Here is a 51613-nt window from a genome sequence, read left to right on the forward strand (position 1 = left end):
CCCCACAAACCCGCCGCCCCCGCGCCCCGCCGGCGCCCGCGGGGCCTCTTCTTGCGGGTCGAACCCGGCGTCGTTCAGTTCCAGCCGACGAGGGCGAACAGCTTCAGGATCAGGTAAGCGCAGCCGCCGGCCGCCGGGATGGTCAGGATCCATGCCCAGACGATGCGCTCGATCACGCCGATGCGCAGCGACTTCGGGTTCTTGGCGAAACCAACGCCCATGATCGCGGTGGAAATGCTGTGCGTGGTCGAGACCGGCATGCCGAAGTGCGCGGCCAGGGTCAGGATGGTGGCCGAGCTGGTCTCCGCGGCGAAACCGTGGATCGGATGCAGCTTGACCATCTTGTGGCCCAGGGTCTTGATGATCTTCCAGCCGCCCGAGGCGGTACCGGCGGCCATCACCACCGCACAGGTCAGCACGATCCACATGGCGATGCCGTCACCGGCATGCGCGTCCGGGTGCATGAACGCCAGCCATGACGGCAGGTCATTGAGCGCGCCGGTGGCCTCGGCGCCGATCAGGGTCATGGCGATGATGCCCATGGTCTTCTGCGCGTCGTTGTGGCCGTGGGCGAAACCCATGTAGGCGGCCGAGGCGATCTGCGCCTTGCCGAAGAACGCGTTGACCCAGCGCGGCCGCGCCAGCCGCCGCAGCACGCCGCCCATCCGCGCCATGCCGGCGATGATCGCCCACAGCAGGCACATCACCACGATGCCGAGCAGGAAGCCGGCGATCGGCGAGGTGATCATGGGCACGAACACCTTCCACAACAGGCCCTTGTTCTGCGCCCAGTTGCCGACGCTCTGCGACCAGATCAGCGCGTCCCAGTTGTTGTGCGCGGCAGCCAGGCCGGCGCCGCACAGGCCACCGATCAGCGCGTGCGAGGACGAGGACGGCAGGCCCTTCCACCAGGTGATCAGGTTCCAGACGATGCCGCCGAGCAGGGCGCACAGGATCACCTGCGGGGTGACCTCGACCACGTCGGTATTCAGCAGGCCGTTGGCGATGGTCAGCGCCACCGCGGTGCCGGTCAGCGCGCCGAGCAGGTTCATGCCCGCGGCCAGCATCACCGCCCAGCCGGGCGAGAGCACCTTGGTCGCCACCACGGTGGCGATGGAGTTGGCGGTATCGTGGAAGCCGTTGATGAACTCGAAGACGAGCGCTGCCAGGATCACCACCAGTACGAGGGTGAGCATCGACCGTCCCCGTCAGCTGTTCTTCAACACGATCTGGTAGACCACCACACCGGCCTCGCGGCAACGGTCGATGGCCTTCTCCAGGATCTCGAAGAACTCCTTGAGCAGGAACATCTGCAGGTTGTCCAGGCGCCCGGAATAGATCTCCCGGTACAGCTCCAGCATCAGCCGGTCGGCCTCGTTCTCCAGCGCGCGCAGCTTCTCGTTCATCGCCGTCATGCGGTCGATGTTCATGTGGCGCAGGTCCCGGACCATCTCCACCACCACGTCGGCGGCCTGCTCCAGCATCGCCGCGCGCGGGGCGAAATCGATCTGGGCCAGGTGCTGGGTGGCCAGCGAGTAGCGATCGGCGAACTTCTCGATCTGCTTGGGGATCTTGTACAGCGCCGAGCCCAGCGCCTCGATGTCCTCGCGCTCGATCGGGGTCATGAAGCTGTCCACCAGCGCCTGGCTGATCTTGTCCGAGGCGGCGCGCTCGCGCAGGCGCGCCAGCTTGAACGCATCCAGAGCCGGCTGCCGGTCGGCCTCGCGCATCATCGCGTGCAGCGCCTTGGCGCTGTCGGCGGCGGCCTGGGCGGCCTCGTCGAGGTAGGTATAGAACTGCTTGCCGGAGCCGAAAATGGTCTGCAATGAAAACATTGGGGATGCCTGTTCGCCGTCGCGGAAGGGACGGCACCGGGGCGAATTATGACGGCTGGATGACTTCTCGGGTATTCCCGCCGCCTCCGGGCCGGCAAAAGTGAACAGGCGCTTGCCGGTCCCGCATGCCGGTTTGCTAAGATGCGCCGGCGCCCCCGCGGGCGCACCCTATGGACGACGACCCTTCTCCCCCGCCGCAGCGCCCGGGCACGCCCCTGGACTCCTGCCGCCATCGCAAGCACCCGCCCTCCCTGCCATCGACCCGGGGAGCGACCCGTGTTTGAACTGATCCTCATCGTTTTCGCCCTGATCCTGCTCAACGGCTTCTTCGCCATGTCCGAGATGTCGGTCATGACCTCGCGCAAGAGCCGGCTCAAGCAGATGTCCGCTTCCAGCAAGCGCGCCGAACGCGCCCTGGCGCTGGCCGAGAAGCCCGAGAACTTCCTGTCCACCGTGCAGATCGGCATCACCGTGATCGGTGTGCTGACCGGCTTCCTCGGCGGCGAAGCGCTGGGCGAAGCCATCGCCGCGTGGATCCAGGGCCTGATGCCCGGTTTTGCCTACGCCGGCGCGCTGGGCAAGGCGCTGGCCGTCACCCTGATCACCTTCGTCACGCTGATCTTCGGCGAACTGGTGCCCAAGCGGCTGGCCCTGACCCGCTCGGAGGATATCGCCGGCCTGGTGGCGATGCCGATGGGCTGGCTGGCCACCCTCGCCTTCCCGTTCGTATGGCTGCTCTCGCGCACCACCCGGCTGGTGCTGCGCCTGCTGGGCCTGGGCAACACCGATTCGGCCTCGGTGACCGAAGAGGAGATCCGCATGCTGGTGGCCGAAAGCCATGAGGCCGGCGTGATCGACATCCACGAGCGCGACATGATGAACCGGGTCATGCGCCTGGGCGACCGCACCGCCGACAGCCTGATGACCCCGCGTAACCGCATCGCCTGGCTGGACACCAACGCCGATGTGGAGAAGAACCTGGAGACCATGCACGAGCATGCCTTCTCGCGCTATCCGGTGTACCGCGGCAACGACCAGGACATCGCCGGCATCCTCGAGGTCAAGTCGCTGGTCACGCGCCGCCTGCAGGGCAACGCGCACGCGCTGTTCGAGAACCTGCGCGAGACGCTCTATGTCTCCGAATCCACCCATGCGATGAAGCTGCTGGAGATCTTCCGCGAGGAGCACCAGTCGATGGCGCTGGTGGTGGACGAGTACGGCGAGATCCAGGGCCTGGTGACGATCAGCGACCTGATGGGCGCGGTGGTCGGCCGCCTGCAGGCGCCGGAGAACACCGACGAGGACGCGCTGGTGGTCACCCGCGAGGACGGCTCGCTGCTGGTGGACGGCTCGCTGCCGGTGGACGACCTGCGCGAGCTGATGGGCGGCGTCGAGCTGCCCGACGCCGAGGAAGGCGACTACTACACGCTGGCCGGCATGTGCATGCATTTCTTCGGCCGCATCCCGCACGCCGGCGAGTACTTCGACTGGGCCGGCTGGCGCATCGAGATCGTCGACCTGGACGGCGCACGCATCGACAAGCTGCTGCTGCGCCGGCTCCCGGAAGAAGACGCCGATGACACCACCGGCTGAGCGGCCGGGCGACGAACCAGGGCCGGACCAGGCTTCGAGCGCCTACCGCAACGAGGGCATCCGCACCCTGCTGGCGATGTTCGAACAGGGCGACCCGGACGAGCACCAGCCACTGGGGAAGATCCTGCAGGGCCTGCAGGAAAGCGCGTTCGGCGTGTTCCTGTTCGTCGCCATCCTGCCCTCGTTCATCCCGATTCCCGGCATCGGCGGCGCGGTCAGCGGCCCGCTGGTGCTGCTGATCGGCCTGCAGATGCTGTGCGGGCTGTCGCGGCCGTGGGTGCCGGGCTTCATCGCCCGGCGTGGCCCCAGGCGCGGCACCATGCACCGCTTCCTCGGCCGCATCGACCGGCCGCTGCGGCGCCTGGACCGGATGCTCAAGCCGCGCCTGCCGATGCTGGTATGGCCGCTGCCGGCGCGGGTGTTCAGCGGCCTGCTGCTGGTCCTGGTCGGCATCCTGCTGTCGCTGCCCATTCCCTTCACCAACTATCTGTTCGGCTTCCAGCTGCTGCTGTTCGCGCTGGCGCTGATCGAACGCGACGGCGCGCTGATGCTGTTCAACTGGATCGCCGCCGTCGCCGCCTGCGTGTTCTTCGGGCTTGGCTCCGGGCAGCTTGCCAGCCACGCCGTCGATCTGTTCCAGCGCTGGAGCGGCGGCCTGTAGCGTCAGGCCGGACCCGGCGAAGCCCAGCGGGGCATTCCCGGCAAAGCCCCAGCGGGGCCATTGCCCCGCTCTACACGGTCGGAGCGCGGCGCCCTGTAGCGCCGGGCAAGGCCCGGCGGGGCATTCCCGGTAAAGCCCCAGCGGGGCGTTGCCCCGCTCTACACGGTCGGAACACGGCGCCTTGTAGCGCCGGGCAACGCCCGGCGGGGCATTCCCGACAAAGCCCCAGCGGGGCGTTGCCCCGCTCTACACGGTCGGAGCGCGGCGTCTTGTAGCGCCGGGCAACGCCCGGCGGGGTATTCCTGGTGAAGCCCCAGCGCGGCATCGCCCCGCGAGGGCACTACCTCAGTGCCGAGCCTGCCAGGCCTGCATCGCCAGTTCGAACGAACGCAGCCGCGCGGCATGGTCGAAGATGTTGGCGGTGAGCATCATCTCGTCCGGCCGGTGGCGCGCGGCAAAAGCCGCCAACCCTTCGCCTACCTGGGCCGGATCGCCCAACACCGTACAGGCCAGCGCCCGCTCCACGCCCGCCTTCTCGTGCGGCTCCCAGAATGCCTCGATGTCGTCGACCGGCGGCGGGATGCGTCCGGGACGGCCGCGCCGCAGGTTGACGAAACTCTGCTGCTGGGTGGTGAACAGGCGCCGCGACTGCGCCTCCGATTCGCTGGCCACCACGTTCAGCGCCAGCATCGCCCAGGGCGCGCGCAGGCGCGCGGAGGGACGGAAATCGCGGCGGTAGATCGCCAATGCCTCGTCCATCGCGTCCGGGGCGAAATGCGAGGCGAAGGCGAACGGCAGGCCCATCGCCGCCGACAGTCGCGCGCTGAACAGGCTGGAGCCCAGCAGCCACACCGGCACCTCGAGGCCCGCGCCCGGCACCGCCTGCACGCCCTGCCCCGGCTGCACGGGTTCGAAATAGTGCAGCAGTTCGGTCACGTCCTGCGGGAACTGGTCGGCGCTGTCGAAGTAGCGGCGCAGCGCGCGGGCGGTGGCATGGTCGGTCCCGGGCGCGCGGCCCAGCCCCAGGTCGATGCGCCCGGGATACAGCGAGGCCAGCGTGCCGAACTGTTCGGCCACCTGCAGCGGCGAGTGGTTGGGCAGCATGATGCCGCCGGCGCCGACGCGGATGCTCGAGGTACCGCCGGCGACATGGCCGATCAGCACCGAGGTCGCCGCACTGGCGATGCCCGGCATGTTGTGGTGCTCGGCCAGCCAGTAGCGGCGGTAGCCCCAGCGCTCGGCATGCCGCGCGAGGTCGAGCATGTTGGCGAAGGCCTGGCCCGGCGCAGCGCCTTCGCAGACGGGGGCCAGGTCGAGAACGGAAAGTGGAATCATGCGGCGGCTTCCTGCGGGGTATCGGGAGAGACATGGGGCGTCGCGGCCAGATTCCCATGCTTCCATGACGCCCATCGCCCGGACACTGTTTTTCGGCGCGGCATCGCCGACCTCGCGGCAGCCGGGCCCCGCAGCGCGGATCAACGCCCGGCAGGGCATTCACTGCACGACCCAGCGGGGCGTCGCCCCGCTCTACATGACCGAGGCGCTGCCTCCTGTAGCGCCGGGCGGCGCCCGGCGGGGCCTGGCTGGCAATGCCCCAGCGGGGCATTGCCCCGCGCTACACGGGAACGCCGGTATCCACCAGCGGCTGCAGCTGCGGGTCCAGCGCCACGCGCTCGTCGAACACGAAGCAGCGGCCGTCGTAGCCCTCGCCGCCGGCCTCCTCGAAATAACCGAGGATGCCGCCCTCCAGCTGCAGCACGTTGTCCATGCCGTCGTTGCGCATCCACAGCGCGGCCTTCTCGCAGCGGATGCCGCCGGTGCAGAAGCTGACCACGGTGGCGTCGGCCAGCTCCGCGCGGTGCGGCTCCAGTGCCGCCGGCAGATCCGTGAAGCGGGCGATCGGCAGGGTCAGGGCGCCGGCGAAAGTGCCGTGCTCGAACTCCTGCTCGTTGCGGGTATCCAGCATCACCACGCGCCTGCCAGCGTCGTCGTGCCCTTGCCGCAGCCAGCGCTGCAGCGTGGCCGGGGCCACGGAAGGCGCGCGCGGGTAATCCAGCGGCTGGCCGTCGTCGCGGCGGAAACTGATGATCTCCGGCTTGACCTTGGCCTTGAGCCGCGCGAACGGCTGCATGTGGCTGTAGCTGTACTTGACCCGCATGTCGGAGAAACGCGCGTCGGCCTTCAGCCCGGCGTAGAAGGTGTCGATGCCGTCGCGGCCGCCGGCCAGGAACAGGTTGATGCCCTCGTCCGCCACCAGGATCGTGCCGCGCAGTTCGTACGCCTGCGCGCGCTCCAGCAGGGTGGCGGCCAGCGCGTCGGCATCGGCGACGGGAACGAAGTGATAGGCGGCGGTATTGACGATCATCGGCGTATTTTACGGCGCCATCGGCCTTCAGCCACGCAGCAGCATGAACGGCAGCAGCACCAGCGCCGCCGCGGCCAGCATGCCCAGCAGCACGGCGAGCACGTACAGCGGCCGCCGCCGGAACAGCGAGCCGAAGGTCTCGGCGGTCCCGGCGCGCAGCGCGGCCTCGCGTTCGGCGCGCACGCGCCGCGAGCGCTCGGCCTGGTAAGTGGCCATCAGCTCCTTCGCGCGCGGATGATCCTCGCGTTCGCGCAGCCAGATGCCGCCGAAGGAAATGCCCCAGGGGCTGGGTTCGGTGCGGTACCAGACGATGCCGTGGCGGTCGAGCAGTTCGCCGACCTCGCGGCTTTCGTCCTCGCCGACGTTGCGCAGATTGAGCAGCAGTTTCGCCATCGCGCCATGATACCCGCTGGCGATACGCTACCCTTGCACACCCCGCGCCCGTGGAGCCCGCGCCAGAGCGCCGTGCATCCCGGCGCCGGGCCTTCACTCGAAAACCTTCGCCAGAACCGGGCATGTCCGCGTCCCGGTTCCTGTCGTGGACCCCTTACCCGAGCGCCGCACATCCCTTGTGCGGGAACTCACCCCTGGAGCCGCCATGCGTCGCCTGCTCGTCCCCTTGCTGTTGTCCCTGTCCATTGCCGCCTGCACCCCGCCCGGCCCGCCGCCGGGAGGCAGCATCGCCGCCTTCGAGCGCATCGACAGCGTGCCGGGTACCGGCGCCGAGGCGGTCCCCGGCACCAAGGTCACCGTGCACTACACCGGCTGGATCTACGACGAGCGCACGGCCGACAAACACGGCGAGAAATTCGACAGTTCGCTCGACCGCGGCGAGCCGTTCACCTTCAACCTGGGCGAGAAGCAGGTCATCCGCGGCTGGGACGAGGGCGTGGCCGGCATGAAGGTCGGCGGCAAGCGCACGCTGATGATCCCGGCCGACTACGGCTACGGCGACCGCCGCGCCGGCCCGATCCCGCCCGGCTCCTCGCTGGTGTTCGACGTCGAACTGCTCGATGTCCAGCCGCGCTGAGCCCGGCGCCGTGGCCAAGCGCGTCGCGGTGATCGGCGGCGGCCCCGCGGGGCTGTTCGCTGCCGAGCGCCTGCGCGCGGCGGGCCTGTCGGTCGACCTGTACGAAGCCAAGGGCTCGCCGGGGCGCAAGTTCCTGATCGCCGGCAAGGGCGGCCTGAACCTCACCCACTCCGAACCGCGCCCGCAGTTCGACGGCCGCTACCGCGAACGCGCGGCGGAGGTCGCCGGCTGGCTGGACGGCTTCGACGCCGACGCCCTGCGCCGCTGGGCACAGGGCCTGGGCGTGGACACCTATGTCGGCAGTTCCGGCCGTGTGTTCCCGCTGGACCGCAAGGCCGCACCGCTGCTGCGCGGCTGGGTGCGGCGGCTGAAGGAACAGGGGGTGCGCTTCCACGTCCAGCATCGCTGGCTGGGCTGGAACGACGACGGTTCGCTGCGCATGCAGACCGGCGAAGGCGAAAGCGCGGTGACCGCCGACGCCACCGTGCTGGCGCTGGGCGGTGGCAGCTGGCCGGAACTCGGTTCCGATGGCGCCTGGTTGGAAGCACTGCGCGCGCGCGGCGTGGACGTGGCGCCGCTGCAGCCAGCCAACTGCGGCTTCGACATCGACTGGAGCGGACATTTCCGCCAGCGCCATGCCGGCAGCCCGCTCAAGCCGGTCGTCGCGCACTGGCGGGATCTGCACGGCACGCCGCAGCAGCTGCAGGGCGAATGCGTGGCCAGCGAATACGGCATCGAAGGCAGCCTGGTCTACGCCATCGCCGCCGACCTGCGCGAAACCATCAACCGCGATGGTCATGCGCTGCTGGAACTGGACCTGGTGCCCGGCCGCGACGAAGCGCGCCTGCGCGCCGACCTGTCGCGCCCGCGCAAGGGGCGCAGCTTCGGCGAACACCTGCGCCGCGCCACCGGCATCGACGCGGCCAAGGCCGCGCTGGTGTTCGAGATTCTCGGCAAGGATGCCGGCAACGACCTCGACACGGTGGCGCGCACGCTCAAGCACCTGCCGCTGCGCCTGTTGCGGCCGCGGCCGATGGCCGAGACCATCAGCACCGCCGGCGGCGTGCGCCTGGAGGCCACGGATGCGCGGTTGATGCTGCATGCCCTACCCGGCGTGTTCTGCGCCGGCGAGATGCTGGACTGGGAGGCGCCGACCGGCGGCTACCTGCTTACCGCCTGCTACGCCAGCGCATTGCGTGCGGCCGAAGGCGTGGTCGAGTGGCTTCGGTGAACACATCCGCTTAGGCGGGAAGCGTGCTCCGCACGGGGCTTTTCCGAGGAAACCCCAGCGGGGCGTTGCCCCGCTCTACAAGCCGGCGTTCTGTAGCGCCGGGCAACGCCCGGTGGGGTTTGGCCGGTAATGCCCCAGCGGGGCGTTGCCCCGCTCTACAAGGCCGCGGCGTTCTGTAGCGCCGGGCAACGCCTGGCGAGGCTCGCCCAGTAATGCCCCAGCGGGGCGTTGCCCCGCTCTACATGACGACGGGCGGACCGGGCTTCAGTGCAGCTTGGTTCCGCGCAGCGCCTCGATGCGCGGCGGCGGTGCGAACGAATCACTGCGCGCGTCGGCCCAGTATTCGCGGAACACCGCATGGCCCGGCACCCGGTCGAGCAGCTCGCCCGGCGACAGGTAGCGGTACAGCGTCGCCATCGAACGGATCTCGATCGGCGACACCCTGCGCAGGATGTGCTCGGGACCGAGTTCGGCAGGATCGTTCAGCCCGGCCGCGCCCAGCAGGTCGCGCAGCGCGCGCAGGGTGTTCTCGTGGAAATTGCGCACCCGCTCGGCCTTGTCGGTCGGGTCGAGGTGGCGCCAGCGGCTCGGGTCCTGGGTGGCGATGCCGGTCGGGCACTTGTCGTTGTGGCAGCTCAGCGACTGGATGCAGCCCAGCGCGAACATGAAGCCGCGCCCGGCGTTGCACCAGTCCGCGCCCAGCGCGAGGGTGCGCGCGATGTCGAAGGCGCTGGTCACTTTGCCGGCCGCGCCGATGCGGATGCGCTCGCGCAGGTCCAGGCCCACCAGCGTGTTGTGCACCAGGATCAGCGCCTCGTTCATCGGCACGCCGACGTGGTCGATGAACTCGGCCGGCGATGCGCCGGTGCCGCCTTCGGCACCATCGACCACGATGAAGTCCGGCAGCAGCCCGGTCTCGTGCATGGCCTTGGCGATGCCGAACCATTCCCACGGATGGCCGATGGCCAGCTTGAAGCCGGTCGGCTTGCCGCCGGACAGCTCGCGCAGGCGGGCGACGAACTGCAGCAGTTCCACCGGGGTGGAGAACGCCGAGTGCCGCGACGGCGACACGCAGTCCACGCCCATCGGCACGCCGCGGGTAACGGAAATCTCCGCGCTGACCTTGGCCGCGGGCAGCACGCCGCCGTGGCCGGGCTTGGCGCCCTGCGACAGCTTGATCTCGATCATCTTGACCTGGTCGTGGTTGGCGTTCTCGACGAAACGCTCCTCGCTGAAACGGCCCTGCTCGTCGCGGCAACCGAAGTACCCCGAGCCGATCTCCCACACCAGGTCGCCACCGTTCTCGCGGTGATACGGCGAGATCGAGCCCTCGCCGGTGTCATGGTAGAAGCCGCCCATCTTCGCGCCCTTGTTCAGGGCGCGGATGGCGTTGGCCGACAGCGAGCCGAAGCTCATCGCCGAGATGTTGAACACGCTGGCCGAATACGGCCGCGCGCAGTCCGCGCCGATCACCACGCGGAAATCGTGGTGCGGGATACTGGTCGGCGCCATCGAATGGTTGATCCACTCGTAATCCACCGCATAGGTGCTGCGCAGCGTACCGAACGGCACCACGTCCATCACGTTGCGCGCGCGCTGGTAGACCAGCTGCCGCTGCTGGCGCGAGAACGGCACGTCCTCCAGGTCGCTCTGCACGAAGTACTGGCGGATTTCCGGGCCGATGGACTCGAAGCCGTAGCGGAAGTGCGCCAGCACCGGGTAATTGCGCCGCAGCACGCTGCGCCGCTGCAGCACGTCCCAGGTGCCGAGCAGTGCCATGGCGCCGAACAGGCCGACGCCCCAGTACCAAGCGGGCCAACGGTCCGCCAGCGCCAGCGACACCGGCAACAGGACCAGCGCCAGTACATAGACCAGATAACGATGCATTGCCGTCCTCGCGACCGGGAATGGCGGATTCTACAACCGGTCGTCCACCACGTGCCGCGGCCACGCCGACTTGACGTCGTAGACCACCATGTCCGCCACGCCCAGCGCGCGTATCCGCGCGGCATCGAGTTCGCGGAACTGGCGGTGCGCCACCGCCAGCACCACCGCGTCGTAATGCGCCGGGGCCGGGGCATCGACCAGTTTCAGGCCCGATTCGCGCTCGGCCTCGACCGGATCGGCCCAGGGATCGAAGGCATCGACCGCCGCGCCTTGTCCGGCCAGCAGCCGCGCCAGGTCCAGCGCACGGCTGTTGCGCAGGTCCGGGCAGTCTTCCTTGAAGGTCACGCCCAGCACCAGCACCCGGGCACCGCGCAGCGGCTTGCCCTTGCCGGCCAGCAACGCGTCCACGCGCCCGACCACGTGCGCGACCACGCGGTTGTTGACCTGCCGCGCAGTGTGGATCAGGTCAGGGTGGTAGCCCACGCTCTCGGATTTGTGCAGCAGGTAATACGGGTCCACGCCGATGCAGTGGCCGCCGACCATGCCCGGCCGGAACGGCAGGAAATTCCACTTGGTGCCGGCCGCTTCGAGCACGTCCAGCGTGTCGATGCCGAGCCGGTCGAAGATCAGCGCCAGCTCGTTGACCAGGGCGATGTTCACGTCGCGCTGGATGTTCTCCACCACCTTGGCCGCTTCGGCCACGCGCAGCGACGGCGCGCGCCAGGTGCCGGCGGCGATGATGCGCCGGTACAGCGCGTCCACCACCTCGGCCGCTTCCGGCGTGGAGCCGGAGGTGATCTTGCGGATGTCCGGCAGGCGCCGCTGGCGGTCGCCGGGGTTGATCCGCTCCGGGCTGTAGCCGCACCAGAAATCCTGGTTGAAGCGCAGGCCCGAACCCTGCTCCAGCAGCGGCACGCAGACTTCCTCGGTGGTGCCGGGATAGACCGTGGATTCGTAGATCACCAGGTCGCCGCGCTTGAGCACGCCGGCGATCAGCTGGCTGGCGCCGCACAGCGGCTCCAGGTCCGGCTGCTCCCAGGCGTCGATGGGCGTCGGCACGGTAACGATGAACACATTGCACTGCGCCAGCTCCGCCGCATCGGCGCAGTAGCGCAGGCAGGTGGCGGCGGCCAGTTCGGCGGCATCCAGTTCCAGCGTTCGGTCATGGCCATCGCGCAGCTCGGCCACGCGCGCGGCGTCGATGTCGTAGCCGAGCGTGTCCAGCGTCCTGCCGAACTCGACCGCAAGCGGCAGACCGACGTAGCCCAGGCCGATGATGGCGATGCGCGGCGCGCTGGCTGCGGAAATATCGGCGCTCATCCCATCCCTCGAGGTTGCATGCTGGTGCCCGGAGCCGGAATCGAACCGGCATGGGGTTGCCCCCGGCGGATTTTAAGTCCGATGCGTCTACCAGTTTCGCCATCCGGGCATCGCGATAGCGTGCCTGATCGGCGCGCGCTTGTGAATCCGACCCGGCCACATCTCCTGCAGGAGCAACTGCAGCCGCGACCGGCCTTGCCGGGCTAACCGCGCAGGAAACCGGGGCTTTGGCGGTAGCATCCGCACGAAAGCCCCGTCACGACTGGAGTCGCTCCCACGCACGGCAGCAAGGCCGGTCAGATCGCCCGCGAATAGCGCGCCGGCTGCTGCGGGGCCTGCAGGTAGCGGTCGAAGCACATGGCGACCAGGCGCAGCAGCGGCCGCCCCTGCCGGGTAGCGGCGACGACGCCATCGCGGTAGCGGGCCAGCCCGTCGGCGGCCAGATGCCGCAGCGCCACCAGTTCGGCAGCAAAGTACTGCTCGAAATCGACGCCATGGCGCGCGGCCAGGGCATGTCCGTCCACGCGGCCATGGCACATCAGCTGCTGGATCAGCTCGGCGCGCAGCAGGTCGTCGGCGTCCAGTTCCAGCCCACGCCATACCGGCAGGCCACCTGCGTCGATCCGCGCCTCCCAGTCCTTCAGGTCGCGCGGGTTCTGGCTGTAGCTGTTGTCGATCCTGCTGATCGCGCTCACGCCCAGGCCCAGCAGGTCGGTGTCGGCATGGGTGGTGTAGCCCATGAAGTTGCGGTGCAGGCTTCCGGCGCGCTGCGCGCGCGACAGGTCTTCTTCCGGCAGCGCGAAGTGATCCATGCCGATGTACTGGTAGCCGGCCGCCGACAGGCGTTCCACGGCCAGGCCCAGCAGCGCGAGCTTGCGCTCGGCGTCGGGCAGGTCGGCATCGACGATCTGCCGCTGCGCCTTGAACAGGTGCGGCATATGCGCATAGCCGTAGATCGCCAGCCGGTCCGGGCGCACCGCCAGCACGGTTTCCAGCGTGCGCGCGAAGCCTTCCCGGGTCTGCTTCGGCAGGCCGTAGATCAGGTCGACGTTGACCGAGCGCAGGCCATTGCCGCGGCAGGCCTCGATGATCGCCAGGGTTTCGTCCACGCCCTGCACGCGGTTGATCGCCTGCTGCACCGCCGGGTCGAAATCCTGCACGCCGAGGCTGGCGCGGTTGAAGCCCAGCTGCGCGAGTACCGCGATGTCGTCAGGAGAGACAAAGCGCGGGTCCAGTTCGATGGAAAAATCGCGCCCCGCGTCCTCGCTGAAACGGAAGCGCCGGCGCAGTCCTTCGACCAGCCGCGACAGCTGCTCCGGATCGAGGAAGTTCGGCGTACCGCCGCCGAAATGCAGCTGGATGACCTCCCGTTCCGACGTGAACAGGGGCGCCACGCGGTCCGCCTCGGCCAGCACGCGATCGACATACGGCGCGCCCTTGCTGCGGTCGCGGCTGATGACGCGGTTGCAGCCGCAGTAGAAACAGGGGCTGGTGCAGTACGGCACGTGCACGTACAGCGAGAGCGGGCGCGTCGAGGCATTGCTGCGCGCGATGGCCTCGCGGAACTGCCCTGCGCCGTAGCCATCGTGGAAATGCGGCGCGGTGGGATAGGAGGTATAGCGCGGCCCGGGCCGGTCATGGCGGCGCAGGATGTCCGGATCGAAGGTCCAGCCCAGCGGGTCGGGCAATGCGGTGGTCGTGTCCATGCGCAAAGCCTGCCGCATGCCGCATGCGGCCGCCTTGAGCCAGATCAATGGAGCAAGAGGGAGTTGGCAGTAGCGGGGAACGAGGGAGGACAGCGGCAAAAGCCGCTGCCTGCATGCCGGCTACTGCCCCAGTACCTGCAGCGTAGGCCAGCGCGACATCTGGAAGCGCCGCCAGAAGTTGCCTGCGATGCGTTCGGCGGCATCGTCGGCCAGCCGCTGCATCGGCACGTTGCCCAGTTCGGCGGTGGTCTGCCGGAACAGCAGCAACCAGCGCGCGAACAGTTCCTCGCGCAGTTCGTCGATCACCATGTGCTTCTGCATCGGCGCGCCCTGGAAGCGGCGCGTGCCGCGCAGCAGCGCCGACCAGAAATCGACCAGGTGGCGCATATGCGCTTCCCAGTCGTGGACATGGGCCTCGAATACCGGCCCTAGCAGGTCGTCCTCGCGCACGCGCCCGTAGAAGCGCCGCACCAGGCGATTGATCTCCTCCTCGCTGCACAGGTCCGCCGCCGGCTGCGGCAGGCGTTCGTCGTTCATCGCTGCAAAACTCCTCGCCCTGCCCCGCATTCTGCTGAACCGCTTCCGGGCATGGCTTGATCCAGATCAAGGCCGCCCGCTTCCGGGCTGCCTAGGCTGACAGCAAGTTCGCCCTTGCCTTCAGCGCCGCCTCGGCGAGGCGGCAAGCACCGATTGTACGCCTGCCAGCTCCGCGTCCGCCGCCACCATGATCGACCTCGACACTTCGCCCCGTACGCGACGCCCCCCTCTACAGCAGCTGGGGGCGGTGCTGTGGCCGAGCTTCTTCGTCGCGGTGGTCGCGTCGGTGCTGTTCTTCGCCTTCTTCGATCCGCTGGACCTGCAGCGCATCGGCTTCCCGCGCCATGGCATCAGCCGCGGCCTCGGCTATACCGCCGGCTTCTTCCTTGCCTGGCTGGGCACGCTCTCCGCCTGCAGCGTGACCGCCCTGCTGCTGCGCTCTCCGGGCGACGGCGACGAGCCGCCGCTGGAATGAGCAACATCCATCGCCCCGTTTACTCCCCGGCCGCGCATCCCGCCGCACCTGCGCGACAGGCGCCAATGAACCGGCGCCACCTCCTGCAATGGCTGGTGCTGGCGGCGATGCTGGGGTTGTTCTACGGCCTGCCATGGCTGCGCTGGCGCGGCGCGGCGCTGCTGCTGTTCGACATCCAAGCGCGCCATATCCGTTTCTTCGGCCTGGACCTGCGCATGGACGCCGTCCTGCCGATGTTGTGGCTGGCATTGGCCGCGCTGGCTGCACTCTGCCTGGTCACCAGCCTGTACGGCCGGCTGTGGTGCGCATACGCCTGCCCACAGACCGTGCTGACGCGGCTGCACCGCGCATTGCAGCGCATCACCACGCTCAATGGCCTGGCCGGCGCAAGGATCGAGCCGGTGCTGCGGCATGCGCTGTGGGCGGCGATCGCGCTGTGGACCGGCATCACCTTCGTCGGCTACTTCTCGCCGATCGAAGGGCTCGTCACCGGCTTGCCTGCATTGGCGCTGGGCCGCTGGGAAGCGTTCTGGATCGCCTTCTACGCATTGGCCACCTGGGCCAACGTGTTGTTCCTGCACGAACGGGTGTGTACCTACCTGTGCCCGTACAGCCGCGTGCAGCCCTGGCTCACCGATGCCTTCACGCCATCGATCCACTACGACGCGCGGCGCGGCGAACCACGCGGCGCACGCCCGGCTGGTGGCGGCAGCGTGATGCAGCGCGCACGCGGCCTGCTGGACCCGGTGACCGCGCGCGACTACGTATTCCGCGCCGCGCACCCCGCCAGCGCCGGCCCGCGCCCGACCTTCAGCGACGCCCATCTCGGCGACTGCACCGATTGCGATGCCTGCCTCCTCGCCTGCCCGATCGGCCTGGACATCCGCAACGGCAGCACCGGCTCCTGCATCGAGTGCAGCGCCTGCGTGGATGCCTGCGACGACGCCATGGCCCGCAGCGGATTCCCCGCGGGGCTGATCCTGCGCACCAGCAGCGCCCGCATCGAGCAGCGTGCGCCAGTCACCTTGCGCACCCGGCCATTGCTGTTCGGCACATTGACGCTGCTGTTCCTCGCACTGGCCATGGCCGGCCTGCTGGCAGCCGGATGAAGCGCCGCCCGCGTCAGGGAGCTTCGACCTCGTAGCCCCGTGCCTGCAGCCGAGCCAGGTAGCCGTCTGCGGCCAGCAGGCCATCGACCGGCAACAGCGCGAACGTCTCGCGGTTGCGGCGCAGTGCCTCCTCGGCGATCACCATCCAGTGTCCGCGCCCCCGCTCCCGCAGATCGCCATAGCCACGATTGCGGGCAAAGCCGGATTCGGCGAGGGCACGCAGGCAAGCACCATCGGCGTCTTCCAGTGGCAGGTCGCGCAATGCCGCGATGTCGCCGACCGCCCAGGCATTGGCGCGCTCCACCAGCCGGGGCATGTCGTGTTCCACCGAAGCGAGTTTGTGCTCGAAACAGGCCACATCGTCGAATCCACCCGTGCGGAACTCGCGGATCGCCGCCTTCGGATCGTCGATCTCGAACTTCAGCGTCGTCGAAGTCGGCTTGATGCCCGCCGCCTTGGCCGCCTTCTGCACGACCGGCCAGACGACCGGCTTCTGCCCGAGGCCGGCCGACTTGATTGCCGCCGCGTACAACTCGTTCGCGGCGATCATCGGCCGCTTGCGCTCGACCCCGCCGTCGCGGCCAAGGTACCGGCGCTTCTGCACCTGCCAGCGGGTATATAGCGCCGGCGACAATACATCCTCCAGCTTCGCGCCATCCTCGTTGCGCATCGCCTTCCACGCGGCTGGCGCCAGCGCGAGCATGCCGAAGAATCCAACGTCGGCGTCGAAGGACAACGAAGGAGGCAGCAACACCTGCTGCGAGCGCGCGACGATCGCCTCCACCTCGGCCGACTGCCACTGGATCCGACCGGGCAGCGGCGACGCCGTCCCCAGGATCCACAGCACATGGCCGTCCTTGCTTACCTTCCACAACCCCGGCCCGGGCTGCACGCCATGTACCACCAGGGTTTCCAGATCGCGGATCGGCACCGCACCTGCCGCATCCTCCGTCCCGGCGGGCGGTGCAGTGGCGTACGAGGGCGACAGAAGCACGAGCCACAGAACCGCCGGCAAACTCCATTTCGCAACCCGCATGACCGTCCCTGCCTCGTGGGAAAGGCGCGACCTTAACCGGTTCCCGGCGCGCCAGCGTTAGCGGATCGTTCGCCGCGACCGGAAACAGAAAGGGCCTGCGCCTCAAGCGCAAGCCCTTGTCGTACAGCAGTAATTGGTCGGGACGGCCGGATTCGAACCGACGACCCTCTGCCTCCCAGGCAGCGCCGAAGATAGCGGCAAACTGTTGATGGAAAAGGCACTTCGGCGGTTTCAACCACCACCCAATAGTGCCGAATCGTGCCTTTTCTTATCAATGAGTTACGACCAGATAGGGTGCACTGGCTGGGCGCCAGCTACCCGCGCTTCCATGCGCGGCGATCGATGTTGGCGTCGGGCCGATCAAGTAAGCCAGCGCCCGGGCATCTCAATCTGAGCCTGCCCGGGCAGGTACCGGTAACCGTCTGCTGGCGCCAGCCTCGGGGTAACAGCCTAGGCTGCGATAGCCGGCGCCGACTGCTGGCAGATTGAGTGTGTCAGTGCCGCGTGGTCGGCACTGTCGGGGATCAACGCAGGCACGCGTAGGGGAATTCCTACGGCCAGCCGGCCTCCACGTCATAGGCGGCAACGGCTGCCAGCGATGGGAGCGCATCGATCGCCTCGTGATGTGCGCGTTCGGCAGTGAAGCAGGCTTGCACGTGGGTGGTGATCGCTGCAGCGATGGCCTGTAGCTCGGCGAGGGTCAGCGTCACCCAGCCGCTGTCGGCCTTGAAATCGAGCGTGGCCGGGGCGCCGACCAAGGCCGTCGCGATGCGGTTCTGGTCTTCGATGCCGGTCAGCACGCGCACACCGCCGACGGTAATGCCACCAGTCTCGCGCTCCCAGCGCAGCGCAGTGGCGCGTTCGCGTAGTTGCTGCTTCGCCTCTTCCAGCGTCTGCGCCGGAGGCGGTGCAGGCGGCGGGACAAGCGCGCCCTCGACCAGCAACCAGCCCGGGCCAGCGGTGCCGGCTTCCATCGCCGTGTCGTAGCCCGGTAGCGTCGCGGCGAACGCAAGGTCGGCCTCAATGACGTTTGCGACCACGCCGGAACGGATCAGCGCAACCCGGCTCATGGCACCGTGTCCCAATACACAACAGACACTTCGCCGCGAAACCCGCTACCGCCAGTTGTTACGGTTGGCGCTGAACCTCCTGCTCCTCCTCCTCCGCATCCAACACCTGTCGCAGAGGTACCGTTGTTATTAACTGAGCCGCCAGTGCCGGCCCCAGCTGCTGGCACACTGCCGGTAGCAGTATTGGAAGAGCCCCCACTTCCGCCATGGCAAACTCCGTGCATACCAATGGGCGGCAAGGCGGACGCGCCTTGGAAGCCGCCGCCGGCCGACTTGGCAACATAACGGACACTTGCTGGTGGAAATCCGTCCCCAGAAAAACCGTTGGTTCTTCCACCCGGGGCGCTTATACCGAACGCTATAGTATCGCCCCCCGCCGTGTTAGAAGCTCCACCCGCGCCCACGATAATTGAATAAGTGTCACCGGGTACTATCTCAACGATCCCTTCCTTGTATGCACCACCACCACCGCCGGTCCCACCGGTCACATCACCGGTCCCACCGGTGGCACCACCGCCACCACCGCCTATGAGCACGTAGTTTACGCTCGGCAGTGCAGTGGCAGGAAACGTCCAGCTCTGGCTGGTAGTAAAGGTGACTTGCTTCCGGTAGAGCATCCCGCCGCCCCCAGGCAGCGTGTCGCCGGCAGGGAGCTGCACTGTCTCCCCGCCAACACGAACGAGCGGACGCCGCTCGGTCACTCAGAGCACCACGTAGTCGAAATCGTCGGTGACCAGTTCCGTGGCGCTCTTGGCCATGCCGAGCTTCTGGTCGATCTTGCCGGTGTTGCCGGCGTCAGCAGCATCCAGCGGCACAGCGAGCACACCGCCAGCGGTGCCGAGGTAGTAGTTGGCACCGACGGTCAGGCCCGTGAGCGCATCGTTGACCGAATCGAGCGGATAGCCGGTCCCTTCCGCATCCGCGGCGACGGACTCACGCACGAAACCGTGCGCCGGACGAGCATTTGAGTTGTCCGCCAGTCGGGCTTTCAGCACGCCGCCGTCAGCGAATCGGTTGTAGAACTTGCCGGCGCCAATGGCCTCGCTGGCTGTGATCGGCTCGCTCGGGTCAGCGCCCGGGTCGTACATCGACGGATCCAGCTTGCCGTCGCTGCCCAGGGCCGGGATCTTGCCAGCATCACCAGAACCGGTCGACGCGGTGATCGGCGTGTACTGCTTGGTCTCGCCGGCATTCCGATAAAGGACCTTGTCCACCATTTGCTTGCTCCTATGCCAGCTTCACTGGCTCATCAAAAGTGAGGTTGAGGCGGGTCGGCGAAGGCGCGTAGCCCACGACGATCTCCCAGCCCGATACAGGCTGTGCTTGGGTCAGCGTCCCAGCCGGGCCCGCGAAGACGAACCCCGGCGCCCAGGACCAGCCCGTGTCGTCGACGGTCCCGCCGGTCTTGATCTTGATGTCCGCTCCGAGATCGCCAGCCGTCAGCGAAACACCCAGCATCCCGGCCACGGAGTCGTCGTCGCTCGGATCCAGGTGGCGGACGCCGTCGGCACCTTCCGAGAGCAGCCGCAGGGCCGACACGGTCGCCGCAGCTGGCCGGGCCAGGGGAGCGAGCGAGACGACCGGATCACCGGCAACGCCGTCGCCGTTCTCGATGTGGATGCCCTCGCCGGCCGCGATCGACCGCTGGCGCCACTCGCCATCGGACCCACGCGTGGTGAAGCCGACGCCGGCCAGCGCGGCCAGCTTCTGCAGGTTCGCGGGAACCTCGCGGATAAGCCGCCAGACCGTTGTAGCGAGGCCGCCAGTGGAGCCGCCCGTGGACGCGCTGCCGGCGGCATTCCTGACCTGCGACTCCTGCACCAGCGAGCCGTCCGGCCAGCGCAGGTCGCGCCCTACCGTAGCGCCCTTTGTCGCATCGCCACCAACCCGGACGACGCGTCCGAGCTGGTCTTTCAGTTTGATCTTCGTCCCGGCCATCACTGCGCCACGTAGGCCCGGATTACGGCTTGGCAGGCCGCGAGCTGGTCGTCTGCGTCTCGGCCGGCTCGAACAACAGCTCCCGCAAATTCCGCTCGGCGCTGGGCGGCCGCATCACGTTCGCGGGCGGCGGCACTGGCGTCGGACAGACGCTGGGTTTCGCAGCTCGCCCAGCCGTCGCGCAGCCGGAGATTGCCAGCACGCAGGTCAGCAACAACAGCATCAGCGACGGCCGGGGCCGCAGCACGGGCTTGCTCATGGGTCTCTCCGATCGTGGCCAGGGTGTCGGCCTGCTGGTGCTCGGCGCTGCGAGCGGTTTCGACGGCCTTGGTCTCGGCCTGGGCCTGCTTGGTGGCCTGCCGGCTCTGGGCCAGGTCGGCGGAGCGGTCGCGCCACTCACGGCCCAGCAGGCAGCCCGCCAGAAACAGCAGTAGGCCGGCGAGGATGTGCGCACGGGTGATCACTGCGGCACCTCGATGTTGTGCTTCTTCAGTTCGAACTCCAGACGCATGATCCGCATGGTCAGTTCGTAGACCTTGGCCTCAGCGTCCCGGCGGGCCTTACGCTCCTCGTCCAGGCCGTTCTCCAGCGTCACAAGCCGCGCCTCCTGGGACGCGATGCGCTCGCCAAGCTGGCCGACCAAGGCATCGCTGGCCTTTCCCTCAGGCGACAGAAAACGGTCCCATGCCACCTTGCCCAGCAAGAGCAGCAGGCCAAGCCCGCTTCCAACGCCCCAGACGGTCGCGTCCTCCATCACGCCAGCGCCTCGCGGACGCCGGCAGCGATCACCGGCTCAGGCCAGAACAGACCGCCGTTCTCGTGCCGCGCAATGGCTGTCACCAGCCGCTGCAGGGTCACCTGCCGGTCCAAACTGATGATCTCGGTTGCGCCGGCGCCAACCTCGCTGGCCACCTGCCGGACATAGGCGCCCGTGTCGTTCTCGACGGGCGGCGCCCAGCGATTGATGATCTCCTTGACCGAGCGCAGCCCGTGCTTGCGCTGGTAGGTCAGCAGGGTCTTGGCAATCGCCCGGAACCCCGCCTGCGGCGTCAGGAATACGCAGAAGCGCGGCTCACGCTTGATCGCCTCGGGGCTACGGTCCTCGCCCTGCCAGGCAACCGCCGTGCGGTCGATGTTCCCGGGGTTGTTGTTCCGCACACCCCGGGGAGTCTTCTTGTTCGCTTGCTGGCCCATGCCCTGCCCCGTTCCGTTTCGGACATGCTGGGGCAGTAGAGAGGGGGTTCAACGGGCGCACTCACCCGCCAGCTGGAGGCCCAAGAAGTCCAAGAGGCTTGCTGGTAGGATTCGGCCTATCAGGGATAGGGGGATGGGGAAATGAGCATTCGAAAGACCGTTGTGGCCGTAGCTGCGGCTTCCGCATTGACTGGCTGCATGAACCTGGCTACCAAGCCAGCGGAAATCACTGGATCGTACACGTCAGACGTGAAGTACCAGAGCTATACCTGTGAGCAGCTTGGCGTTGAGGTGAATTCGCTGGCTCGCCGCGAGGATCAACTCGCCATTGCGCAGGAGCAGCGGCGGAAGAGCGGAAAGGTGCAGGCATTCTGGCTCGGCTACGGAACTGGCGACGGAATCGAGGCATCTGAACTCGCGAACGTCCGCGGGGAGAAGGAGGCGGTTCGTCGCTCCATGGACAAGAAGGGCTGCGGCGGACCCCAGCAGAGCGCGGCAGCGGCAGCGGCGGCGCCTTCCACGCCAGCTGAGCCCGCTGCGCCAACGACGGGTACGAGCTCCAATTGGCGTAACTGGGGCGCATCCGGAGCACCCCAAGGCCAGCAGAAGACGCTCTATCGCTGCCCTGGGCCCAACGGGACGGAGGTCGTGTCCGAAACCCCGGCCGCCGGGTGCATCGTCATCAAGTGAAGGATCCGCTACCACCCACGTCCAGACGGGTGGTAGCTTTTGGCCATGAGCCAGCCCGCCGACATCCAGGACGCCGAGATCATCCCCACTACCGTGGGCCAGTACGTCCGGGCCAAGTTCGGCTACTGGGCGAAGCGGTGGGTCGGCATTGTCAGCGTCGGCGTTCCGGCGATGGCGGCCGTGCGGATGCGCACCTACGGAAATGCTGCGGATTGGATTCTCCCCGCAGTGGGGGCGTGGGCGCTTTGCTGCGCGGCCGCTCTGCTGGTCATCCTGCTGACTCTGGCGATAGGCGGGTGGTGGCACACCCGCCGCTACCGTCACTGACCGGCGTTCCGAGCGCGGAGCGCCTGTAGCTCTTTCTCGGTCGGCGCCGCTCCTGGCGTTCCGCCGGCAACATCGATCTCCAAGGGCTCCTTCTCCCCAGTGGTGACCGCAGCCACGCTCGCCAGGTACGCAGCGAGATCGTTGGCACGCTTCGTCCCTGGGGGAAGCTTCGACAGCTCAATCAGCGCCTTGCGTCCGTCCGCGTTGAGCATCATCCGCGCCACGCCGTTCAGGCCGATGACCGGCGATGCCGCCCCAGCGATCCCGCGGATGCTCATGTTCTTGATCGAGTCCACGAAGCTCTGCGCAGCCTGCGACACCTCGGCGTAGGGGCCGGTGCCGCTGAAATTCGCGCCGAACTTGTCCCCCAGCCGGCGCGCTGCCTGCATGGCGTCCAGGACCTCAGGCATCTCCTTCGGGTTGAAGATGGCCCGCAGCCTCTCGATCTTCTCCGGCTTGTCCCCACCGATCGCGCGAATGAAGCCGCTAGCGTTGAACGGAAGCGAGTTTGCGCCGCCTGAGGTGGGCACCGTCTCGGCCGCCGCCAGCGCGTCGTCCAGGAGCATGCGCTTGTACTGCTGCCACGTATCCGGGGCGTTCTTCTCCATGAAGTCGCGGACCAGGTTCAACTCGGTCGGCTTCATCGAGCCCATGCGGGCGATCACCGTCTCAGGTGGCAGCGTGTTGACGGTCATGAAGTCGTCCACGTTGAACTCGTCGCCCAGCAGCCGCTTCAGCGGACTGTTCTTCACCGCCTCCAGAAGCTGCGAGTGGCGCCGGTAATCGTCGTTGGCCTGCTTCAGCAGCTCGCTGGGGCGCATAGCCTGGACGCCATCCTGGACGGGCATGTTCTGCCCGAATCCGGCCAGCTCATCGATCCGCCCGGCGGCCGCGTCGAGATCGTCAGAGATCGCCCCGTACATCTTGGCCGCGAGCCTCCGGTTGAGGTCCGGGCTGACGTTCTCGAACAGGTTGGACTTCCCGCGGGCGGCAGCGCCGTAGAACCCCCGGGCTCGGCGTGCGGCATCGAGCGAGACGCCCTCGCCCTTCTGGACGATCTCGTCCAGCAGGCTCTGTGCCTGAGCGCGGATCTTGCCGGCGTCGCTGCCGATCACGTCGCCGTACTCGCCGATGATGTCGTTCAGTGCCTTCTTGGTGGCCGAGTAGTCCACCACCGGCTTGTCGCCAACAAGGCTCCGGATGGCGCCGAACTGGCGGGACGCCATCTGCTCTCGGCTGGTAGCGATCTTCTCCACGGCCTCGCGGACGGTCTTCTGGACGCCCTCGCCAATGCTCTGCGGTGACAGGTTGTCGCGGCTGATCCGATCCATGACGTTGCGTACGTACTGGACCGCCTGGGTGGCGATCCGCTCGTCCGCCTTGAACGCGGTGTCGGCCGAGAACACGGACTGGCGGGCCATGTTCTCCATTGCCGTCTGTGCCTTCCCGCCAGAGACCATGCCTGGCGTGAAGTCGATGCCGGTCCGTGCTGCCAGTGCCTCGCTTTCCTGCGCGTAGGGCTGCCGATTGGCCCGCTCGCCGAAGTAGTTCATGGTCCTGGCGAGGAAGTTGGAGGGGAGAACCTCTTCGGCCACGCGCATCGCTCCGCGGCCCAGTGCGGACAGGCCGCCGCCGAATGCCGCGCCAAGAGCGCTGTTCTTGACCCGTTCCTCATCGCTCACTACGGGCTGCAGGCCGCTCTGGAAGGCGCCTGCCAATGCGTTCTGGCCGATCGCTCGCGCCGCGCCAACACCGCGCGCGGCCACTCCCACCCCGCCTACCGGAGCTGATCCGGCGAAAGCCCCCACCAGCTCACCAAACCTTCCTGCGCCGGTGCTCGCCAGATCCTCATCTATCCTCCTGCGCTCGGCCACATGCTCACGCATGGCCTGCTGGGGACGCAGCAGAATCTCTTCTGCCTGGGCCGCCGCCTCGGGGTTGATGTTGGCGAAGATGTCGGCCAGCGCGGGAATGGGCCGGCTGCCTTGGTCGATCAGCGCCTGGACAACGCCCTCGCCCGTGTCGACCAGGCCTTTACCGATGCCGGCCCTGAAGCGATCGAGCGCGCTCATGTCATTGGTGGCGCGGTACTCGGGATCGGCCTGCGGGACCGCGGCTGGCGCCTCGACGGCGTACTTCGCCCACGGCCCCTGCCCCTCACCTCTGGCGTACATATGCTCCTGCTCGCGGTGCAGGCGATCCGCGTAGGCGTTTGCCTCATCCACCGAATTGAAGGAGCCAAGGTTCTGGCCGGTGCGCAGGTACTGATTGATCGCCTCGTCGTCGGACATGATCCGGCCGTCGTCGCTGACCGTCGGCAGCAGCACCTCCTTCCCGTCGAAGTTGGCCGACATGGAACGAACAGTGGAGATCGAGCCGTCAGGGTTACGAACACGCGGGCGGTTGGTCAGGTCGATATTTCCCGCGCCGAACTGGCCGAGGCTATCTTGCTGCTGATACTTCTCCCACGGGCCGGCCATCAGAGCTTCTCCCAGCTATTCGGATCGGACGGATTGCCGCCACGGAAGCGGTAGCCGCCTTCGATCGTGCCGACCGCAGGAGCCCTGCCAGTCGGGCCGCCCGAGAACACGTCACCAAGGGGAGCCTGCCCGTAGTTGCCGCGGATCATGCCGGCCTTGCGCTGCTGCAGGTCTACCGCGCGGCGATTGAGGTCGGCCAGGCGCTGGAGCGCGCGAGCGGCGGTGGCAGCGTCGTTTGCAGCCATCAGTTCATTGCCAGCACGAACAGCATCGCCCTCGGTCTGCACGCCCTTGTTCAGCCGCAACGACTCGTTGACGATCTTGGTCTTGTCAGCATCCCACTCCGTGAGGGCCACGTCGTTCGGCGTGGAGAAGCCAAGCGACGTCCTGACCTTGCCCAGCATCGCGCCGGCCGGAGAAATGCTCAGGCTCCCGTCCTGGATGCGCCCGGTGTGCTTCTGGATGATGTCGTTCATCACCTCGGCAGAGCCCAGCGCGTCCTCGACGTTCAGCAGCTCTTTCAGGGCGCCCACCGGCAGCGGCTTCGAGCCTGCCGCAGACGCCCCGCCCGGGTTCCACTGCCCGGACCGCTTCAGGCCGAACTCGGCAGCGTCGATGCCCGTCGCCTGGCGGGTCCGCGCGGCGCTGGCGTAGCTGCTCGCCGCCGAGGCATCGGAAGCACGAGCCCGGGCGGCATCGGCCGCCATCCCTGCCCGACCCTGCTCGGTGGTGGTGACGCCGTTGGCGCCGGCCAGGAACCGGTTGGCAAGGAGGTTCTGACCCTCCACCGTGGCCAGTTGCTGCGGACCGTTGGCGACGCCCATCAGCGCCGCATTGGCCCCATCCCAGTCGCCACCGGTCGCGCGCGTCGCAGCGTCTGAGCGGAAGCCCTGCTCCTGCATGGCGCCCTGGTAGCCGGAGAGCTTGGTCGGGTCGACGCCCGCAGCGAACAGCGTGGCGAGGTCCGGGCTACCGCCCAACGCCTGGATAGCGTTGCCCAGCCCACGGCGGGCCATCATCTCTTCGCGCTTCTTCGCGGCGTCGAGAACCAGGCCCTCCATCCGCGCGGTATCGATCATGGATCGGCTGTAGGCGCTATCGCCCCGGCCGAACGCGCTGGCCAAGTCCATGCCACCTTGGATCAATCGGCTCAGGTCAGCCATTCATCAGCCCCCACTTCGCCTGCAGCTGGCGATTCAATGCGTTGTTGGCGTTGCCGAAGTCGGCACCCGCCTTGGCCTGCGTCTGGATGCCGGCAAGGCTCTGGCCGCCACCGGACTGTGCGGCGAAACCCGCACCAGCGCTCATCAGGCCCGATGCCAGATCAACCCACGGATTGCGGCGCACGCCCTGAAGGCGCAGCTGCGCCAGATAGTCGTCCGCGCGGCTCCGGCGGCCGATCTGGTCCAGGTCCATGGCCACGCGGGCGTCGGCAATGCCCTCGCGCTGGCGCTGCCGTGCCGGTGCGTCGATGCGGGCCATCAGGCCGGCGGTCTTTGCCCCGTAGTCCCCGATGCCGAGGGCCGCGTCATTGGCGTCCTGCTGGTAGGCCCGGCTCACCGCCCCGACCTGCCCGAGCCCGCGCTGTGCGTTCGCCTGCGCGGCCCGCACCTGGTCGAGGTACTGGCCGCCGATTGCGGCGCGCTCGCCCTCTGCGCCCTGCGAGGCGCGCTGCTGCATGGCGTTGGCAATGGCCTGGTCCGCCTCCTGCTGCCGAACGCCCTGCTGCCTGATCTGGCCGGCGAGGATGTTGTCCTGCTTCTTGGCGACCTGCTGGTTGTTGTAGTGGTTCGCAGCGGCCGAAGCCAGCAGTAGCCCGATCCCGACGCCCATCAGCGGCCTCCAGCGCCGTAGCCAAAGCCCGGCGAGTAGTACAGGTTGTAGAAGTCCCGGTTCGCCCTGCGCGTCTCGGCTTGGTCGCGGCTGGCCTTCGCCAAGGTGCCGACGCCCGAGAACAACTCGCCCAGCGCATCGGAGTTGAGCTGGGCGCGGGCGCCGGCGAGGTTGTTGCGCAGGGACATGGCCGCGTTGTTCGCCCCGGCGGTCATGTCGGCCCCGGTCTGCGCCAGCTGGATCATGTTCATCCGACTGGTCTCGTCGGCGTTGCGCAGCTCGTTGGCCGCGCTCTGCGCCAGGCGATCGGCGGTCAGGATGCCCTGCTGGTAGTCCTGCCCCAGCTGGCGGTTGGCATCCACGGACGCAGAGCCGCCCGTCAGGCCATTGCGGGCCATGGCGAAGCGCAGGCTGCGATCCGCCGCATCATGCTGCCGGTCCAGGTTCTGCCGGTAGAAGCTGCGGGATGCGCCCAGGAAGTCGTTGATGTCGGCCTCCCGCTGCGGGCCGCCGTAAATCTGGTTGATCTGCTGCATCGAACGGTTGATGTTCGACTGGCGCAGCCCTTCTTGCTGGGCCGCCTGCTGCGCTGCTTTGTTGGAACCGCCTCCGGCACCCATCACTCACCCCTCAGCTTCGAGAAATGGGCGATGTCCTCGCCCTGCACGCCGAAGTGGCGCCAGACGCCCTCCGGCCGGAATCCCAGCGACCGCTCGAACCACTCGATGGCCTTCTCCCGGCTGGTCAGTGCACTGGTCTGGAGCCGGTGAGCGCCGCATTCGAAGATGCGATCCATCGCCCAGCGAGTGAGCTTGGTCATCGCGCGCCACTGCTGCGCCCAGCCCTCTTCGGTGCCGACCATCCATGCCTGCCACACGCCAGTGCCTACGGGTTGGAATCCGCCCGCAGCTGCTGGGAGGTTGTCGTCCTGCAGGATCGTGAAGGCGAAGCCCTGTGACTTCTGGGCCGTGTCGATGAAGAAGGCCGCGGCCACGTCCGGCGAGAATTCAGTCAGGCCCGTGACGGCCAGGAACTGCTCCCGCTCGTCCTCGCGCATCCGGTCCGAGAGATAGACCAGGTGCGCAGGGCGACAAGGGACGATGTTCGATGGCAGGCGGGCGGGCAACATGGACGTATGCTGCTTCCGCCCGCTGCCGGTTCAACGGAGCATCACGCCATACTGCGCATGTCCTGCAGGTACAGGCCAAGCGCATTCCACTGCCATGGCTCGCTCCCGTCGTAGGTCAGGCGCACGGAGAGCGATGGCGCCGCCAATGGCATCGGGATCACCATTCCCGGCACGGTATCCGCCGGCACCGTGTAGCCCGGCGTGAACAGACCACCATTGCTCTGGTCGATGCCGAAGGAGACCGAGACATCGGCCTGCCCCACGATGTCGAAGCCGTAGAGAATCTTGGTTACGCCAGGCTGGCCGAACTCGAGCCATGGCCATTGGATCACCCCCTTGAACGGGACGATCTCGAATTTCCATTTTTCGCCGCCATCGACATTGACCTCAGTGCCGATCTCGTCGCCAATCACCGCCTCATCAACCAGGTGGATGAAGTCGCCGGAGCGAAGATGTAGCGCATCGCCGGCAATGGCCCAGTCATCGATCGCGAAGGGGAATTCGTAGCGGGACCAAGCACCCACCTGCCCCATGCGTGTCATGGAGTAGACGAACACCTTGGCCATACCGGGAATCCATACCTCATCCTCCCAGTGGCCGTCGGTGTTGAACACTAGCCAGTACTGCCCCATTGCCGGGTAGTAGAGTGCCAGCGGCTCTCGTCCTGCGCTCATTGCCGCTTGCACCAACGGATCGATGGGCATCCCGACATCGCCGGCCTGGAAGTTGGTGCTGCTGGCAGCGATCCCCACCGTGCGCACGCCTTGCGACGCCAGGAAGAACAGGTCGTTCGATACTGGGGCAATGGCGTGGTGCTGGGTGCTGCCCATCGGCAGCGCATCCAGCAGTGCCATGTTCGCCGGATCTTCGTCCACCTGCCAAAGCTGGAACGCCTCGGCGTTGAACGCGATCAGATTGCCGCGGTACAGGCCCATGGCCTCCACGGGGTTGGAACCATAGTTCTGCAGGCCGGTCGGGAGATAGCCCGCGTCGTTGTCCGAAGACCAGTCCAGCGGATTGACCGTGGCTGAGTAACGCACGATGTCGCCGTCGCCGCAGAACACCTTCGAGGCGGCGATCGCCACGATCTTGGTATTCGGGCAGTTCGGATCCTCAACCCTTCGGGAAACCGCCCGGAACAGCACGGAGCCGTTCTTGACCATGGCCCCCTCATCTTCTGGCCACTCCGGTTCCTCGTCACCGCTGACGTACAGTGGCTCCGCCGTCCAGACCACGCGCGTGGCAGAGATGGCCTCCCAGGTGACCTCGTTGTCGACCACCCGTTGGCCAAGAACCGGCGGCCAGGCCGGCTCGCTGGAATCGGAGAACCCGGACTCCGGCTGCACGGCCCTGTACGCCAGATCGGCGGGTAAGCCGGCAAAGGTGCCCTGAACCTGCAGCGCACCGCCCCAGATGCTGTGGCTGTGGTCGGCAACGGACCAGAGCGAGATGCCCGTACGGCAGTACGCTGCTCCCTCTGGAGCGATGGATTCACAGGTAGAGGGGTGAACCTCTCCCCGGCTTCCATCATCCACCTGGTTGCCCTTGTCCACCCGCAGCAGGACGTCACCGGAGTTGAACCAGTGAACCTCTACCCATCCCCGGGTAGCGCCCTTGATAGAGGCGCCCTGGTCGATCTGGCAGGTAGCTGTGATCTTCTTCCCGACCGGCACCACCAGCCGCGTCTGGTTGAGCGCCAGGCCGCTTGGGCGGTTGCCGGGAAGCTCAACAGCCATCTTGAAGCCGCTCTTTGAGACGCGGCCAGTGGTGTAGAAGGCATCGCCGCTGAAGTCCCAACCGGTGGCGCCAGCGCTGAAGTCACCATTGACCACCGCGGATGCGCTGGGCGCAGGCGCAGTGATCGGGATGACGATGTCACCAGGCTGGTAGAGCGTTCCAGGCTGCCAAACGGGATACGCCATTACTGCACCTCGCTGGTGGTTGATCCCGACTTGCCTCCGCTGCCATAGCGGTCTTTCACTGAAGGGGGGACATCGGTGGTTGGTGTGCCAGCATCCTGCCCCGTGCTGGACGGATTCCTGTTGGTCACGTCCTCGATGACCGTCTCACCAGGGTTCGTTGGCCATGCCGGTTCCAGAGTTCCGGAACGGGGGCTGTCTCCCGTCGTCTCAGTGACGACGTACCGAAATCCGTTGTCTTCGATCGGGACCACCACATCGTCCACGACACGCCCGACGTTGGGCGCCCACGGCACATAGCCAGCACGGTCGGACTGGACTCGGTAGGCCATGCCATTGCCATTGGACGGACGCACCAGCGTGCCGGGCAAATACCACTTTCCGGATTGCCATACCTCCCCCTTCTCGAGCCAGTAGTGCCAGATAAACCCGTCGTCGAACTCAGCAACGACGTACAGGTAGCCGAGGAATGGAAGCGCGAAGTGGATGTCCTTGATCGGCGTGCCGGGCGATTCAGGGTTTCGCAGGACCTCCACTTCCACCCGGTCGTCGCTGCTGGACGTGACCGAATGCGAGAACACCACGAACTTTCCCTGGAACCACACAAGCCCTTTCGTCTCCGGTGGCAGCACCAAGTCGATGCGGGTTCCAGGCCGGCTCTTGATAGTGCGCGCCGCGGTGACGTATCCATTGAGGAGGTCATACAGGGAATCCGGCGATGCCCCGCCCTTGTCACGCAGGCGAGTGATGCCGGCCTTGACCGTCGTTAGGGCCTGGTTGCGCATCCTCAGGGCTCCCTCAAAACCGGGCGCACCGCCGGTGGCGGCATTGCACTTCCGGGGATGTAGCGACGCGTGTGGTGCGACCCTGCTACCAGGCTGCGTACATAGGCCGCGGCCTGCGCCGCATAGTTGCCGGCGTCGGGCTGACCATAGTGCGCCTTGGCGTTGGCCAAGGCCTGCAGGAAGATGGCCTCCGGGTCGATGGTCGTCTCGTCGCTATCCGCCTCAAGCGGCAGCAGCCCGAAATGCCCCTTGATACGCAGCTTCCAGGTGTCATCCACCGGCGCCGGCCACACCTCGATGCACTGGCGGATTTCGTAGTGAGAGGGAATGCCCGGGCCGGGACTGCCGTACATCACGGGGTCGATGCCACACACCAGCGGCCGCCAACTCAGATCGCCCTGCGAGACGCCAGCCCACGAGACCATGCGCGGATCCATGCGCTTCGGGCAGGCATCGGCGTTCGCGTCGAAGTCGTAGAAGCGCACGCCGGGCTCCATGTCCCACACATAGAAGCGCTCCATGCGGAACACGGCATAGCGCCGGTAGAGCATCTCCTGTGCATTCCGGATGAAGTCGTCCAGCAGCTCAGCCATGCCGGGCGGCAGCACGCCCATCGCCACCTGCGTGGCGAAGCCGAGCCGGGTGGCGAGGCGTTTGCGCATCGCCTCCAGCGTGGTGCGCGGGTAATCGTCGTCGCATGCACAGTTGTAGGACGTTCCTTCCGGCCCATCAACAAGCACTTCAATCTGGAACGACCACAAAAGGTCGATCTCAACCCAGCCTGTATCGTCCGGATAGGAAGACGACCCGTAATACAGCCATGCAGGCTGGTCCCTATCAGGCCATTCGTGCAGCACCGCCTCGAATCGATTGGGAACGAAGCTCTCTACATTGCCGCTGGCTCCAGCCTGAGCCTCGTTTTCGATGACTTCAGGCTCACCCTCGCCGCGGTAGCTGAAGTAGGCCGAATCATAGTTCCCGCCTACACCACCTTCGCCAAGGAAGCTGATAGCGGTGATCCTGATCTCCACCCTGCCATTACCAGGGAAATGAAGCGTCCAACTCGCATTGCGGCCATGCGGCACTCCCGGCTGAGACAGGGCAATGATGCTGGTAGCCGGATCGAAGGCTACATAGTCCGGAAGCCCGGGGACATCAGCGCCGGTCACTGGGTCTTCCTTCAAAAACAGGTATTGCAATCCCGAAGATGCAAGGGGAACCCATGCCATGACTTACGCCTCCTCTCTCGATGCAAAATGGCCGGCCGGAGTCACCCCCGACCGGCCGCCGTCACCGCCGCCAGCGGGTCGGGTTACTGCTTGCGGGACTCGCTCTCGTCATCGATCGCGGCCAGCAGATCTTCGCGACCCTGCCCTTCGGCTTCCGCCGCCTCGATGGCAACCAGGTCCGCATCGCTCAGGTCCTTCAGCTTCTCGGTGATCGAGGCCACATCGCCGGCCAGCAGTTCGGTGAAGTCGATGAGCTTCGGTGCCGCCTGGATCTTCTTGCCTGCCGACTTGGCCGGCGCCTTCGGGGCACTCTTCTGGACTTCGGGCTTCCCTGCCGACTTGGCCGGCGACGGCTGCCGGGCGTCGATGAACTTCTCCAGGTCGCGCTGGCGGTTGAAGTAGCGAGCGCGGGCAGCGTCGGAGTCGGCATTGCCGCCGTACTTCTTGACCAGGCCGGCGAAGGCGGCACCGACGTCGAAGTCCGCCACTTCCATGTCCTTGGTTTCCAGTTCGGTCACCAGTTCCTCGCCGTAGATCTCTTCGAGGATGGATTGTTCGAACTCCGGCACGGTGGTCGGGAGCTTGGTGCTGGCGTCACGGTCGATCAGGAGCGTGACGAACGTGAGGATGATGGACTTGGCCATTACTGCACGCCCTCCAGGGTGATGGGGCCCGTGGCAGCGGCGCCCAGCTTGACGAACTTCGGCAGGTCGGCGATCTCGACCACCGGGCCCTGCGTCGCGGTCGCACTCAGCAGCGTGACCCAGCCCGCGTCGCCACTGGCCGGGGTGGCACCGCTGGCCAGGCCGGGATGGCCCTGCAGCAGCACGCCGGTGGTGACGGAGGCATTGCCCCCCAGGTGGGCCAGCCCTTCGCGCCCCTCCCCACCCAGCAGCGGGGTCTTCTTCAGGGCCACGATGTTCGAGCCCTGTACGGTGATGGTGTTCGGCATTTCTTTCTCCTGGCCGGCGAGGAACACCCCGCCGGCACGTTGGGGGTGATCAGGCGATGCTGAAAACCGCGTTCGAGTTGCGCTTGCGGCAGCTGAGGCCGTAGTGCGCGGTCAGCCCGAAGTAGTACGTGTAGCGGTCGTACACGCGCGGCGGGGTACGGCGGATCATCCAGCGGCCCTTCACCGGGCGCAGCCGTACAGCCTTGCTGTTGAGGAAGTAGCCGCGCTTCTTCCACGGATAGGTGATCGCACCCATCTCTTCGTCCAGGGCATCGAAGGTCGGATCCCACACCACCGGCACGCCCTTGAAGGCTAGCGCCTTGGTGCTCGGATCGACGGTCACGCCTCCGGTGGACGTGCCCCCCATGTTGATCTGACGCCCGATCACCTTCAGCGCGTCAGCCAGCAGCGCGTCATACATATCCGAGCCGACCGGGATGAAGTCCGGTGCGCCCAGCTTTCCGTAGGTGATGGTCTGACGCCAGATCTTCTCCAGCGTCGAGATCAGGTTGCCGGCCGTGGCCGTGCTGATCCCCATCTGCGCCCAGTTGCGCCACCACGGGGTGGTCGATGCATCGAGGCTGCCGATGACACCGGCATTCGGGGTGGTGCTGACCAGCGCGTCCAGGCCCGGCACGGCCTTCGGGTTCGCGGAGCCATCCAGGTGGACCTCGCGGTCCCAGTTCTCCTGGAAGCCGTCCTTCAGCGTGGTCCAGCCTTCCTGCAGCTTGTCCACGATCTGGATCTTCTCGGCGTCGGTCATCTGCGCCGACTTGTCGTCGGTCAGGATGATGCCGTTATTGGCCAGCTCGGTTTCGTTGAGGCTGAAGCCGTCGTGGGCCTCATAGGCCTGATACGGCGCCAGGCGCACGGTGTCCTTCCGGTTGAACGTGACCTGGTCGTCGCCGGAGTAGTTCTGGTAGTTGCTGTCGCTGGTGAAGCGCACCTTCTCGTTGAAGATGCCGTTACCGAAGACCGTCTCGATCTTCTTCTCGATCAGCCACTTCGCGAGCGGGCGCTCGCTGGTGAACTGGTCGATCGGGTCGTCAGTCGCATAGGACTGCATCTGGTAGTTGGCGCCGGACGCCAACTGGGCGGGAGTCAAAGGCATATCGCACCTCGGAGGGAAAGAGGAAGCCCGAATGGGCGTGGTCTCTCGCGTTCCGAGGGCGCGACTCTCGTTTCAGCGCTACCGGCGGCGAACCCGGCTTACGTCACTCGCGATGCCGGCGTTGGCCGGCTGGGTCGCAATATGCGCCAGCCGGCATGCCAGTCAACGGGGTTATGCGGACGGGCGCGGCGTGCCTGCAAGGTCGGCGGCAGCGTCCGCATCGGTCAGTACCGGGCGGGCCAGCTGGTCACGGAGGCGGAAGCCCAGCAGCGGCCAAATCTTCGCGACTGCGTTCTGCCGGGCGATCTTGCGGCCGATCTCGGCGTCGAAGTTCTCCGGGCTGGCGCAGGCCGATTCACCGGTGACGGTGAAGCCGTTACGGAGGCGCAGGACGCAGAAGGTGATCAGGTCCAATGACTTCGCGCATTCCGCACCACAGCGAGATTGAGCGGCATTGCCAGTATGCGAGAACTCCGACATGGCTCCCGCGATACCTTCACCACCGGTAAAGAAGAACTGCCCCGTGATCTCGGCCTCTACCTCATACGGAGTCACGCGCGGCGCGTTCAGGCCCTTGTCCTGAATTTCCTGTTCGATGGTCTGGTCGTTCATTGGTTGCTCCAGTCGTTAAGCACCCGCCATATGGCGAGCGCGAGGGGATGGCGGCGCATCAGCGGCCCTGCGTCTTGGCCAGCTGCACCCCGAAGTCGAAGGCGTTCTCCTTCGTCGGGGCCCTGCTGAGGTCCACGCCGGTGGCGCGGGCCGGGTTGTTGGGCGCCGCTGCCGGCTGGCGCTGCACGGGCGCGGCCACCGGTGCCGGCGCAGCCATGTAGGCCTGCTGGATGGCAGCGGCCCACTGCTGGGGCGGCAGGTTGTTCTGGATGACAGCCACCATGGGCTGGATCGCCTTGAACTTGGCGTCGAAGTGCTGCGGATCGGCAGCGCGCAGCTGGGAGCCCAGCGTCTGCACGTCCTGCATCGCCTGTTCCTGCGCACTGCTGGCTGCCTCGGACTGCTCCCTCGCCTGCCGCTGGCGCTGCTGACTGTCCTGCTGCAGGGCGGTGGCACGCCGGGTGCGGATCAGCTCCTCCGCAGCAGCGCGGGTCATGTCGCCGTCCGCCACCTGCTTCGCGAGCTCGGCATGTTCTGCCAGCGGGTCATAGCCCGGCGCCGGCCGGCCCAGCTCCTTGGCCAGCCAGGCCATCTCCTGCTGCATGAAGTCGTAGGCCTGCGCCATCGCCGCCGGGTCGCGCGAGTTGATCGCCGCCAGGTAGTTCAGCGCATTGCCCATCTGCTGCGGGTCGGCGCCGGTGGACTTGATCGTTTCCTCCCACTGCCGGCCACGCTCGGCCTCGGGGCGCAGTGCCTCGACCTCGGCAGCGCGCTCGGTCAGCTCGCGGAATCGCTTCTGCGTACGCTCATGCGTGATGCCAAGCTCCTTGATCTCGGCATCGATGGCGTCAGGCTGGGCAGCAGCCGCGGCAGCGGCAGCCGCCGGGTCCGGCTCACCACCCTCACCACCCTCGGCGGCCGGCGCACCAGAGCCGTCGGCGCCTGCATCGGCCGCGGCCGCGGGATCTGCAGCAGCCCCATCGTCCGCGGTGGCGGCCGGCGCGCCACCGTCCTCCAGCACTTCCTGCTCCCGGGCCTTCTCCACGCCCTGGCTGAAGGCATCGAGTGCATCGGTGTCGGTGACGCCGTCATTGCTGGCGACGGTGGCAGCGGCCTGGGCGGCAGCTGCAGCAGTGCCGTCATCCACGGCGGTGGTGTCGGGTTCGTTCTGGTCAATACGCACGTGTGTGTCCTCGCTGGCGGCGTGTGGGGTCAAACGGGGGTGATTGCCGGCGGCGTCATCGCTGCCGGGTCGAGCATTGCGGGGTCGATGGGCGGCTCACCGCCGGCGGCACCGGCAACCATCGCCGGGTCAACGGCGGCACCACCCATCGGATCGAGCGCAGGGTCAACCGGTGCGGGCGCCTGGGGAATGAAGCTGTACGGGTCGATGCTCGTGTCGCCGGCGCGCTTCACGGTCTCCACTGCCAGCTGCTCGAGGCAGTTGGCGATGTCCAGCGGTGACGAGCCGCGCATCTGGCCGATCTGGATCGCAGCCTGCTGCAGCTGCGGCAGCAAGATGGACCACTGCTGCTGGCGCAGCGCTGTCGCAGGCTTGCCGGACGATCCGGCGCGGATATCCACCTGGACCATGCTGTCCAGCAGCTCAGGCTCCGGCATGTTGACCCAGAAGGCCTCATCACCGGCCATGCCGGCGGCGTCCTCAAAGCTCAGGCCGTTCGGTGAGATGGCCAGCTCTGCGGTGTAGTGCGCCAGATCCGACAGAACCTCGTCCAGGCTGTCGCGGGCGTAGCCGATGCGCGATTCCGTGCCCTGCTGCTGGATATCGGCCTCGGTCGCCGTCTTGGCGGTCTGGATGCTGGAGGACAGCGCCTCCTGCACACCCCAGATCATCTCCAGCTCCGCGCGGATGACCTGCGTGTCGTACAGCGCCGGGTCGATCTGGTTGTAGCTGATGGGGAACACGACCTGGTCCGGCCGCTGGCCTTGCAGGTCCAGCCCCACCATCTCGCTCACCACCGCCCCTTCGAGCTTCTTGGCGTCGAGTGGGTCCAGCGCGCCCCGGTCAAAGCCGGTCTTCGGGATGGCGCGGCTGCGATGCGTCCGGTAGTTCGTGCGGGTGCGGTTGTACTCGTCCAGCAGCGAGCGCGAGCGGTCGACCAGGGACTGCGGGTGGCGCGCGCCGTCGTTCCAGATCACGGCCCAGCTGAAGAACGGGTAGAAGCGCGTGGTCCGCTGCTCGGGCTTGAACGGCTGGCGCAGGTAGTGCGGGCAGCCTTCGGCCAGGGTGATGACGTGCCCCGTCTCCTTGTTCCACACCTCCCATACGCAGACGCAGGCCTTGCTGGTGTCAGTGGCACCGGCCGGCCCCTTGGAGAACGCGTCCGCTTGCTCGCCACGGGCTGCACCGCCGAAGCCCGCACCGTCTGCGGCCTTGCCTGGAATGCGGAAGTAGGCTGTTGCCGATCCCAACACGTCGGCAGCATCGGGATACGTCGCCTTGGCCTTGTCCATCGGCATGAACAGGCGCTGCGCAATCCACGGGCTGTCCACGTACTGCTGCAGGCAGGCGCACTCGGGCGCCACTTGAATGTCCTCGGCCCTGACGAAGTCGATGCACAGCGCGTTGAAGATGATGCGCTCGGCCTCGTCCTCAGCCTGCTGCAGACGCTGATCCAGTTCTGCACGCTGCGCTGAGTCGTCGCCCACCATACCTTCGGCCAGTGCGCTCTGGAGCTGGCTGACGGCGGCCAGGCTTGAGCGGAGCCCGGCAATCTCCTGCTGCAGGGCCGGGTTGCTGCCCGTCTCTCGGTGCCACGCGGCCTTGAGCCAGCCGATGGCCACGCTCAGGCCAGAGCGAACCAGCGGGTCGGCCGCCGCCTTCAGCCTGCCCTTCTTCCAGAGCCGGCCAACGACGATCTCCAGCGTGGTGGCGAAGGCCTTGGCCTCCTGCTTGATACGCGGAGAGACGGCCTCGGCCAGTTCCACGCTGACCTCAGGGTCGCGGGCGTACAAGAATGTGGTCAGGATACCGACGTAGGTGCCGGCGATCGGCACGCGCACGTCGTACACGTCGGCGTTGGCTTGCTCCTGGCAGTAGGTGCGGTCCTTGGCGTAGCCCTCCCGGGCATCCTTGTCGAACTCGCGGGCTTCCTCGATCCGCTTCAGCCAGGCCTTGACCGCGCCCTCTTCCTCCAGCGTTGCAGCAGCCCGGCGCTCGGCTTCCGCCTGCTCCATCTCGTCCGCTTCGATCGCCTGGGCCAGCTGGTCGCCTGGACCGGTCATAGCATCTTCCTCTTCCGTTCCATCGCGTCGGCTGCCTCGCCGTTGTGCTCGAGCCATTGGCGGCTATAAGGCGTGATGACCCGACCCCGTTCAACGGAGGACGGCGTCCTTGCGCTGGCGATGGCCGGGAAGCGACTGTGGATGAAGTAGCCCAGCGCGTCCGGCGGGTGATCGAAGCCGGTTGTCTTGTCCGGCATGCCGTTGGCGTCGTAGGCCTGCTTCTCCAGCGCTTCGGTCAGCTTCGGGCAGCCAACGGGGTTCACACGCAGGCGCCGGGCGCCCTTGGCGTTGCAGAGCATCGCGTTGACGCTGACCACGCGGGCACGGATACGAGGATTGGCCGGCGGCACCCGGACGACGAACCCGGCCGCCCGCAACAGGCCCAGGTCGGACACGCTGGCGTTGTTGGTGTGCGAGCTCTCACCGCTGGCATCGGGATAGACCGCGATGTGCCGATCGCCGAACCGCTCGCGCAGCGCCACGATCATGGCCGGGGTGTCCCTGACGCCGGTGAACTCTTCCAGGGCCAACGGCTGACCGGCGCGGATCACGCAGACGATGGCCGTCATGTTCATGACGTTGAAGTCCATGCCCACGTGGAGCCGGTCGTCGTCGCTGATCGTGGCCAGGGTGCCGTTGAGCTTGCGGTCGTAGGCCGCGTACACCGAGCCGCTGGTCAGGTTGACGAACAGGCCGTTGATGTAGGCATTCACCAGCTGCGCCGGGTACGTCTCGAACAGGGACTCGATGTAGTCGTCCGGCAGGTTGATCTCGTTGTCGTAGGTACTGGCATGCACCTTGCCGTACAGCCCGGCCTTCTTCGGGTCCTGCCCCGGGATCTGCTCGAACTGCTCGTAGACGAAGTTGAAGCCCTCGGGCGTCGTCGTCACGTCGATGCCGTTCTGGAGGCCGGCAGCCTTCACGCGCAGGCGGGCGATGATCTTGCGCCAGGCGTCATGTGCCTTCCGCTTCTTCAGCGTGTCGATCTCGTCCACCAGGCCGCGTCCGATCTTGAAGCCCACGATGCTGGCCGGGTTGTCCATAGACCGACAGATGGCCGTGCCGCGGTACTGCCGGCCGGCGTACAGGTGGACCTCCTTGTTCGACTGGTTGATCTGCGCTCGCAGCCCCCAGTCGAAGGCCACCTCTTCGATCGTCGGGTAGAAGATGTCGCGAATCTGCGGGTAGCTGGGCGCGAAGTACCCCGTGGGGATCCGGGGGAACTCCCAGGCATGGCGGCACAGTGACCCGCACCCTACCCAGGTCTTGCCCGAGCCGAAGCCCCCTACGAACGCCCGGAACTTGTGCGGCAGCTGGAGGAACTCTGCCTGTGGCTGGTTAAGCGTCGGCACGCTTTCGCCCGCTGACCACATTGACCGTCACCGCTACCGGCACCGGCAGGTCGTCCTCGCCCTTCTCGCCCTCGTCCAGGCCGGCCAGCTTTGCCTTGCCCATGGTGGCTTGGACCATTGCGGCGCCCTGCTCCCGCTTCTTGGCCACCTGCCGGGCCTCTTCAAGCTCGGCCACCAGGCTGGCGATGGTCACCCCATGTGCGGCCAGCGCCACCCCACGGAGCTCATCAACCCTTGCGGCGATCTTGGGGTTGTCCAGCAGCTCCTTTGCCGAGCGGTTGATGGTCTCGGGCTTGGCCTTCTCTGCGCTGTAGCACTGCCGGTAGGCCTCGCTGGCGTTTCCGCTCTCCAGGTACCGCTGGCAGAACGCCTCCTGCTTGGGGGTGAGTCCCGTCATGGGCTCAGCCTCCCGATGCGGTGAATCGCCGATTCCCGGAAGTCATGGCGTCACCGCGGGTCATGGCCCCCGGCCGGCCGCACGCGGCCCCTTCCGTGTCGGCTGCGGGCTGTTGTCGACACCTGCCCGCTGGTCGTGCCGGTACCCATGGCGCCCCGGCCGGCGCTCCGTGATGTGGTTCGATGGTGTTGGGCGTCTGGCGGTCGCTCATGCCGCCATTACGCGGCAGCTGCCATCTCATGCAACGGAGGGAACGGGAGCTGGAGTTGCACGGGTCGCTCGGATCCGTCGTCCAACTGGGCGGGCTCATCGTCCAGTGCCCACGCAGGCAGGTGGAAGCGGATGTCCTCTTCTAGGGCGTGCAGGTCCGGGACGGCCGCGTTGCCCCCGCCCATCGGCAGCTCCGCGTAAGTGCCCATCACCCAGTCGTACTGCTCCGTGTAGAAGCGATCGGTCCTGGCCTCCCCCGCCATCAACAGGTAGACCTCGGCCTGGCTGTTGATCGCCACCACCGTGCCCGCCCCTCGGGCATAGAGCGTCTGGCGGATGCGCTTCTGGAGCCGCTGGGCCAACTCCTGCACCGTGGCACAGTCGTCCAGGCAGAATGCCGGCTTGATGCGGCGCTCCACCTGCCTACGCGGCGTGGGGTCTCGGTTGGTGTCGTGGTTCGAAGTGGCCATCGCCTCCTCCTGCCCTACCCATCTCGCAGCTCGTCCAGCACATCGGTGTCCAAGCGGAATGCCGGCAGGTGCCCGTCGGCATCGCACGCGCCCTGCCGGTCTGGCTGGCGCCGGCAATGGAAAGTCCCGTCGGTCAGCTCGCGCAACTGGCACACGGAGCACCGGCCTAGGCGGCGGACCCGGGCGCGGTAGCGTTTCCACATGCGGGCCGTTGCGTCGGTCACGCAGCCACCCCGCTGGCCAAGCGCTGTTCCCCGTACAGGGCGATCAGCAGTGCATCGGCCCGGCCGTTGTCCTTCTTCCGAGTCAGCATGTGCGCGGCCTCGGGGAACCGTTGGATTGCCAACTGCCGCGCGGCATCTTTGTCCTTGCCGATCAGGGCGAACTGCCGCTTCCACACTGCCGGGATGGCCCTGGTGTAGGGCACGCCCAGCACGTCCAGGGTGGAGCGGATACCCCCGCTGGTCTCGCCAAACCGGAACGCGCTGGTTCCGCCGTCGCCCGGCATGGCCCCCACCTTCTCGATGCAGGCCGACACGTAGGCGCCGGGGTGCGCGGCCCGCTGCTCGCGGATGAAGATGGCCAAGGCCCGAGCGTCGATCTCACCCCAACCGTCCACACGGCGGGTCGGCATATCGATCAACGGGCCAGCCACACCGTCCAACAGGGTCACGATGGCGCCGGTCAGGCCCGGGTCGATGCCGAAGGTCAGGCGGAGCGCGGTCATCCCCTGAGTTCCTTCGCATGCGTAGCGTCGATGGCAGCAAGCTCGTTCATGGCTTTGGCCGCCCAATGGTTGCGGCCATCGGTGTGCCGGCCGCTGTGCTGAGCCAGCGCGTACTCGATCACCTCTCGGTACCGCAAGGCCTCATCCCGCAGTGAGTCGCGCTGTGCGCAGATCCGGCGTAGCTCTGCACTGTCCCTGCTGTGCTGCTTGAGGTAGCCGTCGCGCTCTGCCGTCAGGCGGTCGATGGCGGATTGGTCGTAGAGGGGGCATGCCTTCGCCGCCCCTCCAATTCCCTTTGCCTCCCAATCCGCATCCGTCTTCCCGGTATCGCCCCACCATGGGCGCGAGCAACCGCTTACCACCCACGCCACCGGCTTGATCTCGTTCTCGTTCATGCTGCCCATGGACGGCTCTCCTTCGTGTGCTTCTCGATCAGGGTGTTCTGCAGGTCCAGCAGGTAGTCGTCGCTGCCGATCTCCTGCCGGAACCGACGGGGCTGCTTGGCGTAGGAAGGGCCATAGCGATCGGCACAGGCAGCAGGGCTGAGGCCGGCCATCGGTTCGCCGACGTGGTGCCACGGGCAAAGGCCGATGGTGAAGTCGTGCCCACGGCGCTTCTGGCCATGCTTTCCCCCGACCAGCAGATGATGGATGTGGCACGGCATATGGCCATGGCCAAGTGCGCTGCAGGCTATGCAGCCAATCTCCTGGATCGCCACGAACCGACGCGCCTGACTGGCCGTTGGGGTGCCGGTACTCATCCCGCGCTTCATGGTTGATCCCTCCACGTCTTACGCCGTGCAATGCAGGTAATTCCCGTATCGCTCATTCCGTACTTCGCCTGGAGGCGCTTCATCGCCCCGTCAGGGAGCCGCCCTGAGACCCTAAGCGCCGCGTACTCTTGCCGAAGCTCTGCAACGCGCTCCGCCGTCAGCTTCGACATGTGGTGGTCCGCGCCACTGGGGTTCTTGGCCATGCCCATCCGATGGCAATGCTTCATGTTTTCCGAGCGGGTCACGTACTCCAGGTTGTCCCGCCTGTTGTTCGTCTTGATTCCATCCTTGTGGTTCACCTCAGTCCCAGCCGGCTTTGGGCCCAGGAAAGCGGCAGCCACGAGAAGGTGGACACAAACAGATCGGCCGCCGCACCGCACACGGAGGTAGCCGCGCCCGTTGTCAGACGGTTTGAGCCGATGAAGCCGTCCCCTCCACCGATTTCCCGGGTGATCGGAGTACACGTCACCGGCGACCGTGACGTACGTGTGGGCCACTTCGGGAACGGCAACGCACCCGATCTCGCGGATCGCGTCCATACGCTGCTGCTGGGCGCGTGTTGGCGTGCTGGTGGAGCGGCCGCGGCGCATCAGTGGGTGCTCCTGCGGATACCACGCCGATTGGCCTCCTGAGAGAACACCACCGCTGCCGCAAGACAAGCCTCATGCCACTCAGAGTTCGGTACCGTGGCGACTGCATCGGCCAAGTCAGCAGCCGCAGTGTCGAGCCAGGTCAGTAGCTCTTGGTCGGTCAATGCTTGGACGTTCATGCCACCCTCCGCGGCTGCTCGCCGTAGTCCCGATACCGCGGCTCGTTGAGCCGCACGCCGTTCTCCACGGCCCAGGCCTGCGCGAAGGTGATCAGGTCCGCCATGTCGCCCACGGACATCGTCCGGGTCTGCACGGCCAAGTTCACCACGCTGACGCCGTCCAGCGACGGCACGATGTCGCCCTGCTGCCGGCTCTCGGTGCGCGCCCAGGCATCGACCAGCAGGCGCTTCCAGCCTTCCTTGTCGATCCAGCGGCCGGCCCACTGCCGCTGCTGGGCGATGTCCTCGCAGATGGCATGGAGCATCGCGTTCTGCTCCAGGCTGCGGGTCGACTTGCATTCCTTGACCTCGATGCGGACGGCCTTTCCAAGTTCGAGGAACTGGCAGGCGAAGCGCCACGCAGCAGCCATGCGGTCCCGGGCGTTCTCGGCCCGGAGGATGAAGGTGGTCATGCGTCAGCTCCCGAAGCCAGGTCCTTGCCGCTCCGGCGCCGGTCGCGCGGCACGTCGAAGCCGTCATCGTCGTCATCCCTGCCGCGGGACACCGCGCGGGGTGTGTAGTCCGGCCGGTCGCCGAAGTAGTTCTCGAACCGGCTGCATTCGAGCTGGTGGCGCAGGTAGGCGGTGCCCGTCTCGCCCTGGCGGTTCTTGACCAGGATGAACTCCGACACGCCCGGCGCCCCACAGGCGTCCTTGGTGTAGTAGTCGTCTCGGAACAGCATCGCGATCACGTCCGCGTCCTGCTCGATGGCGCCCGATTCGCGCAGGTCGGCCATCACCGGGCGTTTGTCGGTGCGCGTCTCTACGCTGCGGTTGAGCTGCGACAGCGCGATCACCGGGCACTGCAGATTCTTGGCAAGCTGTTTCAGGGCCCGCGAGATGTATGACACCTCTTCCGTCCGGTTGCCGGCCTTGGCCGGACCCGACACCAGCTGCAGGTAGTCCAGTGCGATCAGGCCCAGGCCACCCTTGACCTTGGCGTGCATGCGCGAGGCGCGCGCCACGAGCGCGTCCACCGGCAGCGATCCGCAGTCGTCAATGGCCAGCGGCAAGCCCTGCAGGTGGTTCCGTGCCACCGCCAGCTTGTGCCAGTCGTCGCTGGTCAGTTCGCCCTTGACCCGCATGCGGGACAGCGGCACCCCGGAGTGCATGCTCATCAGCCTGGCCAGCAGCTGCCGGCGGCTCATCTCCAGACTGAAGACCGCCACTGCCTTGCCCTGCTCCGCCGCGGTGTAGCACCACTCCAGCATGTTCGCGGTCTTGCCCATCGACGGCCGCGCGGCGAGGACCATCAGGTCCGTGGCCTCCAGGCCCGGGAGCTTCTGCGCCACGTTCTTCCACGGCGGCACCAGGCCCAGCTCGGCGGTGCCGTTGTAGCGGGCCTCCATTTCCTCCCACATGCCCTGCATGTCGCCGCGCAGCAGCATCAGCCCGCCGGTGCCGCTGGACTGCACGGTCAGGTTGGCGAACTTCGCAGCCGCGCCAGAAACCACCGCATCAGCGTCGGCGTCGTGCGCATCGTAGGCTCCGTCGACCACTTCCGTACCGGCCTCGATCACGCCCCGCAGCAGCGCCTTGTTCCGCACGACTTCGGCATAGGCCCGGATGTTCGCCGCCGACGGCGTGGTGTTGGCCAGCTCGATCAGGTAGGCGCCGTCGCCGACCAATTCCAGCTTCCCAGCGTTCTCGAACCAGTTCATCAGCAGCACGGTGTCGAACGGCTTCTCGCGGTCGGCCAGGTCGCAGATGGACTCGAAGATCAGCCGATGGTCGCCGCGGTAGAAGTCGGACGGCTTCAGCAGGTCGCGCACCTCGCGCAAGGATTCGGGCACCAGCATCAGGCCGCCCAGCACCGCCTGCTCGGCCTCGACCGAATGCGGCGGCACGCGCAGACCCGCTCCGTCTTCGAGGTAGGAAGGCAGGGCGTTCATGCGGCCTGCTCCTGCTCGCGCGCGAGCTCTGCATCACGCTCACGGGCCAACTGCACGCCCGCCGTCGTCAGCTCGCAGGAACCGGCATCCGGGAACCACCAGAGCTTGAACCAGTTCCGGCGCACGGCGTCCCGGAAGTGGGCCCGCCAGTCCTTCTGCATCCGGCCGCTGTCCTTGTGCCGGCCGGCGAACTCGCGCCAGGCCAGGTGCAGGTAGTCCTTCGGGATACCCGTGTCTTTGGCGAACGTGAAGATCGGGTCGGTCTTCGGGATCGCGGATTCACCCGCTGCCTGGCAGGCGTCGATGAAGCCCGCGAAGGTGACCTTCTCCCGCTTCTTCCGCCCAGGCTTCGCCACCTCGGCGGCAGCCGGGGGGGTATGGGGGGGCTTTTCTGCTTTTGGAGACGGAGACGGAGACGGAGACGGAGACGGAGACGGAGCATTGCTAGAAGCTGCTGGGCGCATTGCTGTGTCCGTGCTATCTGCATTGCTAGCAGCATCGGATTTCTTGCTAGTAGCATCCGATTCCGAGTTCGCAGCACGAATCCGTGCATATTCTGGAACTTGGCGGTCAGCCTCAGATTCACCGTGGTGACGCTTCACCGCGTTCCATTTCGCCTTCAGTGAACGCAGATCCGACCCTGCCGACCACGGTTGGTGATCAGCCCAGTCGTGCAACTTGTAGGCCCCTTCCTCGCCATCCAGGAAGCCGACAGACGCCAGCTCACGGACGAAAGCATCGTTCTCGCCGGTCCAATCAGCGGCCAGCTCGATGTCCTCGGCCGACATGCCTGCCAGGTCGCCATCGGGCCGGTTCGCGCGGGCCCACAGGATCAGGCACACCAGCGACCAGCCAGCAGAAGCGTCCAGACGGCGGATCAGCTTCTTCGTCTTAGGGTGGCCCGGCAGGCCGACGCTTAGACGCGCATCGGTGCTCATCATGCACCCCGCAGCAGCTGCAGGCAGCCGGCGATGTGCCAGCGCTGCTGGACCAGCCAGATGGCCCTTTCCAGCGGATCGGTCATGTACTTCATGCGGCCGTCCTCATCAGTGCGGCCAGGCGCTGCACGTCGCTGACGCCGTCCAGGGCGCGCTGCAGGTCCATGTACTGGCGCAGGAGGTTGGTGCCAGTGGCGGCGCACAGTGGGCCGATCAGGCGGTGCGGGATCGGCGCGGAGCCGGTCTGCATCCGGGACACGTAGCTGCGGCTACGGCCAATGCAGGCGGCCACGTAGTCCAGCTTGTGCCCACCGGCAGCGATGGATACCGCCAGCGCCTGGGCCTCGCTTTCAATCTGCCGAACGACCTTGGCCGGGGCATCGGCCGGTGCCTTGTGCATCCCGAACGCGAGCGGCAAAGGCCTTTGGTTGCAGGAGGTTTCATGAAGTTTCATAGCGTTTAACTCCGCCTCGGGGCGAAATAAAGGCCCAGCCCCGAAGGACCGAGCCGCGTGGATTCAGTGGAGAAGTGCCAGCAGAACGTCGTAGTGCTGCAGCGCATGTGCGGCCGGCTCTACGCCATCAGCCGCCGCGGTGATCGGGTGTCCGTGCGCTTCATCCCGAAGCGCGAACGGCAGCGCCCCTCCCGGCCTGGCGTGGTCGTGCCGTTCCCGGGGCGCTGAGGTGGCCATGTCAGGCCGCGGCCTCGCCCTTCTCGGGCGCAAAGGAGGATCCCCCCTCGCGGTAGGATGCGATTTCCACACCACTACCCACCAACGAGGGGGAATCCATGAGCAATTGCCCGCACTGCAAAAAGCCGTTCAGCACTGCTGTGATTGGCCCCGTAAAGGCAAAGGCGCCGGGAAGCACCAAGACTTTCAATGCGGTCTCGTACAACTGCCCCAACGCGGGTTGCGGCATGTCTCTGGGCGTCGAAATCGACCCCGTCGCGCTGAAGCACGACATCGTGCAGGAGGTCATTGCTGGCCTCCGAGGTCGCTGACGCTGGTCGCGGTACGGCACCCGCAGACTGCTGCGGGGCCGTCATTCGCACAGGTGGCGGCGTGCTCCGTGGCGGCCGAAGGACCTTCGCTCCCCGCCTCCTGCCCAAATACAGCCTGCTGTAGCTCTCGCTGTGCAGCTTCTGCAACTTGGGCAAAGACCAAGGCTCCGCGAACGGTTGATCCCTTCTCTCCGTGCAGCGTCACATCGGCAGAAGTTGGAGCTCCGTCCGCGCCCACGACTACATCAAGGGCAATCCATCCAAGGCGGACGGTTTTGCTTTCGTCAGGCTGCATCGGACACCTCCCCCTGCGGCTTGGCTTCAGGGGCCGGGCCGAAGACGTCGGGGCGGGCCAGCTTCAAGAACTGGAGCCGCGCGTCAGGGATCTCGTTGTTCCGCCGCCACTCGCTGACCGAAGGCGGCTTTACGTTGCAGAGGCGCGCCACCGCGAAGGTGCCGCCGAGAGCATCGATGATCTGGTTGGCGTTCATAGGGGGCCATTGTTAGGCTTTCCTACCAGATACGCAATAGGCATACCTACCGCTCATCGGAATAGGCTTGCCTAATGGAAGACTGGGCACAACGAATCACCGAGATCATGGCGGTGCGGCGCACCACCGCCGCGGATATCGCGCGTGCTTGCAAGATCAAGCCAGGGTCCGTCAGCGGCTGGTTCGGCGGCGGCAAAGCGACAAAGATGATCTCTGGCGACAATTTGGTCGCTACCGCAAAGCATCTTGGGACGACGGCCGAGTTCATCATGACCGGCGCCCCTCCTCCCCCGGCTCAATCTCAGGTTGAGCGATTGGACTCAGACAAACTCGCGATTGTGCTGGCAGTAGTAGAAGGCGCTATCGCGGACAGTAGGAAACGTGTCCCGCGAGAGATCAAGGCGCGCATGATCAAGCGCGTCTACGAGGGCCAGCACCAACTGTCTGCTGAAACAGCTCCCGCTGTGCAGCAGGCCTTGGCAGCTGTTCTCGAATCTCTTGCGGAGGATTGAATGGACCCATTGGAATTGCTGCGGGAAGAACTGGCGGTGATGCTTGCCGACAGCCCACTCCCTCCTGCGGAACCTCCCGACCTAGCGTTCCCGCCAGTCGATGTGTCGCCCAGGGCAAAGAGGGCTCGGGCCATTCTGAGAATCGCGGACATGTACGGATGGCACTCCGCGATTACCCACTTCCTTGATTTGAAAGGGAAGTCGTATCTGTCCGATCTCACGATGCCACAGCTTGACGACCTGCTGGATCGGATGAACCGCTACGTGGACGCCGCCGAAACAGGCTGCAGCTTGCCGGACGCCTTAGCGGCGTATTGACCCCTATGACAGCACCTCCATGCCCAGCATCACGCTGGGCATGTGGATAACTACCGTTCGTCGGGAAAGTTAGGGATGCCTATTGCATCAAATGGTAGGAATGCCTAATCTTACCTCGAACCGGCCCACCCGGGCCGAACGGGGTCAGACATGGAACTCCAGCACCACACGATGAGCCGGTCCGCCCAGCGGGCCTATGACGACCAGGGGCCGCCGGAGCGCGAGGAACTGGACGACGTGGCGCTGGCTGCGCTCCAGGCGCTGCCGGTGATGCTGGAGGAAACCTTCGGCGATCAGCGCGCCCCGTGGTTCGCCAAGGCGGCCCGGCTGCTGGATGCCGGCGACGACCTCGCGTTCGCTGCGCTGTGCCGGAAGGCCCGGAACGAGTACGTCATGGGGTCCATCGAGGATTTGATCGAGGACGACGGTCTGACCGGCGCCGAGGCCATGGCTCAGATGCTGCGGAGGGCTGCGGCATGAGCGCGCACAAGCACACGCCGGCTGATCGTGATCCGCAGCAGCAACCCATGCCGGGTGATGTCCTTCAAGTGATTCCGCCGTTCGGCGGGGATTTGCCCAAGCCAATGACGGTTCTTGCTGTGACCGATACGTCAGTCACCTGGACTCGCCCCGGCTTGGGCGAGATGACGACCTCACTGAAGATTTGGCGGACTACCCGCAGTTCAGGCGGAATTCGTCGGATTGTGTTCGCCACGGGAGAGCCGGCATGAGCATCGAGCAGGCCGTCCACGCAGCGGCGAAGCAGACCGCGCGCGACATGATCGTGATTGCTGTGCTGGCGTTCCTCGCTGGCGCTGGGTTCGCGCTGATGCTGGGAGCGCTGGCATGAGCAGGCACGCAGACAGGCGCAGTTTCGACTACTGCAAGGAAACCTGCCCCGAGGTCAGCCGCGTGGTCGGTGACTTTCTCGACGGAGAGTTCGACAAGTTCATCGAGAAGGTGAAGGAGGTCTCGTCGTACAAGATGCGCCTAGCATTGACCGATGCCTGTTCGGACCTGATTGCCGCCGAGTCTGAGATTGCGGACTTGAAGCGCCAGATCGAACAGAAGGACAACGAGATCGATGACCTGCGCCGACAGGTCCGCGACCTTGAACGGGAGGCCGCATGAAGCGCCTCGCCTGGTCCGTCCTCGGCTACTCGGCAATGACCGCGATGTATCTGCTGGCGCTGTGGTGCGCAGTGCAGGCGCAGCCGTGATCCGCCTCGCCCTGTACACCGCGGCGCTGGTGTTCTTCGCCGACATGCTGCGCCGCGCGGTGATCGTGCGCGCCGACTCCTTCGTGCTGCCGCTGGCCCTTCTGTGCCTCTGGCTGCTGGTGCTGATCGTCCGCGCCTACCGCCGCGAGCATCGCCGGCTCACCCGCCGCCGCACCGACTTCGTCCGCCTGCGCAGCTTCCCCGCCCAGCGCAAGCGCGACACCCGCTGATCCCCGCCGGCGCGACCGGCCTTCCCCGAGGCAATACCCATGTTCCAACTGGAAAAGCACGACTCGGCCATCGCCAACGTCAACCAGCGCGTCGAGCGCCATGGTAAGGAACGCGAGTTGGCCGCCGACATCAAGTTCACCACCAACGCGGGCAACGTGCTGCTGGACAGCATCGAGAAGGGGCTGAAGGAAGCCCTTTTCCGCAAGCCCGGCAAAGGCGAGCAGCAGGATCTGCCGATCGGCGACACGCCGTTGTCGGCTGTGAAGTTCCCCAGCCTGGAGCCGCTGAAGCTGGCTCACGAGTTCCTCGGCTACGAGCTGCAGATCGACGGCCTGCTGGAAGGCGTGGAGCCCATCGTCCTGGTCGACGTCAAGCTGAAGCGCTTCGTGATCGAGCCCAAGGAAGGCGGCAGCGTCGGCCTGTTGTTCACCGCGTCGGCCAACGTCACGCCCGACGAGCTGGCCGAGTTGTCCGAGGCACTGATCCGCGAAGACGTGCTGCTGACCCTGACCCCGCCGAAGGCTGCTGCCCAGCAGCCCGATCTGGCCAACGCCGCCTGACCGACCACGGAGAGGAATGCGCAGGCTGATGCGCAGCTACGGTCCGTCCAACTTGCGCGGCCAGCACATTTCGAGGCGCGCCACTGCCGATACCCAGCGCGGATCGGTAAGGAACAAGCAAGCACTTTGGACAAGCCGGAGATCAGCGCCGGCCCTCTCCACCCATTCCAACCAGCAGAGGTAACGCAATGAACGGACAAATTATTGGCGCTTCAAGCGAGTGCAAGCCCTCCAGTGAAGTAGAGGTGCAGCTCAGCAACCAGCAAAGGGGGATCGATCAGCTGCATGAGGGCATTTCCATTCTCGAGCGCCGCCTCGCAATCGTACTGCGCCCAAGCCCGCCCACTGGAACCGAAGGCTACGGGGATGCGGCTGCAACGTCATCTCCGCTTTGCTCCGCAATCGATAGCAGGACCGATCAGATCCGCTCCGCACAGCGCCGCATCGAAAGCTTGATCGACTGCCTGACGACCTGATCCCCCTGCCCTGCGCACTCCCCAGCGCAGGGCGCAACGCGGCAACTGGCCTCCCCTCCAGTTCCGCACCCGCGCCGGCCGGGCAATGCCGGCACCTGATACCCCGCGAGAGCGAGCAACGCCGGCCTTGGACTGAAGGTGCTGATCGGAGGCGGCAATCCTCCGGCACCAGCCGGCAGGTGATTGTGCCGGCACCTCATACCCACCGCGCCGGCACCGCCGGCAGGAGCTATCGATGAACGCTGTAGTCGCAGCCGCACCCGACAACTACCCGCAGCCCCGGAACGAGGGCGCGACCATCCTTTCCGTCATCTCGCGCGCAGCGGCCGACCCGAACTGCGACATCGAGAAGATGGAGCGCCTGATGCAGATGCACGAGCGCATCCAGGAGCGTCAGGCCGCCGCCGACTTCGCGGCAGACCTGGCCGAGATGCAGGACGCGCTGCCCAGCATTGGCGAGCGCGGCAAAGCCGCAGGGCGCTACACATACGCCCTGTGGGAGGACATCAACACGGCGATCAAGCCGATCCTGAAGCGATTCGGCTTTGCGTTGTCTTTCCGAACCGACTTTGCCGATGGGATCGCGGTCACCGGCGTGCTGTCCCACAAGAGCGGCCACCGGGAAGAAACCACGATCAAGCTGCCGGCCGACCCCAGCGGCAACAAGAACGCAGTGCAGGCGGTTGCCTCCAGCGTCAGCTACGGCAAGCGCTATGCAGCCGGCGCCCTGCTCAACCTCACCAGCCACGGCGAGGATGACGATGCCTTCGCCACCGCCGAAACGGAGGAGAAGCGCGCCGAGCGCGAGAAGGCAAGGAAGTGGGTAGAGGTCGCTGATGGGGTAAAGGCGCACGACGTCTACAAAGCGAAGAAGGCAGAGGTCTTGGCCGACTACGGCGGCAATGCCTCGAACCTTCCGCCAAGCGTTCGCGCTGCCTTCAACCGTGCATTCAACGCCACCAGGCCGAAGGACTGACCCATGCGCATCATCGACGTTGAGCAGGGTTCACCCGAGTGGTACGTCGCCCGCCTGGGCGTTCCCACCGCCAGCGAGTTCGGCAGCATCATCACCCCGAAGCGCGGCGAGTACGCCACGGCGGCCGACACGTACATCAACCAGCTGATCGACGAGCTGATGCGCCCGGAGGCTGCCGAATCGTTCGGCGGCAACCGGCACACATTGCGCGGCAAGGAACTGGAGCCGGACGCCCGCGAGTACTACGCCTTTGAACAGGACGTCGTGCCGCAGCAGGTCGGCTTCATCCTCAACGACGCCGGCACGCTCGGCTGCAGCCCGGACAGCCTGATCTGTACCGACGGCGGCCTGGAGATCAAGTGCCCGGACGGTCCGACCCACGTGAAATGGGTCCGTGCCGGCGGCATCCCCGATGAACACAAGCCGCAGGTGCACGGCAGCCTGATCATCACCGGCCGCGCCTGGTGGGACTTCCTGTCCTACTGCCCCGGCTACGAGCCGCTGCTGGTGCGCGTCACGCCCGATGGCTTCACCGAGAAGCTGCAGGGCCACCTTGACCGGTTCCTGCGTGAGTACCACGCCGCGCGTGCCCGGTTTCTAACGGAGGCCGCCTGATGGCCACGGTCACCTTTAGCCCCGAAGAGAGCCGCGCCGGATCGCGCCGCGGCGGCGCCGCCCGGGCGGCGCTGTACGCGCATGTCGTGGAGGGCAAGCTCTGCACGACCGCCCAGATTGCGCGCCGGCTGGGGATCTCCCCAGACGCCGCATACCAGCGGATCAAGAAGCGCCCGCACCCGCTGACGTGGGACTCCCTAGCCAGCAAATGGAGGAAGGCAGCATGAGTCGCCACTTCACCCGCCGCGCCCCTAAGCGCAACGAAGGCCTCAGCTGGGGCCGCTTCCCAACTGACGACGGATCCGCGGTGACCTACCGCCTGTTCCGGCGCGACCACACCGGCCGCC

At 66.8% G+C, this 51613-nt stretch carries 65 protein-coding genes and 1 tRNA gene (1 of these 66 cut by a window edge); 22 read left to right on the plus strand and 44 right to left on the minus strand.

From position 1 onward, the window contains the following. Positions 1-74: 74 nt before the first annotated feature. Both QMX80_RS02940 and QMX80_RS02945 read right to left on the minus strand, forming a co-directional pair. Entirely contained in the window at positions 75-1196 is a 1122-nt protein-coding gene (locus QMX80_RS02940) for an inorganic phosphate transporter (RefSeq protein WP_055769918.1), read from the minus strand. A 12-nt stretch (positions 1197-1208) separates the two neighbouring features. Further along, positions 1209-1835 (minus strand): DUF47 family protein, encoded by a 627-nt coding sequence (locus QMX80_RS02945; RefSeq protein ID WP_055769920.1) that lies wholly within the window; start codon positions 1833-1835, stop codon positions 1209-1211. 276 nt (positions 1836-2111) lie between these two features. Here QMX80_RS02945 and QMX80_RS02950 point away from each other — a divergent pair, with 276 nt between their 5' ends. Together QMX80_RS02950 and QMX80_RS02955 are read left to right on the plus strand one after the other, a co-directional pair. Continuing rightward, entirely contained in the window at positions 2112-3428 is a 1317-nt protein-coding gene (locus tag QMX80_RS02950; protein WP_055769922.1) for a hemolysin family protein, read from the plus strand. After that, the gene (locus tag QMX80_RS02955; RefSeq protein WP_282275170.1) at positions 3412-4089 is read left to right on the plus strand and encodes an exopolysaccharide biosynthesis protein; all 678 of its coding nucleotides are present in this window, start codon (positions 3412-3414) and stop codon (positions 4087-4089) included. The genes QMX80_RS02950 and QMX80_RS02955 overlap by 17 nt, the downstream gene beginning before the upstream one ends. A gap of 345 nt (positions 4090-4434) precedes the next feature. Here the strand turns inward: QMX80_RS02955 and QMX80_RS02960 are convergent, their stop codons facing one another. The 3 genes from QMX80_RS02960 to QMX80_RS02970 form a co-directional block, all read right to left on the minus strand. Continuing rightward, on the minus strand, positions 4435-5424 hold the full coding sequence (locus QMX80_RS02960) for an LLM class flavin-dependent oxidoreductase (RefSeq protein WP_282275171.1): 990 nt from the start codon (positions 5422-5424) through the stop codon (positions 4435-4437). A gap of 280 nt (positions 5425-5704) precedes the next feature. Next, positions 5705-6454, minus strand: a complete 750-nt coding sequence (locus QMX80_RS02965) for a sulfurtransferase (protein WP_282275173.1) — start codon at positions 6452-6454, stop codon at positions 5705-5707. 27 nt (positions 6455-6481) lie between these two features. Beyond that, positions 6482-6847, minus strand: a complete 366-nt coding sequence (locus QMX80_RS02970) for a DUF6164 family protein (RefSeq protein WP_282275174.1) — start codon at positions 6845-6847, stop codon at positions 6482-6484. A gap of 205 nt (positions 6848-7052) precedes the next feature. On the opposite strand from QMX80_RS02970, the gene QMX80_RS02975 reads away from it, so the two are divergent. Together QMX80_RS02975 and QMX80_RS02980 are read left to right on the plus strand one after the other, a co-directional pair. Continuing rightward, positions 7053-7484 (plus strand): FKBP-type peptidyl-prolyl cis-trans isomerase, encoded by a 432-nt coding sequence (locus tag QMX80_RS02975; RefSeq protein ID WP_055769930.1) that lies wholly within the window; start codon positions 7053-7055, stop codon positions 7482-7484. Beyond that, positions 7468-8715, plus strand: coding sequence for a TIGR03862 family flavoprotein (locus QMX80_RS02980; protein ID WP_282275175.1), 1248 nt, complete (start codon positions 7468-7470; stop codon positions 8713-8715). The genes QMX80_RS02975 and QMX80_RS02980 overlap by 17 nt, the downstream gene beginning before the upstream one ends. Positions 8716-8979: 264 nt before the next feature. On the opposite strand, the gene QMX80_RS02985 is transcribed toward QMX80_RS02980, so the two are convergent. The 5 genes from QMX80_RS02985 to QMX80_RS03005 all read right to left on the minus strand — a co-directional run bounded on the left by QMX80_RS02985 (position 8980) and on the right by QMX80_RS03005 (position 14165). Continuing rightward, positions 8980-10602 (minus strand): FMN-binding glutamate synthase family protein, encoded by a 1623-nt coding sequence (locus QMX80_RS02985; RefSeq protein WP_055769935.1) that lies wholly within the window; start codon positions 10600-10602, stop codon positions 8980-8982. A gap of 30 nt (positions 10603-10632) precedes the next feature. After that, positions 10633-11922: a nucleotide sugar dehydrogenase gene (locus QMX80_RS02990; protein ID WP_282275176.1), complete on the minus strand. Its 1290-nt coding sequence runs from the start codon at positions 11920-11922 to the stop codon at positions 10633-10635. A 22-nt stretch (positions 11923-11944) separates the two neighbouring features. Further along, a tRNA-Leu gene (locus QMX80_RS02995) sits at positions 11945-12031 on the minus strand. Between the two features lie 187 nt (positions 12032-12218). Continuing rightward, positions 12219-13628 (minus strand): oxygen-independent coproporphyrinogen III oxidase, encoded by a 1410-nt coding sequence (gene hemN, locus QMX80_RS03000; protein ID WP_282275177.1) that lies wholly within the window; start codon positions 13626-13628, stop codon positions 12219-12221. A 120-nt stretch (positions 13629-13748) separates the two neighbouring features. Further along, positions 13749-14165, minus strand: a complete 417-nt coding sequence (locus tag QMX80_RS03005) for a group III truncated hemoglobin (RefSeq protein WP_282275178.1) — start codon at positions 14163-14165, stop codon at positions 13749-13751. Between the two features lie 187 nt (positions 14166-14352). On the opposite strand from QMX80_RS03005, the gene QMX80_RS03010 reads away from it, so the two are divergent. Next, complete coding sequence (locus QMX80_RS03010; protein ID WP_055769940.1) at positions 14353-14640, plus strand: hypothetical protein; 288 nt, start codon at positions 14353-14355, stop codon at positions 14638-14640. 65 nt (positions 14641-14705) lie between these two features. Then, on the plus strand, positions 14706-15749 hold the full coding sequence (locus QMX80_RS03015; protein ID WP_282275180.1) for a 4Fe-4S dicluster domain-containing protein: 1044 nt from the start codon (positions 14706-14708) through the stop codon (positions 15747-15749). 13 nt (positions 15750-15762) lie between these two features. Here QMX80_RS03015 and QMX80_RS03020 read toward each other — a convergent pair whose 3' ends face one another. The 7 genes from QMX80_RS03020 to QMX80_RS03050 all read right to left on the minus strand — a co-directional run bounded on the left by QMX80_RS03020 (position 15763) and on the right by QMX80_RS03050 (position 20987). Further along, positions 15763-16785, minus strand: coding sequence for a TraB/GumN family protein (locus QMX80_RS03020; protein WP_282275181.1), 1023 nt, complete (start codon positions 16783-16785; stop codon positions 15763-15765). A 551-nt stretch (positions 16786-17336) separates the two neighbouring features. Beyond that, on the minus strand, positions 17337-17855 hold the full coding sequence (locus QMX80_RS03025) for a DUF4376 domain-containing protein (protein ID WP_282275182.1): 519 nt from the start codon (positions 17853-17855) through the stop codon (positions 17337-17339). 701 nt (positions 17856-18556) lie between these two features. Beyond that, entirely contained in the window at positions 18557-19072 is a 516-nt protein-coding gene (locus QMX80_RS03030; protein ID WP_282275183.1) for a hypothetical protein, read from the minus strand. 10 nt (positions 19073-19082) lie between these two features. Then, a complete protein-coding gene (locus tag QMX80_RS03035) occupies positions 19083-19793 on the minus strand; it encodes a hypothetical protein (RefSeq protein WP_282275185.1) in 711 nt (236 codons plus the stop codon). Then, positions 19793-20257 (minus strand): hypothetical protein, encoded by a 465-nt coding sequence (locus QMX80_RS03040; protein WP_282275187.1) that lies wholly within the window; start codon positions 20255-20257, stop codon positions 19793-19795. Before QMX80_RS03040 ends, QMX80_RS03035 begins: the two co-directional genes overlap by 1 nt. After that, a complete protein-coding gene (locus tag QMX80_RS03045; RefSeq protein WP_282275189.1) occupies positions 20254-20547 on the minus strand; it encodes a hypothetical protein in 294 nt (97 codons plus the stop codon). Before QMX80_RS03045 ends, QMX80_RS03040 begins: the two co-directional genes overlap by 4 nt. Continuing rightward, the gene (locus QMX80_RS03050; protein ID WP_282275190.1) at positions 20547-20987 is read right to left on the minus strand and encodes a structural protein P5; all 441 of its coding nucleotides are present in this window, start codon (positions 20985-20987) and stop codon (positions 20547-20549) included. Before QMX80_RS03050 ends, QMX80_RS03045 begins: the two co-directional genes overlap by 1 nt. Positions 20988-21185: 198 nt before the next feature. Here QMX80_RS03050 and QMX80_RS03055 point away from each other — a divergent pair, with 198 nt between their 5' ends. Both QMX80_RS03055 and QMX80_RS03060 read left to right on the plus strand, forming a co-directional pair. Beyond that, positions 21186-21677 (plus strand): hypothetical protein, encoded by a 492-nt coding sequence (locus QMX80_RS03055; protein WP_282275191.1) that lies wholly within the window; start codon positions 21186-21188, stop codon positions 21675-21677. A gap of 45 nt (positions 21678-21722) precedes the next feature. Beyond that, positions 21723-22004 carry a hypothetical protein gene (locus tag QMX80_RS03060; RefSeq protein WP_282275192.1) on the plus strand — a complete coding sequence of 94 codons (282 nt, stop codon included), beginning with the start codon at positions 21723-21725 and terminating at the stop codon, positions 22002-22004. Here QMX80_RS03060 and QMX80_RS03065 read toward each other — a convergent pair. From QMX80_RS03065 to QMX80_RS03185, 25 genes are all read right to left on the minus strand, one after another. Then, on the minus strand, positions 21998-24484 hold the full coding sequence (locus tag QMX80_RS03065; RefSeq protein WP_282275194.1) for a hypothetical protein: 2487 nt from the start codon (positions 24482-24484) through the stop codon (positions 21998-22000). The two genes, QMX80_RS03060 and QMX80_RS03065, sit on opposite strands and share 7 nt — an antisense overlap. Next, positions 24484-25647: a hypothetical protein gene (locus QMX80_RS03070; RefSeq protein WP_282275195.1), complete on the minus strand. Its 1164-nt coding sequence runs from the start codon at positions 25645-25647 to the stop codon at positions 24484-24486. The genes QMX80_RS03065 and QMX80_RS03070 overlap by 1 nt, the downstream gene beginning before the upstream one ends. Beyond that, on the minus strand, positions 25640-26317 hold the full coding sequence (locus tag QMX80_RS03075; protein WP_282275196.1) for a hypothetical protein: 678 nt from the start codon (positions 26315-26317) through the stop codon (positions 25640-25642). The genes QMX80_RS03070 and QMX80_RS03075 overlap by 8 nt, the downstream gene beginning before the upstream one ends. Continuing rightward, the gene (locus tag QMX80_RS03080; RefSeq protein WP_282275197.1) at positions 26317-26937 is read right to left on the minus strand and encodes a hypothetical protein; all 621 of its coding nucleotides are present in this window, start codon (positions 26935-26937) and stop codon (positions 26317-26319) included. The genes QMX80_RS03075 and QMX80_RS03080 overlap by 1 nt, the downstream gene beginning before the upstream one ends. Beyond that, positions 26937-27446 carry a hypothetical protein gene (locus QMX80_RS03085; RefSeq protein ID WP_282275198.1) on the minus strand — a complete coding sequence of 170 codons (510 nt, stop codon included), beginning with the start codon at positions 27444-27446 and terminating at the stop codon, positions 26937-26939. Before QMX80_RS03085 ends, QMX80_RS03080 begins: the two co-directional genes overlap by 1 nt. Before the next feature lie 41 nt (positions 27447-27487). Beyond that, the gene (locus QMX80_RS03090; RefSeq protein ID WP_282275199.1) at positions 27488-29368 is read right to left on the minus strand and encodes a hypothetical protein; all 1881 of its coding nucleotides are present in this window, start codon (positions 29366-29368) and stop codon (positions 27488-27490) included. Then, positions 29368-30150, minus strand: coding sequence for a hypothetical protein (locus tag QMX80_RS03095; protein WP_282275200.1), 783 nt, complete (start codon positions 30148-30150; stop codon positions 29368-29370). Before QMX80_RS03095 ends, QMX80_RS03090 begins: the two co-directional genes overlap by 1 nt. A gap of 2 nt (positions 30151-30152) precedes the next feature. Further along, the gene (locus QMX80_RS03100; RefSeq protein ID WP_282275201.1) at positions 30153-31379 is read right to left on the minus strand and encodes a hypothetical protein; all 1227 of its coding nucleotides are present in this window, start codon (positions 31377-31379) and stop codon (positions 30153-30155) included. An 83-nt stretch (positions 31380-31462) separates the two neighbouring features. Continuing rightward, complete coding sequence (locus tag QMX80_RS03105) at positions 31463-32023, minus strand: hypothetical protein (protein ID WP_282275202.1); 561 nt, start codon at positions 32021-32023, stop codon at positions 31463-31465. Beyond that, a complete protein-coding gene (locus tag QMX80_RS03110) occupies positions 32023-32331 on the minus strand; it encodes a hypothetical protein (protein ID WP_282275204.1) in 309 nt (102 codons plus the stop codon). The genes QMX80_RS03105 and QMX80_RS03110 overlap by 1 nt, the downstream gene beginning before the upstream one ends. A gap of 49 nt (positions 32332-32380) precedes the next feature. After that, positions 32381-33442 (minus strand): phage major capsid protein, encoded by a 1062-nt coding sequence (locus QMX80_RS03115; protein ID WP_282275205.1) that lies wholly within the window; start codon positions 33440-33442, stop codon positions 32381-32383. 171 nt (positions 33443-33613) lie between these two features. Continuing rightward, the gene (locus tag QMX80_RS03120; RefSeq protein ID WP_282275206.1) at positions 33614-34054 is read right to left on the minus strand and encodes a Gp49 family protein; all 441 of its coding nucleotides are present in this window, start codon (positions 34052-34054) and stop codon (positions 33614-33616) included. Between the two features lie 58 nt (positions 34055-34112). Further along, positions 34113-35237 carry a hypothetical protein gene (locus QMX80_RS03125; protein ID WP_282275208.1) on the minus strand — a complete coding sequence of 375 codons (1125 nt, stop codon included), beginning with the start codon at positions 35235-35237 and terminating at the stop codon, positions 34113-34115. Between the two features lie 29 nt (positions 35238-35266). Then, positions 35267-37300: a hypothetical protein gene (locus QMX80_RS03130; protein ID WP_282275209.1), complete on the minus strand. Its 2034-nt coding sequence runs from the start codon at positions 37298-37300 to the stop codon at positions 35267-35269. Further along, positions 37297-38673 (minus strand): terminase family protein, encoded by a 1377-nt coding sequence (locus QMX80_RS03135; RefSeq protein ID WP_282275211.1) that lies wholly within the window; start codon positions 38671-38673, stop codon positions 37297-37299. The genes QMX80_RS03130 and QMX80_RS03135 overlap by 4 nt, the downstream gene beginning before the upstream one ends. Next, the gene (locus QMX80_RS03140; RefSeq protein ID WP_282275212.1) at positions 38639-39049 is read right to left on the minus strand and encodes a terminase small subunit; all 411 of its coding nucleotides are present in this window, start codon (positions 39047-39049) and stop codon (positions 38639-38641) included. Before QMX80_RS03140 ends, QMX80_RS03135 begins: the two co-directional genes overlap by 35 nt. Before the next feature lie 218 nt (positions 39050-39267). Continuing rightward, positions 39268-39729 (minus strand): hypothetical protein, encoded by a 462-nt coding sequence (locus QMX80_RS03145; RefSeq protein WP_282275213.1) that lies wholly within the window; start codon positions 39727-39729, stop codon positions 39268-39270. 220 nt (positions 39730-39949) lie between these two features. Beyond that, positions 39950-40456: a hypothetical protein gene (locus QMX80_RS03150; RefSeq protein ID WP_282275214.1), complete on the minus strand. Its 507-nt coding sequence runs from the start codon at positions 40454-40456 to the stop codon at positions 39950-39952. Beyond that, entirely contained in the window at positions 40453-40860 is a 408-nt protein-coding gene (locus QMX80_RS03155) for a hypothetical protein (protein ID WP_282275215.1), read from the minus strand. The genes QMX80_RS03150 and QMX80_RS03155 overlap by 4 nt, the downstream gene beginning before the upstream one ends. After that, positions 40848-41216: a Ref family recombination enhancement nuclease gene (locus QMX80_RS03160; protein WP_282275216.1), complete on the minus strand. Its 369-nt coding sequence runs from the start codon at positions 41214-41216 to the stop codon at positions 40848-40850. Before QMX80_RS03160 ends, QMX80_RS03155 begins: the two co-directional genes overlap by 13 nt. An 8-nt stretch (positions 41217-41224) precedes the next feature. Further along, positions 41225-41767, minus strand: a complete 543-nt coding sequence (locus tag QMX80_RS03165) for an HNH endonuclease signature motif containing protein (RefSeq protein ID WP_282275217.1) — start codon at positions 41765-41767, stop codon at positions 41225-41227. Positions 41768-41993: 226 nt separating this feature from the next. Beyond that, on the minus strand, positions 41994-42449 hold the full coding sequence (locus QMX80_RS03170; RefSeq protein WP_282275218.1) for a recombination protein NinB: 456 nt from the start codon (positions 42447-42449) through the stop codon (positions 41994-41996). Next, positions 42446-43927, minus strand: coding sequence for a replicative DNA helicase (gene dnaB, locus QMX80_RS03175; RefSeq protein WP_282275219.1), 1482 nt, complete (start codon positions 43925-43927; stop codon positions 42446-42448). Before dnaB ends, QMX80_RS03170 begins: the two co-directional genes overlap by 4 nt. After that, positions 43924-44868 carry a hypothetical protein gene (locus QMX80_RS03180; protein WP_282275220.1) on the minus strand — a complete coding sequence of 315 codons (945 nt, stop codon included), beginning with the start codon at positions 44866-44868 and terminating at the stop codon, positions 43924-43926. The genes dnaB and QMX80_RS03180 overlap by 4 nt, the downstream gene beginning before the upstream one ends. Positions 44869-44956: 88 nt before the next feature. After that, entirely contained in the window at positions 44957-45265 is a 309-nt protein-coding gene (locus tag QMX80_RS03185; protein WP_282275221.1) for a hypothetical protein, read from the minus strand. 111 nt (positions 45266-45376) lie between these two features. Between QMX80_RS03185 and QMX80_RS03190 the strand changes: the two genes are divergently transcribed. Next, on the plus strand, positions 45377-45547 hold the full coding sequence (locus QMX80_RS03190) for a hypothetical protein (RefSeq protein ID WP_282275222.1): 171 nt from the start codon (positions 45377-45379) through the stop codon (positions 45545-45547). Between the two features lie 10 nt (positions 45548-45557). Here QMX80_RS03190 and QMX80_RS03195 read toward each other — a convergent pair whose 3' ends face one another. Next, positions 45558-45845 carry a hypothetical protein gene (locus QMX80_RS03195; protein ID WP_282275224.1) on the minus strand — a complete coding sequence of 96 codons (288 nt, stop codon included), beginning with the start codon at positions 45843-45845 and terminating at the stop codon, positions 45558-45560. 306 nt (positions 45846-46151) lie between these two features. After that, entirely contained in the window at positions 46152-46358 is a 207-nt protein-coding gene (locus QMX80_RS03200; protein ID WP_282275225.1) for a Rha family transcriptional regulator, read from the minus strand. A gap of 74 nt (positions 46359-46432) precedes the next feature. Here QMX80_RS03200 and QMX80_RS03205 point away from each other — a divergent pair, with 74 nt between their 5' ends. From QMX80_RS03205 to QMX80_RS03265, 13 genes are all read left to right on the plus strand, one after another. After that, complete coding sequence (locus tag QMX80_RS03205) at positions 46433-46870, plus strand: hypothetical protein (protein ID WP_282275227.1); 438 nt, start codon at positions 46433-46435, stop codon at positions 46868-46870. After that, positions 46871-47188 carry a hypothetical protein gene (locus QMX80_RS03210; RefSeq protein WP_282275228.1) on the plus strand — a complete coding sequence of 106 codons (318 nt, stop codon included), beginning with the start codon at positions 46871-46873 and terminating at the stop codon, positions 47186-47188. A gap of 150 nt (positions 47189-47338) precedes the next feature. Beyond that, positions 47339-47668, plus strand: coding sequence for a hypothetical protein (locus QMX80_RS03215; RefSeq protein ID WP_282275229.1), 330 nt, complete (start codon positions 47339-47341; stop codon positions 47666-47668). Further along, positions 47665-47919: a hypothetical protein gene (locus QMX80_RS03220; protein WP_282275230.1), complete on the plus strand. Its 255-nt coding sequence runs from the start codon at positions 47665-47667 to the stop codon at positions 47917-47919. The genes QMX80_RS03215 and QMX80_RS03220 overlap by 4 nt, the downstream gene beginning before the upstream one ends. Further along, positions 47916-48038: a hypothetical protein gene (locus QMX80_RS03225; protein WP_282275231.1), complete on the plus strand. Its 123-nt coding sequence runs from the start codon at positions 47916-47918 to the stop codon at positions 48036-48038. The genes QMX80_RS03220 and QMX80_RS03225 overlap by 4 nt, the downstream gene beginning before the upstream one ends. Continuing rightward, entirely contained in the window at positions 48035-48319 is a 285-nt protein-coding gene (locus QMX80_RS03230; RefSeq protein ID WP_282275232.1) for a hypothetical protein, read from the plus strand. Before QMX80_RS03225 ends, QMX80_RS03230 begins: the two co-directional genes overlap by 4 nt. Before the next feature lie 85 nt (positions 48320-48404). Continuing rightward, positions 48405-48638, plus strand: a complete 234-nt coding sequence (locus tag QMX80_RS03235) for a hypothetical protein (RefSeq protein ID WP_282275233.1) — start codon at positions 48405-48407, stop codon at positions 48636-48638. A gap of 39 nt (positions 48639-48677) precedes the next feature. Then, positions 48678-49199, plus strand: a complete 522-nt coding sequence (locus QMX80_RS03240; protein WP_282275236.1) for a hypothetical protein — start codon at positions 48678-48680, stop codon at positions 49197-49199. 188 nt (positions 49200-49387) lie between these two features. Continuing rightward, positions 49388-49675, plus strand: coding sequence for a hypothetical protein (locus QMX80_RS03245; RefSeq protein WP_282275237.1), 288 nt, complete (start codon positions 49388-49390; stop codon positions 49673-49675). Positions 49676-49910: 235 nt separating this feature from the next. Further along, positions 49911-50651, plus strand: a complete 741-nt coding sequence (locus tag QMX80_RS03250; protein WP_282275238.1) for an ERF family protein — start codon at positions 49911-49913, stop codon at positions 50649-50651. A 3-nt stretch (positions 50652-50654) separates the two neighbouring features. Next, on the plus strand, positions 50655-51266 hold the full coding sequence (locus QMX80_RS03255; RefSeq protein ID WP_282275239.1) for a lambda exonuclease family protein: 612 nt from the start codon (positions 50655-50657) through the stop codon (positions 51264-51266). Next, the gene (locus QMX80_RS03260; protein ID WP_282275240.1) at positions 51266-51493 is read left to right on the plus strand and encodes a hypothetical protein; all 228 of its coding nucleotides are present in this window, start codon (positions 51266-51268) and stop codon (positions 51491-51493) included. Before QMX80_RS03255 ends, QMX80_RS03260 begins: the two co-directional genes overlap by 1 nt. Beyond that, positions 51490-51613: the 5' end (the start) of a hypothetical protein gene (locus tag QMX80_RS03265; protein WP_282275241.1), read on the plus strand. Its footprint extends 134 nt past the window's final position; 124 of the gene's 258 nt are visible here — the first part of the coding sequence; its start codon is at positions 51490-51492; its stop codon lies beyond the right edge, outside the window. Before QMX80_RS03260 ends, QMX80_RS03265 begins: the two co-directional genes overlap by 4 nt.

The organism is Stenotrophomonas sp. PS02297 (assembly GCF_029959705.1).
In the GTDB taxonomy this organism is placed as follows: Bacteria; Pseudomonadota; Gammaproteobacteria; order Xanthomonadales; family Xanthomonadaceae; genus Stenotrophomonas; species Stenotrophomonas nitritireducens.

What these genes read in the sequence shown, in the direction of transcription:
- QMX80_RS03070 (WP_282275195.1), bottom strand. Translation starts at nt 25,647, where the DNA reads ATGGCTGACCTGAGCCGATTGATCCAAGGTGGCATGGACTTGGCCAGC.
- QMX80_RS03105 (WP_282275202.1), bottom strand. Translation starts at nt 32,023, where the DNA reads ATGGCCAAGTCCATCATCCTCACGTTCGTCACGCTCCTGATCGACCGT.
- QMX80_RS03195 (WP_282275224.1), bottom strand. Translation starts at nt 45,845, where the DNA reads ATGACCTCCTGCACGATGTCGTGCTTCAGCGCGACGGGGTCGATTTCG.
- QMX80_RS03245 (WP_282275237.1), top strand. Translation starts at nt 49,388, where the DNA reads ATGAACGGACAAATTATTGGCGCTTCAAGCGAGTGCAAGCCCTCCAGT.
- hemN (WP_282275177.1), bottom strand. Translation starts at nt 13,628, where the DNA reads ATGGACACGACCACCGCATTGCCCGACCCGCTGGGCTGGACCTTCGAT.
- QMX80_RS03120 (WP_282275206.1), bottom strand. Translation starts at nt 34,054, where the DNA reads ATGAACGACCAGACCATCGAACAGGAAATTCAGGACAAGGGCCTGAAC.
- QMX80_RS03145 (WP_282275213.1), bottom strand. Translation starts at nt 39,729, where the DNA reads ATGGCCACTTCGAACCACGACACCAACCGAGACCCCACGCCGCGTAGG.
- QMX80_RS03170 (WP_282275218.1), bottom strand. Translation starts at nt 42,449, where the DNA reads ATGACCACCTTCATCCTCCGGGCCGAGAACGCCCGGGACCGCATGGCT.
- QMX80_RS03015 (WP_282275180.1), top strand. Translation starts at nt 14,706, where the DNA reads ATGAACCGGCGCCACCTCCTGCAATGGCTGGTGCTGGCGGCGATGCTG.
- QMX80_RS03165 (WP_282275217.1), bottom strand. Translation starts at nt 41,767, where the DNA reads ATGGACGCGATCCGCGAGATCGGGTGCGTTGCCGTTCCCGAAGTGGCC.
- QMX80_RS02990 (WP_282275176.1), bottom strand. Translation starts at nt 11,922, where the DNA reads ATGAGCGCCGATATTTCCGCAGCCAGCGCGCCGCGCATCGCCATCATC.
- QMX80_RS02960 (WP_282275171.1), bottom strand. Translation starts at nt 5,424, where the DNA reads ATGATTCCACTTTCCGTTCTCGACCTGGCCCCCGTCTGCGAAGGCGCT.
- QMX80_RS03075 (WP_282275196.1), bottom strand. Translation starts at nt 26,317, where the DNA reads ATGGGCGTCGGGATCGGGCTACTGCTGGCTTCGGCCGCTGCGAACCAC.
- QMX80_RS03130 (WP_282275209.1), bottom strand. Translation starts at nt 37,300, where the DNA reads ATGACCGGTCCAGGCGACCAGCTGGCCCAGGCGATCGAAGCGGACGAG.
- QMX80_RS02955 (WP_282275170.1), top strand. Translation starts at nt 3,412, where the DNA reads ATGACACCACCGGCTGAGCGGCCGGGCGACGAACCAGGGCCGGACCAG.
- QMX80_RS03010 (WP_055769940.1), top strand. Translation starts at nt 14,353, where the DNA reads ATGATCGACCTCGACACTTCGCCCCGTACGCGACGCCCCCCTCTACAG.
- QMX80_RS03260 (WP_282275240.1), top strand. Translation starts at nt 51,266, where the DNA reads ATGGCCACGGTCACCTTTAGCCCCGAAGAGAGCCGCGCCGGATCGCGC.
- QMX80_RS03005 (WP_282275178.1), bottom strand. Translation starts at nt 14,165, where the DNA reads ATGAACGACGAACGCCTGCCGCAGCCGGCGGCGGACCTGTGCAGCGAG.
- QMX80_RS03115 (WP_282275205.1), bottom strand. Translation starts at nt 33,442, where the DNA reads ATGCCTTTGACTCCCGCCCAGTTGGCGTCCGGCGCCAACTACCAGATG.
- QMX80_RS03085 (WP_282275198.1), bottom strand. Translation starts at nt 27,446, where the DNA reads ATGTTGCCCGCCCGCCTGCCATCGAACATCGTCCCTTGTCGCCCTGCG.
- QMX80_RS03095 (WP_282275200.1), bottom strand. Translation starts at nt 30,150, where the DNA reads ATGCGCAACCAGGCCCTAACGACGGTCAAGGCCGGCATCACTCGCCTG.
- QMX80_RS03220 (WP_282275230.1), top strand. Translation starts at nt 47,665, where the DNA reads ATGAGCGCGCACAAGCACACGCCGGCTGATCGTGATCCGCAGCAGCAA.
- QMX80_RS02940 (WP_055769918.1), bottom strand. Translation starts at nt 1,196, where the DNA reads ATGCTCACCCTCGTACTGGTGGTGATCCTGGCAGCGCTCGTCTTCGAG.
- QMX80_RS03050 (WP_282275190.1), bottom strand. Translation starts at nt 20,987, where the DNA reads ATGGGCCAGCAAGCGAACAAGAAGACTCCCCGGGGTGTGCGGAACAAC.
- QMX80_RS03030 (WP_282275183.1), bottom strand. Translation starts at nt 19,072, where the DNA reads ATGGTGGACAAGGTCCTTTATCGGAATGCCGGCGAGACCAAGCAGTAC.
- QMX80_RS03200 (WP_282275225.1), bottom strand. Translation starts at nt 46,358, where the DNA reads ATGAACGCCAACCAGATCATCGATGCTCTCGGCGGCACCTTCGCGGTG.
- QMX80_RS03210 (WP_282275228.1), top strand. Translation starts at nt 46,871, where the DNA reads ATGGACCCATTGGAATTGCTGCGGGAAGAACTGGCGGTGATGCTTGCC.
- QMX80_RS03060 (WP_282275192.1), top strand. Translation starts at nt 21,723, where the DNA reads ATGAGCCAGCCCGCCGACATCCAGGACGCCGAGATCATCCCCACTACC.
- QMX80_RS03160 (WP_282275216.1), bottom strand. Translation starts at nt 41,216, where the DNA reads ATGAGTACCGGCACCCCAACGGCCAGTCAGGCGCGTCGGTTCGTGGCG.
- QMX80_RS03045 (WP_282275189.1), bottom strand. Translation starts at nt 20,547, where the DNA reads ATGGAGGACGCGACCGTCTGGGGCGTTGGAAGCGGGCTTGGCCTGCTG.
- QMX80_RS02975 (WP_055769930.1), top strand. Translation starts at nt 7,053, where the DNA reads ATGCGTCGCCTGCTCGTCCCCTTGCTGTTGTCCCTGTCCATTGCCGCC.
- QMX80_RS03155 (WP_282275215.1), bottom strand. Translation starts at nt 40,860, where the DNA reads ATGGGCAGCATGAACGAGAACGAGATCAAGCCGGTGGCGTGGGTGGTA.
- QMX80_RS03185 (WP_282275221.1), bottom strand. Translation starts at nt 45,265, where the DNA reads ATGCACAAGGCACCGGCCGATGCCCCGGCCAAGGTCGTTCGGCAGATT.
- QMX80_RS03215 (WP_282275229.1), top strand. Translation starts at nt 47,339, where the DNA reads ATGGAACTCCAGCACCACACGATGAGCCGGTCCGCCCAGCGGGCCTAT.
- QMX80_RS03240 (WP_282275236.1), top strand. Translation starts at nt 48,678, where the DNA reads ATGTTCCAACTGGAAAAGCACGACTCGGCCATCGCCAACGTCAACCAG.
- QMX80_RS03150 (WP_282275214.1), bottom strand. Translation starts at nt 40,456, where the DNA reads ATGACCGCGCTCCGCCTGACCTTCGGCATCGACCCGGGCCTGACCGGC.
- QMX80_RS03055 (WP_282275191.1), top strand. Translation starts at nt 21,186, where the DNA reads ATGAACCTGGCTACCAAGCCAGCGGAAATCACTGGATCGTACACGTCA.
- QMX80_RS03025 (WP_282275182.1), bottom strand. Translation starts at nt 17,855, where the DNA reads ATGAGCCGGGTTGCGCTGATCCGTTCCGGCGTGGTCGCAAACGTCATT.
- QMX80_RS02970 (WP_282275174.1), bottom strand. Translation starts at nt 6,847, where the DNA reads ATGGCGAAACTGCTGCTCAATCTGCGCAACGTCGGCGAGGACGAAAGC.
- QMX80_RS03035 (WP_282275185.1), bottom strand. Translation starts at nt 19,793, where the DNA reads ATGGCCGGGACGAAGATCAAACTGAAAGACCAGCTCGGACGCGTCGTC.
- dnaB (WP_282275219.1), bottom strand. Translation starts at nt 43,927, where the DNA reads ATGAACGCCCTGCCTTCCTACCTCGAAGACGGAGCGGGTCTGCGCGTG.
- QMX80_RS02945 (WP_055769920.1), bottom strand. Translation starts at nt 1,835, where the DNA reads ATGTTTTCATTGCAGACCATTTTCGGCTCCGGCAAGCAGTTCTATACC.
- QMX80_RS03090 (WP_282275199.1), bottom strand. Translation starts at nt 29,368, where the DNA reads ATGGCGTATCCCGTTTGGCAGCCTGGAACGCTCTACCAGCCTGGTGAC.
- QMX80_RS02985 (WP_055769935.1), bottom strand. Translation starts at nt 10,602, where the DNA reads ATGCATCGTTATCTGGTCTATGTACTGGCGCTGGTCCTGTTGCCGGTG.
- QMX80_RS03110 (WP_282275204.1), bottom strand. Translation starts at nt 32,331, where the DNA reads ATGCCGAACACCATCACCGTACAGGGCTCGAACATCGTGGCCCTGAAG.
- QMX80_RS03135 (WP_282275211.1), bottom strand. Translation starts at nt 38,673, where the DNA reads ATGTGGTCAGCGGGCGAAAGCGTGCCGACGCTTAACCAGCCACAGGCA.
- QMX80_RS02965 (WP_282275173.1), bottom strand. Translation starts at nt 6,454, where the DNA reads ATGATCGTCAATACCGCCGCCTATCACTTCGTTCCCGTCGCCGATGCC.
- QMX80_RS03140 (WP_282275212.1), bottom strand. Translation starts at nt 39,049, where the DNA reads ATGACGGGACTCACCCCCAAGCAGGAGGCGTTCTGCCAGCGGTACCTG.
- QMX80_RS03250 (WP_282275238.1), top strand. Translation starts at nt 49,911, where the DNA reads ATGAACGCTGTAGTCGCAGCCGCACCCGACAACTACCCGCAGCCCCGG.
- QMX80_RS03230 (WP_282275232.1), top strand. Translation starts at nt 48,035, where the DNA reads ATGAGCAGGCACGCAGACAGGCGCAGTTTCGACTACTGCAAGGAAACC.
- QMX80_RS03065 (WP_282275194.1), bottom strand. Translation starts at nt 24,484, where the DNA reads ATGGCCGGCCCGTGGGAGAAGTATCAGCAGCAAGATAGCCTCGGCCAG.
- QMX80_RS03255 (WP_282275239.1), top strand. Translation starts at nt 50,655, where the DNA reads ATGCGCATCATCGACGTTGAGCAGGGTTCACCCGAGTGGTACGTCGCC.
- QMX80_RS03205 (WP_282275227.1), top strand. Translation starts at nt 46,433, where the DNA reads ATGGAAGACTGGGCACAACGAATCACCGAGATCATGGCGGTGCGGCGC.
- QMX80_RS03020 (WP_282275181.1), bottom strand. Translation starts at nt 16,785, where the DNA reads ATGCGGGTTGCGAAATGGAGTTTGCCGGCGGTTCTGTGGCTCGTGCTT.
- QMX80_RS03225 (WP_282275231.1), top strand. Translation starts at nt 47,916, where the DNA reads ATGAGCATCGAGCAGGCCGTCCACGCAGCGGCGAAGCAGACCGCGCGC.
- QMX80_RS03100 (WP_282275201.1), bottom strand. Translation starts at nt 31,379, where the DNA reads ATGGCATGGGTTCCCCTTGCATCTTCGGGATTGCAATACCTGTTTTTG.
- QMX80_RS03080 (WP_282275197.1), bottom strand. Translation starts at nt 26,937, where the DNA reads ATGGGTGCCGGAGGCGGTTCCAACAAAGCAGCGCAGCAGGCGGCCCAG.
- QMX80_RS02980 (WP_282275175.1), top strand. Translation starts at nt 7,468, where the DNA reads ATGTCCAGCCGCGCTGAGCCCGGCGCCGTGGCCAAGCGCGTCGCGGTG.
- QMX80_RS03180 (WP_282275220.1), bottom strand. Translation starts at nt 44,868, where the DNA reads ATGATGAGCACCGATGCGCGTCTAAGCGTCGGCCTGCCGGGCCACCCT.